This window comes from Streptococcus ferus DSM 20646 (genome assembly GCF_000372425.1).
GTDB classification, from domain to species: domain Bacteria; phylum Bacillota; class Bacilli; order Lactobacillales; family Streptococcaceae; genus Streptococcus; species Streptococcus ferus.
Genome location: NZ_AQVD01000001.1, coordinates 1 through 57160, shown reverse-complemented (window position 1 = coordinate 57160; position 57160 = coordinate 1). Strand labels below are relative to the sequence as shown.

55 protein-coding genes, 4 tRNA genes and 2 pseudogenes (1 of these 61 cut by a window edge) are annotated in these 57160 nt (G+C 43.7%); 9 read left to right on the top strand and 52 right to left on the bottom strand.

Translation table 11 applies throughout. The features are described from left to right. The 6 genes from feoB to argF all read right to left on the bottom strand — a co-directional run. A protein-coding gene (gene feoB / locus A3GY_RS0100305; protein WP_018029391.1) for a ferrous iron transport protein B crosses the window boundary here: on the bottom strand, positions 1-1341 show its 5' portion. 810 nt of this gene lie to the left of the window's left edge; 1341 of the gene's 2151 nt are visible here — the first part of the coding sequence; its start codon is at positions 1339-1341; the stop codon falls past the left edge of the window. Beyond that, positions 1331-1810 (bottom strand): FeoA family protein, encoded by a 480-nt coding sequence (locus A3GY_RS0100300; protein ID WP_018029390.1) that lies wholly within the window; start codon positions 1808-1810, stop codon positions 1331-1333. The genes feoB and A3GY_RS0100300 overlap by 11 nt, the downstream gene beginning before the upstream one ends. Positions 1811-1907: 97 nt before the next feature. Then, positions 1908-2642, bottom strand: a complete 735-nt coding sequence (locus A3GY_RS0100295) for an amino acid ABC transporter ATP-binding protein (RefSeq protein ID WP_018029389.1) — start codon at positions 2640-2642, stop codon at positions 1908-1910. Continuing rightward, positions 2642-3328 carry an amino acid ABC transporter permease gene (locus A3GY_RS0100290; protein WP_018029388.1) on the bottom strand — a complete coding sequence of 229 codons (687 nt, stop codon included), beginning with the start codon at positions 3326-3328 and terminating at the stop codon, positions 2642-2644. Before A3GY_RS0100290 ends, A3GY_RS0100295 begins: the two co-directional genes overlap by 1 nt. A gap of 113 nt (positions 3329-3441) precedes the next feature. Continuing rightward, positions 3442-3672 carry a DUF1797 family protein gene (locus A3GY_RS0100285; protein WP_018029387.1) on the bottom strand — a complete coding sequence of 77 codons (231 nt, stop codon included), beginning with the start codon at positions 3670-3672 and terminating at the stop codon, positions 3442-3444. Between the two features lie 77 nt (positions 3673-3749). Beyond that, positions 3750-4730: an ornithine carbamoyltransferase gene (gene argF / locus A3GY_RS0100280; RefSeq protein WP_018029386.1), complete on the bottom strand. Its 981-nt coding sequence runs from the start codon at positions 4728-4730 to the stop codon at positions 3750-3752. Positions 4731-4917: 187 nt separating this feature from the next. Between argF and A3GY_RS0100275 the strand changes: the two genes are divergently transcribed. The 3 genes from A3GY_RS0100275 (at position 4918) to A3GY_RS0100265 (ending at position 8108) form a co-directional block, all read left to right on the top strand. Beyond that, the gene (locus tag A3GY_RS0100275) at positions 4918-7167 is read left to right on the top strand and encodes an ATP-dependent Clp protease ATP-binding subunit (protein ID WP_018029385.1); all 2250 of its coding nucleotides are present in this window, start codon (positions 4918-4920) and stop codon (positions 7165-7167) included. A gap of 125 nt (positions 7168-7292) precedes the next feature. Beyond that, complete coding sequence (locus tag A3GY_RS0100270) at positions 7293-7754, top strand: NUDIX hydrolase (RefSeq protein WP_018029384.1); 462 nt, start codon at positions 7293-7295, stop codon at positions 7752-7754. Positions 7755-7808: 54 nt separating this feature from the next. After that, a complete protein-coding gene (locus A3GY_RS0100265) occupies positions 7809-8108 on the top strand; it encodes a DUF1827 family protein (protein ID WP_018029383.1) in 300 nt (99 codons plus the stop codon). A gap of 144 nt (positions 8109-8252) precedes the next feature. Here the strand turns inward: A3GY_RS0100265 and ileS are convergent, their stop codons facing one another. The 17 genes from ileS to dpr form a co-directional block, all read right to left on the bottom strand. Next, positions 8253-11051, bottom strand: a complete 2799-nt coding sequence (ileS, locus tag A3GY_RS0100260; protein WP_018029382.1) for an isoleucine--tRNA ligase — start codon at positions 11049-11051, stop codon at positions 8253-8255. Positions 11052-11289: 238 nt separating this feature from the next. Beyond that, complete coding sequence (locus tag A3GY_RS0100255; protein WP_018029381.1) at positions 11290-12072, bottom strand: DivIVA domain-containing protein; 783 nt, start codon at positions 12070-12072, stop codon at positions 11290-11292. Between the two features lie 14 nt (positions 12073-12086). Continuing rightward, a complete protein-coding gene (locus A3GY_RS0100250) occupies positions 12087-12872 on the bottom strand; it encodes a YlmH family RNA-binding protein (RefSeq protein ID WP_018029380.1) in 786 nt (261 codons plus the stop codon). Position 12873: 1 nt separating this feature from the next. Continuing rightward, positions 12874-13131, bottom strand: a complete 258-nt coding sequence (locus tag A3GY_RS0100245) for a YggT family protein (RefSeq protein WP_018029379.1) — start codon at positions 13129-13131, stop codon at positions 12874-12876. 5 nt (positions 13132-13136) lie between these two features. Next, positions 13137-13718, bottom strand: a complete 582-nt coding sequence (locus A3GY_RS0100240) for a cell division protein SepF (protein WP_018029378.1) — start codon at positions 13716-13718, stop codon at positions 13137-13139. Between the two features lie 12 nt (positions 13719-13730). Continuing rightward, positions 13731-14402, bottom strand: a complete 672-nt coding sequence (locus A3GY_RS0100235; protein WP_018029377.1) for a YggS family pyridoxal phosphate-dependent enzyme — start codon at positions 14400-14402, stop codon at positions 13731-13733. Positions 14403-14404: 2 nt separating this feature from the next. Then, the gene (gene ftsZ / locus A3GY_RS0100230) at positions 14405-15709 is read right to left on the bottom strand and encodes a cell division protein FtsZ (RefSeq protein WP_018029376.1); all 1305 of its coding nucleotides are present in this window, start codon (positions 15707-15709) and stop codon (positions 14405-14407) included. A gap of 23 nt (positions 15710-15732) precedes the next feature. Further along, complete coding sequence (gene ftsA, locus A3GY_RS0100225; protein ID WP_018029375.1) at positions 15733-17094, bottom strand: cell division protein FtsA; 1362 nt, start codon at positions 17092-17094, stop codon at positions 15733-15735. 143 nt (positions 17095-17237) lie between these two features. Then, positions 17238-18407 (bottom strand): cell division protein FtsQ/DivIB, encoded by a 1170-nt coding sequence (locus A3GY_RS0100220; RefSeq protein WP_018029374.1) that lies wholly within the window; start codon positions 18405-18407, stop codon positions 17238-17240. A 2-nt stretch (positions 18408-18409) separates the two neighbouring features. Beyond that, complete coding sequence (locus A3GY_RS0100215; RefSeq protein ID WP_018029373.1) at positions 18410-19483, bottom strand: UDP-N-acetylglucosamine--N-acetylmuramyl-(pentapeptide) pyrophosphoryl-undecaprenol N-acetylglucosamine transferase; 1074 nt, start codon at positions 19481-19483, stop codon at positions 18410-18412. Further along, positions 19476-20840 (bottom strand): UDP-N-acetylmuramoyl-L-alanine--D-glutamate ligase, encoded by a 1365-nt coding sequence (gene murD / locus A3GY_RS0100210; protein ID WP_018029372.1) that lies wholly within the window; start codon positions 20838-20840, stop codon positions 19476-19478. Before murD ends, A3GY_RS0100215 begins: the two co-directional genes overlap by 8 nt. Before the next feature lie 140 nt (positions 20841-20980). Continuing rightward, on the bottom strand, positions 20981-21226 hold the full coding sequence (locus A3GY_RS0100205) for a DUF3165 family protein (protein ID WP_018029371.1): 246 nt from the start codon (positions 21224-21226) through the stop codon (positions 20981-20983). Positions 21227-21271: 45 nt separating this feature from the next. Beyond that, positions 21272-23116, bottom strand: coding sequence for a translational GTPase TypA (gene typA / locus A3GY_RS0100200; RefSeq protein WP_018029370.1), 1845 nt, complete (start codon positions 23114-23116; stop codon positions 21272-21274). Positions 23117-23303: 187 nt separating this feature from the next. Beyond that, positions 23304-23693, bottom strand: coding sequence for a rhodanese-like domain-containing protein (locus A3GY_RS0100195; RefSeq protein ID WP_018029369.1), 390 nt, complete (start codon positions 23691-23693; stop codon positions 23304-23306). A gap of 9 nt (positions 23694-23702) precedes the next feature. After that, complete coding sequence (locus A3GY_RS0100190) at positions 23703-24677, bottom strand: ROK family glucokinase (protein ID WP_018029368.1); 975 nt, start codon at positions 24675-24677, stop codon at positions 23703-23705. Continuing rightward, a complete protein-coding gene (locus A3GY_RS0100185) occupies positions 24652-24876 on the bottom strand; it encodes a YqgQ family protein (protein ID WP_026161848.1) in 225 nt (74 codons plus the stop codon). The genes A3GY_RS0100190 and A3GY_RS0100185 overlap by 26 nt, the downstream gene beginning before the upstream one ends. 104 nt (positions 24877-24980) lie before the next feature. Further along, positions 24981-25508, bottom strand: coding sequence for a DNA starvation/stationary phase protection protein (dpr, locus tag A3GY_RS0100180; protein WP_018029366.1), 528 nt, complete (start codon positions 25506-25508; stop codon positions 24981-24983). Between the two features lie 104 nt (positions 25509-25612). Here dpr and A3GY_RS0100175 point away from each other — a divergent pair, with 104 nt between their 5' ends. Next, positions 25613-26263 carry a prepilin peptidase gene (locus tag A3GY_RS0100175; RefSeq protein WP_018029365.1) on the top strand — a complete coding sequence of 217 codons (651 nt, stop codon included), beginning with the start codon at positions 25613-25615 and terminating at the stop codon, positions 26261-26263. 96 nt (positions 26264-26359) lie between these two features. Here A3GY_RS0100175 and trpA read toward each other — a convergent pair whose 3' ends face one another. The 17 genes from trpA to A3GY_RS0100090 form a co-directional block, all read right to left on the bottom strand. Further along, positions 26360-27142: a tryptophan synthase subunit alpha gene (gene trpA, locus A3GY_RS0100170; RefSeq protein WP_026161847.1), complete on the bottom strand. Its 783-nt coding sequence runs from the start codon at positions 27140-27142 to the stop codon at positions 26360-26362. Between the two features lie 2 nt (positions 27143-27144). After that, complete coding sequence (gene trpB / locus A3GY_RS0100165) at positions 27145-28344, bottom strand: tryptophan synthase subunit beta (RefSeq protein WP_018029363.1); 1200 nt, start codon at positions 28342-28344, stop codon at positions 27145-27147. Then, the gene (locus A3GY_RS0100160) at positions 28341-28922 is read right to left on the bottom strand and encodes a phosphoribosylanthranilate isomerase (protein WP_018029362.1); all 582 of its coding nucleotides are present in this window, start codon (positions 28920-28922) and stop codon (positions 28341-28343) included. The genes trpB and A3GY_RS0100160 overlap by 4 nt, the downstream gene beginning before the upstream one ends. Further along, entirely contained in the window at positions 28909-29676 is a 768-nt protein-coding gene (gene trpC / locus A3GY_RS0100155; RefSeq protein ID WP_018029361.1) for an indole-3-glycerol phosphate synthase TrpC, read from the bottom strand. The genes A3GY_RS0100160 and trpC overlap by 14 nt, the downstream gene beginning before the upstream one ends. Beyond that, positions 29669-30676, bottom strand: a complete 1008-nt coding sequence (gene trpD / locus A3GY_RS0100150) for an anthranilate phosphoribosyltransferase (RefSeq protein WP_018029360.1) — start codon at positions 30674-30676, stop codon at positions 29669-29671. Before trpD ends, trpC begins: the two co-directional genes overlap by 8 nt. A 4-nt stretch (positions 30677-30680) precedes the next feature. Then, positions 30681-31247, bottom strand: coding sequence for an aminodeoxychorismate/anthranilate synthase component II (locus A3GY_RS0100145; RefSeq protein ID WP_018029359.1), 567 nt, complete (start codon positions 31245-31247; stop codon positions 30681-30683). Beyond that, positions 31247-32602 (bottom strand): anthranilate synthase component I, encoded by a 1356-nt coding sequence (trpE, locus tag A3GY_RS0100140; protein ID WP_018029358.1) that lies wholly within the window; start codon positions 32600-32602, stop codon positions 31247-31249. The genes A3GY_RS0100145 and trpE overlap by 1 nt, the downstream gene beginning before the upstream one ends. 361 nt (positions 32603-32963) lie before the next feature. Further along, positions 32964-34724, bottom strand: coding sequence for an ABC transporter ATP-binding protein (locus tag A3GY_RS0100135; protein ID WP_018029357.1), 1761 nt, complete (start codon positions 34722-34724; stop codon positions 32964-32966). Further along, a complete protein-coding gene (locus A3GY_RS0100130) occupies positions 34714-36462 on the bottom strand; it encodes an ABC transporter ATP-binding protein (RefSeq protein ID WP_018029356.1) in 1749 nt (582 codons plus the stop codon). Before A3GY_RS0100130 ends, A3GY_RS0100135 begins: the two co-directional genes overlap by 11 nt. Positions 36463-36530: 68 nt before the next feature. Next, positions 36531-37034, bottom strand: coding sequence for a VanZ family protein (locus tag A3GY_RS0100125; RefSeq protein ID WP_018029355.1), 504 nt, complete (start codon positions 37032-37034; stop codon positions 36531-36533). After that, positions 37034-38119, bottom strand: coding sequence for a dual-specificity RNA methyltransferase RlmN (rlmN, locus tag A3GY_RS0100120; RefSeq protein ID WP_018029354.1), 1086 nt, complete (start codon positions 38117-38119; stop codon positions 37034-37036). Before rlmN ends, A3GY_RS0100125 begins: the two co-directional genes overlap by 1 nt. A gap of 68 nt (positions 38120-38187) precedes the next feature. Then, entirely contained in the window at positions 38188-38724 is a 537-nt protein-coding gene (locus tag A3GY_RS0100115; protein ID WP_018029353.1) for a YutD family protein, read from the bottom strand. Further along, the gene (locus tag A3GY_RS0100110; RefSeq protein WP_018029352.1) at positions 38721-40064 is read right to left on the bottom strand and encodes a bifunctional metallophosphatase/5'-nucleotidase; all 1344 of its coding nucleotides are present in this window, start codon (positions 40062-40064) and stop codon (positions 38721-38723) included. Before A3GY_RS0100110 ends, A3GY_RS0100115 begins: the two co-directional genes overlap by 4 nt. Positions 40065-40128: 64 nt before the next feature. After that, positions 40129-41175 (bottom strand): SepM family pheromone-processing serine protease, encoded by a 1047-nt coding sequence (locus tag A3GY_RS0100105; RefSeq protein ID WP_018029351.1) that lies wholly within the window; start codon positions 41173-41175, stop codon positions 40129-40131. Next, positions 41153-41653, bottom strand: coding sequence for a pantetheine-phosphate adenylyltransferase (gene coaD / locus A3GY_RS0100100; protein WP_018029350.1), 501 nt, complete (start codon positions 41651-41653; stop codon positions 41153-41155). Before coaD ends, A3GY_RS0100105 begins: the two co-directional genes overlap by 23 nt. Continuing rightward, positions 41643-42182, bottom strand: a complete 540-nt coding sequence (gene rsmD / locus A3GY_RS0100095; protein WP_026161846.1) for a 16S rRNA (guanine(966)-N(2))-methyltransferase RsmD — start codon at positions 42180-42182, stop codon at positions 41643-41645. The genes coaD and rsmD overlap by 11 nt, the downstream gene beginning before the upstream one ends. A gap of 96 nt (positions 42183-42278) precedes the next feature. Next, positions 42279-43361, bottom strand: a complete 1083-nt coding sequence (locus A3GY_RS0100090; RefSeq protein WP_018029348.1) for an MmcQ/YjbR family DNA-binding protein — start codon at positions 43359-43361, stop codon at positions 42279-42281. Between the two features lie 369 nt (positions 43362-43730). On the opposite strand from A3GY_RS0100090, the pseudogene A3GY_RS0100085 reads away from it, so the two are divergent. After that, positions 43731-43907: pseudogene (locus A3GY_RS0100085) on the top strand (phosphoesterase); the annotation flags it as partial. Between the two features lie 178 nt (positions 43908-44085). Here A3GY_RS0100085 and A3GY_RS10505 read toward each other — a convergent pair. The 6 genes and pseudogenes from A3GY_RS10505 to A3GY_RS0100060 form a co-directional block, all read right to left on the bottom strand. After that, positions 44086-44453: pseudogene (locus A3GY_RS10505) on the bottom strand (Sau3AI family type II restriction endonuclease); the annotation flags it as partial. A gap of 79 nt (positions 44454-44532) precedes the next feature. Beyond that, positions 44533-45351 (bottom strand): hypothetical protein, encoded by an 819-nt coding sequence (locus A3GY_RS0100080; RefSeq protein WP_018029346.1) that lies wholly within the window; start codon positions 45349-45351, stop codon positions 44533-44535. Positions 45352-45408: 57 nt separating this feature from the next. Continuing rightward, the gene (locus A3GY_RS0100075; RefSeq protein ID WP_018029345.1) at positions 45409-48060 is read right to left on the bottom strand and encodes a valine--tRNA ligase; all 2652 of its coding nucleotides are present in this window, start codon (positions 48058-48060) and stop codon (positions 45409-45411) included. A gap of 311 nt (positions 48061-48371) precedes the next feature. Then, a complete protein-coding gene (locus A3GY_RS0100070; RefSeq protein ID WP_018029344.1) occupies positions 48372-48935 on the bottom strand; it encodes a GNAT family N-acetyltransferase in 564 nt (187 codons plus the stop codon). Between the two features lie 455 nt (positions 48936-49390). Then, on the bottom strand, positions 49391-49753 hold the full coding sequence (locus A3GY_RS0100065; RefSeq protein ID WP_018029343.1) for a helix-hairpin-helix domain-containing protein: 363 nt from the start codon (positions 49751-49753) through the stop codon (positions 49391-49393). A gap of 15 nt (positions 49754-49768) precedes the next feature. Next, positions 49769-50023, bottom strand: a complete 255-nt coding sequence (locus A3GY_RS0100060) for a DUF1912 family protein (RefSeq protein ID WP_018029342.1) — start codon at positions 50021-50023, stop codon at positions 49769-49771. 135 nt (positions 50024-50158) lie between these two features. On the opposite strand from A3GY_RS0100060, the gene A3GY_RS0100055 reads away from it, so the two are divergent. Continuing rightward, positions 50159-50229: transfer RNA gene (locus A3GY_RS0100055), tRNA-Thr, on the top strand. 222 nt (positions 50230-50451) lie between these two features. On the opposite strand, the gene A3GY_RS09860 is transcribed toward A3GY_RS0100055, so the two are convergent. From A3GY_RS09860 to rlmD, 3 genes are all read right to left on the bottom strand, one after another. Beyond that, positions 50452-52557 carry an Ig-like domain-containing protein gene (locus A3GY_RS09860; RefSeq protein WP_248681177.1) on the bottom strand — a complete coding sequence of 702 codons (2106 nt, stop codon included), beginning with the start codon at positions 52555-52557 and terminating at the stop codon, positions 50452-50454. 401 nt (positions 52558-52958) lie between these two features. After that, a complete protein-coding gene (nrdI, locus tag A3GY_RS0100040; RefSeq protein WP_018029339.1) occupies positions 52959-53417 on the bottom strand; it encodes a class Ib ribonucleoside-diphosphate reductase assembly flavoprotein NrdI in 459 nt (152 codons plus the stop codon). A 12-nt stretch (positions 53418-53429) separates the two neighbouring features. Continuing rightward, positions 53430-54782, bottom strand: a complete 1353-nt coding sequence (rlmD, locus tag A3GY_RS0100035; RefSeq protein ID WP_026161845.1) for a 23S rRNA (uracil(1939)-C(5))-methyltransferase RlmD — start codon at positions 54780-54782, stop codon at positions 53430-53432. A 190-nt stretch (positions 54783-54972) separates the two neighbouring features. Between rlmD and recX the strand changes: the two genes are divergently transcribed. The 3 genes from recX (at position 54973) to A3GY_RS0100020 (ending at position 56741) form a co-directional block, all read left to right on the top strand. Next, complete coding sequence (recX, locus tag A3GY_RS0100030) at positions 54973-55749, top strand: recombination regulator RecX (RefSeq protein WP_018029337.1); 777 nt, start codon at positions 54973-54975, stop codon at positions 55747-55749. 83 nt (positions 55750-55832) lie between these two features. Further along, positions 55833-56366 (top strand): nucleoside tri-diphosphate phosphatase, encoded by a 534-nt coding sequence (gene ntdP / locus A3GY_RS0100025; protein WP_018029336.1) that lies wholly within the window; start codon positions 55833-55835, stop codon positions 56364-56366. A 60-nt stretch (positions 56367-56426) separates the two neighbouring features. Next, the gene (locus A3GY_RS0100020; protein ID WP_018029335.1) at positions 56427-56741 is read left to right on the top strand and encodes a DUF960 domain-containing protein; all 315 of its coding nucleotides are present in this window, start codon (positions 56427-56429) and stop codon (positions 56739-56741) included. Between the two features lie 67 nt (positions 56742-56808). Here the strand turns inward: A3GY_RS0100020 and A3GY_RS0100015 are convergent. The 3 genes from A3GY_RS0100015 to A3GY_RS0100005 all read right to left on the bottom strand — a co-directional run bounded on the left by A3GY_RS0100015 (position 56809) and on the right by A3GY_RS0100005 (position 57137). Further along, a tRNA-Glu gene (locus A3GY_RS0100015) sits at positions 56809-56880 on the bottom strand. Between the two features lie 89 nt (positions 56881-56969). Further along, positions 56970-57042: transfer RNA gene (locus A3GY_RS0100010), tRNA-Thr, on the bottom strand. Positions 57043-57054: 12 nt separating this feature from the next. Next, a tRNA-Leu gene (locus A3GY_RS0100005) sits at positions 57055-57137 on the bottom strand. Positions 57138-57160 lie beyond the last annotated feature (23 nt).

The following is a 57160-nucleotide window of genomic DNA, read 5'->3' as shown; positions in this document are numbered from 1 at the left end:
GGGAAAGAAGGCTCCCGCAACCAAGGAAATGATAGGAAGCTTGGCTGAACAAGGCATAAAGGTTGTCGTCATGATGGTAATTCGACGATCTCGTTCATTTTCGATGGTCCGACTGGCCATTATCCCGGGAACACCACAGCCTGTCGCAATTAGCATGGGAATAAAAGATTTCCCCGACAGACCAAAACGTCGGAAAATTCTATCCATGACAAAGGCAACCCGACTCATGTAACCCACATCTTCAAGAATTCCCAAACAGAGGAAGAGAACAATAATCTGTGGTAGGAAGCCCAGAACCGCCCCGCAGCCAGCAATAATCCCATTCAGAATCAAATCCTGCAGCCAAGCCTCAACTTTCAGAGCATTCAAAAATGCAGCGACAGTATCAGGAATCCATTGACCAAATAAGACATCATTGACCCAGTCTGTCCCCATGGTACCAACAGTCTGAATGGATAAATAATAGACCACCCACATGACAAACGCAAAAATCGGCAAAGCCAAAAAACGGTTGGTAACAACTTGGTCAATACGGTCAGATACCTTAAGCTTAAAATCATCTCCTTGACTTTGCGTCATTCGGATCAGATGCTCAATAAATTGGTAGCGCTGATTGACCACAATGCTCTCGGCGTCTTCCGTAAAAATTTCTTCTGTAATCTTAATAATTTCTGCAATTTCTTTCTTCTGGAAAGACGAAAGATCCAGACTCTGCCAGATAGCCTCATCCTGTTCAAACAGTTTGATGGCATAAAAACGAGCACTGGCTGCTGGGACGGTATTACCTAAGACATCAACGATTTCGGCAATAGAAGCCTCGAAATGCTTATCATAGACTGGGAAGGAGATGGCATCTTCCGTCACTGCAATAGCCTTCTTCAGAGCCTTGTCAACCCCTTCATTTTTAACCGCGCTGGTCGCAACCACCGGAACACCTAGAAAATAGCTTAATTTACTGATGTTGATGATTTTCCCCTGATTTTTTAAAATATCACTCATATTCAGGGCTAAGACCAGAGGAATTCCTGTTTCGATAAGCTGGAGCGTCAAATAGAGATTCCGTTCCAAATTAGTGGCGTCAACCACATTTAAGATACTGTGCGCCTGATGGCTAAGCAGGTAATCTCTGGCAACGATTTCCTCTGAGGTATAGGGACTCATGGAGTAAATCCCCGGTAAATCTTGAACCTCTACCTGCTTATTCTTTTTTGCAAAGCCGCTTTTTCGCTCAACGGTCACTCCAGGCCAATTCCCCACCCGCTGATTGCTGGCGGTCAAGAGATTGAAAAGAGTCGTTTTACCGCTATTGGGATTTCCAGCTAGAGCAATTTCAATTGTCACCTGAGTCTCCTTCCAGTTTTAAAACACTAATCAGCTGGGCTTCTGATTTCCGCAGGGTTAATTCATAACCACGCAGCGTTATCTCAATCGGATCACCCAGCGGCGCCACCTTCCTAAGGTAAATTTTCGTCTTTTTCGTTATTCCCATGTCCATTAAGCGACGCTTGATCGCCTTGGGCGCAAAGATATCGTAGATAAGAGCTGACTGCCCTACCTGCAAATCTGATAAGGGCAGTGGTGCCTCCTCCTGTTCAACCTGACCGACGTCAATCTTTTCCAAGATACTCTTATCAAAAGCCAGACGGCTTGATTTGACCATAATAATGGCACTATCTTTATTTTTTGAAACCAGTCTGACCTTTTGACCCACTTGCAAGCCCAAGTCCGACAAGTGCCTTCCCGTTTCCTGAGGGAAGTCTAGACTTAAAATTTCATAGGTTTTATCTTTTTCAATACACGCTAATCTCATGATTGTTCCTCAAATGTTACTGATAAGATTGGTAACCTCTATTATAGCATCTTTTTAAAAAATTGTCAGACAATTCAAAAAAAGCCAATATTGGCTTTTACAACACTTTACTTAAGAAATCTTTAGTCCGTTCTTCTTGCGTTTCCTCAAAAACTTGAGTTGGGCTGCCCTCTTCAACAATAACTCCGCCGTCCATAAAAATGACACGGTCTGCTACTTCACGCGCAAAGCCCATTTCGTGGGTGACGATGGCCATGGTCATCCCAGATTTGGCCAAATCCTGCATCACGGCTAGGACTTCCCCAACCATCTCTGGGTCAAGAGCGGATGTCGGCTCATCAAAAAGCAGAACATCTGGATCCATTGCCAGCCCCCGAGCAATCGCAATACGCTGCTGCTGACCCCCAGAAAGACTTTGAGGATAGCTCTCCGCCTTATCGCGCAGACCAACTTTTTCTAGAAGTGCATAGGCTTTTTCTTCTGCTTCTGCTTTGGACAGTCCCTTCGTTTTAATGGGAGATAGGGTAATATTTTCTAAAACCGTCATATTGGGAAAGAGATTAAACTGCTGGAAAACCATTCCCATCTTTTCCCGCATTTTGAAGATGTCATTACTCTTATCTGTGATGTCCACACCTTCGAAGGTAATCTTCCCTTCGGTCGGTACTTCCAGCAAGTTCATGGTTCTTAGGAAAGTCGACTTGCCAGAACCGGAAGGACCAATAATCACCACGACTTCCCCTTTGACAATCGACAGATCAATGCCCCGAAGAACTTGGTTGTTTCCAAAAGATTTATGAAGATTTTCAATATGAATCAAAGTTTCTGTCATCAGCTCACTTCTCCTTTACCAAACCGTTTTTCTAATAACTTCAGTAAAAAGGACATTAAGGTGGTAATCATCAAATAATAGAAAGCGCCAAACAAAAGCGGTGTGATTGGCAGGTAGGTAGCTGTTACAACCGACTGGGCGCCATTCCACAATTCCATAACCCCGATGGTTTGTAACAGTGAACTATCTTTGATGATGGTAATAAATTCATTCCCCAAGGCTGGCAAAATATTCTTAAAGGCCTGAGGCAGTACTACATAACGCATGGTATAGCTCGGCTTGAGACCCAATGAATAAGCTGCCTCAATCTGCCCTTTAGGAACAGCCTCAATACCTGCCCGAACAGTCTCCGAAATATAGGCACCGCTATTAAGCGACAGGACGATGATTCCCGGCAGAAGACGCGAAAAATCCATATCCAAAACACCGATTGAAATAATAGGCATATTAGAAAAATGCATGATGGCAAAGGAAATCATAATCTGAACGACCATAGGTGTCCCCCGGAAAACCCAGACATAAAAACTGACCAACCAGTCTAAAAATTTGATATTAGACCGTTTGACAAGGGCAACCAGCACACCGATAATCGTTCCGAAAAAAACCACACAGGCTGAAATCATAATGGTCACTAAAACACCGTAGTTAAAATAGGACCAATATTTAGGTAAAAATGAAAAATCCATCTTGAAGCTCCTCTATACTTATAAGCTGTATTATACCATATAATTGAATAAAAATACAAACATCCAAGAAAAAAAGTCAAGCCTAAGCCTGACTCCAAAGAAGTGACTGCTCGTTAGTAGAGCAAATCATAAATTTCCATAGCGATTAAGTCGATACTGTCAAAAGTATACGATTCACGCGCTGCCACATCACGTAGTGTAAACACCGGTCCATTTTCTGGATCATTGTTAAAAGCCACCTCTGCTACGACAACACCGTCACGTTCAAAATTACGTTTTAAATTACCGCCATCAGTCGCCATTAATTCCAGACGATTGATGATTCTCACTAAATGTGATTCCATCTTGTTCTCCTATAAAAGTTTATTGACCTCTTCTATTTTAACATAAAAGCAAGGAAAGGCACAAGAAAAGCATAAAATTAACGATTTTTCAGACTGTAGTACATAATGGCCTTAATAGAATGCATCCGATTCTCAGCCTCCTGAAAAATATAAGAACTGTACTTTTGGAAAACCTCATCTGTAATCTCCAGTTCAGCATAACCATACTGATCATAGATTTCCCGACCAATTTGGGTGTTGAGGTCGTGAAAGGCTGGCAGACAGTGCAGCACAATCACATCGGGATTGCCGGTCTTTTCCAGCAAACCTTGATTAATCTGATAAGGCAGCAATAAATCAATTCTTTCTTTAAAGTTAACCGCTTCTCCCATAGAAACCCAAACATCTGTATAAAGGATATCGGCACCTGCTACCTGAGCAAGATCGTCTGTGATGGTAATCTCTCCGCCCGTCTGATGCTGCTTAGCCAGGGCGACAATTTCTTCTTCTGGCTGAAGAGATTCAGGAGCGATAATCTTAATATGAAGCCCCAAAATAGCTGAAGTTACCAAAAGTGAATTGGCCATATTATTGCGCCCATCCCCGACATAGACCAGAGTCAGACCTTCTAAACTGCCAAAAACCTCTTTTAGGGTCATAAAATCAGCAATCATCTGGGTTGGATGCCAGGTATCCGTCAATCCATTCCAGACAGGAACACCGGCGTGCTGCGCCAGCAGCTCAACGTCTTCCTGCGAGAAACCCCGATATTCAATACCATCAAACATAGAGCCCAGCACTTTAGCCGTATCAACAACCGATTCTTTCTTACCTAGCTGGATCTCACCCGCTCCAAGATAGGTCACATTCATGCCCAAATCCTGACCGGCAACGGTAAAGGCACTCCTTGTTCGTGTGGAGCTTTTCTCAAAAATCAGAGCGATATTATAACCTTGCAAATAGTTATGAACAAGACCATCCTTCTTCAAAGCCTTAAAATGAAGAGACAGATCAATCAGTTCTTCTAATTCTGCTTTGCTAAAATCAATTTCCTTCACAAATGATGTCGTTGGGGACATAAGGGCCTCCTAATGAATAAATATACATTATATTCTATAGTATTTTATAAAAATGTCAAGCTTTTCCTCTGAAAGAATCTTTTTACTTGCTTTGTCTGCCAGAGGTGTTATAATTGATTTATAAAATTTGACCATTATTGACCATAAAAGAATGGCCGACTAAAACCTAGAGAAACGAGGTAAGTATATGCTTTGTCAAAATTGTCAGTTAAATGAATCAACCATACATTTATATACAAACGTTAACGGTCAGCAAAAGCAAGTTGACCTCTGCCAGAACTGCTACCAAATTATGAAGACAGATCCTAAGAATAGTTTCTTAGCCAATTTAGGCAATCCGTCAGATGGGATCAATCCTTTCTTTGATGATTTCTTTGGTGACTTAAACAACTTCCGTGCTTTCAACAATCAAGAGCTGCCCAATGCTCCTAAGACACAGTCCGGCGGACAGGGCGGTAATGGGTCTGGAGGCATTGGAGGCGGCCGTCCAAGACAGCCTCAGGCACCCCAGCAGCCACAAGGCCTGCTAGAAGAATTTGGTATCAATGTGACTGACCTAGCCCGTCAGGGAAATATTGACCCTGTTATTGGCCGTGATGACGAAATTGTCCGCGTTATTGAGATTCTCAACCGACGCACCAAAAACAACCCCGTTCTTATTGGTGAGCCAGGGGTCGGCAAGACAGCTGTTGTTGAGGGGCTGGCTCAAAAGATTGTTGACGGTGATGTCCCTCAGAAACTGCAGGGCCGCAATGTCATCCGCTTAGATGTGGTCAGTCTGGTGCAGGGAACAGGTATCCGCGGACAGTTTGAAGAACGAATGCAAAAACTCATGGAAGAAATCCGCAATCGTCAGGATGTCATCCTTTTCATTGATGAAATTCATGAAATTGTCGGTGCTGGTAATGCCGGTGATGGCAATATGGATGCTGGCAATATTCTGAAGCCTGCTCTTGCCCGCGGTGAACTCCAATTGGTAGGTGCTACAACCCTGAATGAGTATCGCATTATCGAAAAAGATGCAGCCTTGGAACGTCGGATGCAGCCCGTTAAGGTCGATGAACCCAGCGTTGAAGAAACGATTACGATCCTTAAAGGTATCCAGCCTAAATACGAAGACTACCATCATGTTAAGTATACTGATGAGGCCATTGAAGCAGCGGCTAACCTGTCCAACCGCTACATCCAAGACCGCTTCCTTCCCGACAAGGCCATTGACCTCCTGGACGAATCTGGTTCTAAGATGAATCTAACCCTTAATTTCGTTGACCCCAAAGAAATCGATCAGCGGTTGATTGAGGCTGAAAATCTTAAGGCACAGGCGACACGGGACGAGGACTACGAAAAAGCCGCCTACTTCCGAGATCAAATCGCCAAATATAAGGAAATGCAGGCTGCCAATCTTGATGAGCAGGACATTCCTATTATCACTGAGAAAAACATTGAAGCCATTGTTGAACAAAAGACAAATATCCCAGTCGGCGATCTGAAAGAAAAAGAGCAGTCTCAGCTTATTAACCTCGCTGATGATCTCAAGTCTCATGTTATTGGGCAGGATGATGCCGTGGAAAAAATTGCCAAGGCCATCCGCCGGAACCGAGTGGGACTTGGCACACCTAATCGTCCTATTGGCAGTTTCCTCTTTGTCGGTCCGACAGGCGTTGGTAAAACCGAGCTTTCCAAACAATTAGCCATTGAACTCTTTGGCTCTGCCGACAGCATGATTCGCTTTGACATGAGTGAATACATGGAAAAACATGCTGTATCCAAACTAGTTGGTGCCCCTCCGGGCTATGTCGGCTACGATGAGGCCGGTCAGCTAACTGAAAAAGTTCGCCGAAATCCTTACTCACTCATCCTATTAGATGAAGTTGAAAAGGCTCACCCCGATGTTATGCACATGTTCTTGCAGGTGCTTGATGACGGCCGCCTCACAGATGGACAAGGGCGCACAGTCAGCTTCAAGGATACCATTATCATCATGACCTCAAATGCCGGAACTGGCAAAGCCGAAGCCAGTGTTGGCTTTGGGGCTAGCCGTGAAGGCCGTACCCATTCTGTTTTGGGAGAACTTGGAAACTTCTTTAGCCCAGAATTTATGAACCGTTTTGATGGTATTATTGAGTTTCAGGCTTTAGGGAAGACAGAGCTTCTTAAAATCGTTGACCTTATGCTGGATGATGTCAATAACCGTCTGGCAAGTAATGGCATTCATCTAGATGTGACGGCTAAAGTTAAAGAAAAGTTAGTTGACCTTGGTTATGATCCTAAAATGGGGGCTCGCCCGCTGCGCCGCACTATTCAGGAACATATTGAGGATGCTATCACAGACTACTACTTAGAACATCCTGATCAAAAAAATCTCAAGGCGGTTATGACCAGCCAAGGGAATATTAGCATCAAGTCTGCTGCAAAGGTTGAAACATCAAGCAAGTAACCAAAGGCTTACAGATATTCTGTAAGCTTTTTAACAAGAACACCATTCGCAGCAGTTCAAGAACTGGTATTTTTCAGTATTTTTAGTATAATATAACAATAAAAGATTCCCAGAGGACATCAGCTATGAATAACCCAGTATTCGGAGATAAAATAGACGGCATCAGCTATAAGGAACGCTACGGTGTTTATGCTGTCATCCCCAACCCAACTAAGGACAAGATTATTCTCGTTCAGGCCCCTAATGGCGCTTGGTTTTTACCTGGCGGTGAGATTGAGGCTGGCGAAGATCATCTGCAGGCTCTTGAGCGCGAATTAGTGGAAGAACTTGGTTTTTCCGCTCAAGTGGGGCATTATTACGGTCAGGCGGATGAATACTTCTACTCTAGCCACAGAGATACCTATTTTTATAACCCTGCCTATCTTTATGAAGTGATCTCTTTTACCAAAATTGGAAAGCCCCTAGAAGATTTTAATCATCTGGCCTGGTTCCCCGTTGAGGAAGCCAAGGCTAAGCTCAAGCGCGGCAGTCACCGTTGGGGTATTGAAAGCTGGCAAAAAGACCAGAAGAAGGACAATTTAGACTAACATTTCACTTTAAATAGTGCTATAATATTACTAAAGTTATCTAGGAGGAAAATCATGAGGCTCATAAACACGACCAGCAGTCACCAGCGATTAGTCAAGCAACAATTAAAAAATACCGACGCAACCCTTGTCGAGACCTTTTCAGCTGGGAACACCGATGTTGTTTTCTCACAAGCTCCAAAGCACTATGAAATCTTGATTTCAAATAAGCATCGAGCGATTAAAGATAACGAACTAGAAAGTATCCGTGAATTTTTCTTCAGACGTCGAATTGACGAAAAAGACATTCTTCCGGATCAGATCAAAACCATCCACACACCCAAATTGATTGAAATGTCAATCCCAATTAAGTAAACAATCGCATAACTAAAAACAGCCTCTGAGCTGTTTTTTTAGTCTTAAAAAGCAAGCGAAGCCAACTGTCTTACAAGCAAAAAGACCAAGGAGCCCTTTTAAATAGCCCTTTGGTCTTTTTCTTAGCTTAATAAATCGTGATGATTACTTTGTCTCAAAGCCTTCAGCAACAGCTTGGGAAAAATGCTCTTCCAAAATACGTGCACAGTGGTCACAGACCATCGCAAGATGAGGATTGGCATGGTTTCCGACGCTTGGATCCGTACGGCGGCAGCGTTCACAAACCTGACCTTCTGCCCGAGAAACCGTCAGTGCAAAATCATCAAAGACAAGTGCTCCTTCTGGAGCAGTCTCTCGGCTGATACTTAACTGAGAAACAATCAGCAGCTGAGCAATATCACTGTCAAGAGTTGTCAATAGAGTCTCTACTTCTTCGTTAGCATAGATTGTCAGATGAGCTTCTAAAGATTTACCAATCACTTTTTCGGAGCGTGCTTCTTCTAAAGCTTTTTGAACCTTGTCTCGGAGTGACATGAAAGCACCCCAAGTCTCTAAAATCTCTTCCTGACCAGCAAAATACTGAGCCTGTGGGATTTCAGCCAGCTGAACGAAATCCTCTGCTTCATGCTCCAAATAAGACCAGATTTCCTCGCTGGTATGAGGCAGAACTGGCGTCAAGAGCTTGGTAATCTTAACTAAAATGTCATAGAATACCGTCTGCATTTGGCGGCGTGCCAAGGAATTCTCAGCTTCAATATACACCACATCTTTGGCAAAATCTAAATAGAAGGCGGATAATTCTACCGTCACAAAATTAACCACAGCCTTATAAATGGCAATAAAATCATAGTCCTCATAGGCTTGAGTAATGGTTTTCACCAACTGATTGAATTTAATGGTCATGTATTTATCAGCAGAAGCCAAGTCCTCATAAGCGACAGTATCTGTTTTAGGATTAAAATCAGCTGTATTGGCCAGTAGGAAGCGCAAGGTGTTGCGGATCTTACGGTAGGTTTCTGATACCTGTGCCAGAATATCCATTGAGACGCGGACATCATTGCTGGAGTCAACGCTGATAACCCAAAGACGCAAAATCTCCGCGCCAAACTGTTTCTCCACATCGCTCGGTAAAATGGTATTCCCCAATGACTTAGACATCTTCTCTCCCTTGCCATCAAGGACAAAACCTTGAGACAAGACAGCCTTATAAGGCGCTTTTTCATTAACTGCCACAGATGTGATTAGGGAAGAATTAAACCAACCACGGTATTGGTCAGAACCCTCAAGATAGAGATCCGCTGGATAACCTAGATTATCCCTTGTATTGAGAACTCCATTCCAAGAAGAACCTGAATCAAACCAAACATCCATAATATCGGTTTCTTTAGTGAAGTGCCCGTTTGGAGAAGCAGGATGACTGAAGCCTTCCGGCAGAAGGTCTTTGGCATCCCGCTGCCACCAAACAATGGAACCATGTTCTGCGAACAAGTCTGCCACATGGTCTGTAACCTCTTTGGTCATGATAGCTGTTCCATCTTCAGCGTAAAAAATCGGCAGAGGAACTCCCCAAGCACGCTGACGGGAGATGACCCAATCACCACGATCGCGAATCATATTGTAAAGACGTGTCCGTCCCCAAGCTGGATAGAAGGCTGTTTTATCAATTTCATCCAAGATATCTTGACGGAATTTTGAAACGGAAGCAAACCACTGAGGAACAGCGCGCCAGATAATTGGCTTTTTCGTCCGCCAGTCAAATGGATAGGAGTGGCTGATGACTTCTGAAGCAAGGAGCAAATCTCCCAGCTTTTCTTGAACAAGCGGCGTAATCTTATCATAGAACTGCCCTTCAAAATCAGGACCCGCATTTTCCATCATAATACCGCGTTCATTAACGGTAACAACCACATCAAGTCCATATTTAACACCTACATTATAGTCATCTTCACCAAAGCCAGGCGCCGTATGGACAATTCCGGTACCTGAATCAAGGGTCACATGATCACCATTTAGGACTAATTCATCGACATCCTTATCCCATGGGTGCTCCGTCACAATACGATCCAGTTCAATCCCTTTGTAAGTCTTGAGAATTTCTGGATTTTCCCAGCCAAAGCGTGCAGACAGGTCTGCAACCATTTCGTGCGCTACAAGAAACTGACGGGCGTCGTTAGCAGGTTTAACAAGGGCATAAACAAGATCCGGACCGACCGTTAAGCCACGCGAAGCGGTAATCGTAAAAGGAGTTGTTGTCCAGACGACAATATAAGTGTTCGTATCTAAAAGTCCCTTACCATCCTTAACTCGGTTAGCGTAGTATAGTGACGTTGATTCTAAATCGTGATACTCAATTTCAGCCTCAGCCAGAGCCGATTCAGAAGACCATGACCAGTACACCGGCTTTGCCCCTCGATAAATGTAGCCCTTGTCAGCCATGGTACCAAAAACACGGATTTGCGCTGCTTCATATTCCGGCATCAGAGTAATATAAGGATTTTCCCAATCCCCCGAAACACCTAGACGTTTAAAATCCTCACGCTGTTTATCAACCTGACTAAGCGCATAATCCCGACACATGTCAAGATAGTCAGCTAAATCCATCTCTTTGCGCTTGACACCTTTTTTAGAAAGAACCTGCTCAATCGGCAGACCATGTGTATCCCACCCAGGAACATAAGGTGCTCGATAACCCATCATGGACTTAGACCGAATAATGATATCCTTTGAGACTTTGTTTAAGGCATGCCCCAGATGAATATTGCCATTGGCATAAGGAGGGCCGTCATGCAGAAAGAAGCTCGGCTTATTCGCATTTATAGCCTGTCTTTTGCCATAAATATCTGCTGCTTCCCATTCTTTTTGCCACTGCGGTTCTTTATTAGGAAGTCCTGCCCGCATTGGAAATGATGTTTTTCCGAGGTTTAGCGTTTCTTTTAATTTCATTTTTATCCTTTCACAATAAAAAAGAACCCTCGCCAAAGGACGAAAGTTCGTGGTACCACCTTATTTTAGATAGGAACAAGCCCTATCCCTCTTGACTCGTAAGGTGAGCCCTCCCTCCTGCCTTAGTCTTTTTATGTTCAGGCAGAAAACGAACAGAATGATAAGAAGCAATCAAAGTAATATAAGCCTTCCACCGACGCTTACTCGCTGTTATGATTGATTGCCACTGTGCTTTCTGTTATTCGTTAATATTTAATTTAAAGGTTTGTGTCTCATTCAGATTTGGCTCATCAGCAACCACTTCTTCTCCGTCATTTGGAATCAAAGGCTGATCAAATTGCTGTGTTTCATGGAGAACTCGGTTGCCTTCAGCCACTCGGCGCTGTAAATCTTCCATTTCTTCAGGAGAAAACTGACGCGTTGCATCTGCTGAAGCATAGTCATTGGACTCAGGAACTTCTTCATCCAAAACTTTTTCAACCACTTCCTTAAAAGCTGCATCTGAATTTTGCAGATAAACAGCTGTTGGCTGAAGCAATTCTGTCCACTCAGGAGAATTGATGAGACCTAGCTGACCTTCGATAGTTGACATTAGACGCTGATGGAAGACACGAGTTTGACGTTTAAGTTCTTCTGTTTCAATAGCAACTCGCTTGGCTTCATCCGTTGCATCCCGAAGAATCTGATTGGCTTTTTGTTTGGCTCCTTCAATTAAATGTTCTGATTCATAAGTAGCCTTAGTCAATAAGTTAGTTGATTCCGTATTAGCGGATAATTTCACCTTTTCAGCTGTCTCCTGAGCTAAAATAACAGATTGGCTGAGGGACTCTTTCATCTCATCAAAATAAGCCAATTTGTCTTCTAACTCTTTAATCCGGCTGTCTTTTTCACGATTAAGACGAACCTGCTCTTCATAATCATCAACGACAATATCCAAGAATTCCTCTACTTCTTGGGTGTTATAACCAAACATTTTGGTATTAAATGTCTTATCTTTAATTTCAAGTGCTGTAAGTGCCATTCGTTTCTCCTTATTTAGTGTGCAATGCGATCAATTATTAATTTATGCTTTCCGCTCTTGGAAAAGCCCTTATCCCTAGTCAAGGTCAATCTCCCAAATCCTCTGATGCTGAGCATATCACCTAAGACGAGCTCTAAGGCAGGCTTTGACACCGTGGCGTAATTGACCTTTACTTTTTCTGCTTCAATCAGTTTCAAAGCAGTGCCTCTTGATATTTTCAAACTTGTTGCCAAAATAGCATCAAGACGCATACTAGAGACAAGAATATCTTGTTCTTGAGCTTTCGCTGACAGTTGAAGTTGCTCATGGAAAGGAACTTCTTTGAGAGTGACTCCAACACGGCCAATTTTTTTTATAGTATTTATAAAATAGGCGGCCATATTAGCCTTAACAAAGAACTGTGCTCTTCCATCACCAACCAATATGTCACCGAATATCTGCCGCTCAATACCAAGTTTATTTATGAGACTGCCCATTATCTGGGCGTGTGTCAACTGGTTAAATTTAGAATGATAAACAATCTCTATCAGAGAAATCTCAAAATCTTCTGAATCAAAAACGTAATAGTCTGGAGCGATAAGAAGACGGGCATATTCCGATTTAAAGAAATCCCCGCTTGAAAAAGTCTGAAGGGAGGACTGCCCTAAAACGGTCCGCATCACCTGCAACTGTCTGGGATTTAGAAAATCCGTCAGCTGAAGGCTATAATAATCTTCGACCTGCCTTTGGATATCCTTGGCTTTGTCAACAAAGGCTTTTTCATCTTCTCCAAAATGCTGATAAATTGTTTGTCTTGTCATACTAAAAATAAAGCAAGTTGGCTAAAAAATACTTTAAGAGATTTAAGAGAAAAATAACCAAAACAATCGTGAAATCCAATCCAGCAAACTGAAGATTAAGTCCTCTAAAAGGCCTCAATAAAGGCTCGGAGATGCCAACGACAATTTTGCCTAAAGCAGAGTCATAGGCATTTGGAAACCAGGAAAGCAAGGCATAAACAATCAAAACAAAACTATACACGTCTATCAGTCGGGTCAGCAAATAGATTAAAAATGCCATTTGACCTACCGTCTTTTCATATCGTAGTTAAAGCTGACATCCTGACCATTAGCAGCCAGTGTCATTTCTTCAATATCAACAATGACATTAGCAGGGGTCAGCAAGTACATTGATGAGCCTACTTTTTGTAAGTTCCCATAAAGAACTTTGCTGGCACCGTCGACAAAATCTAGACAGCGACGCGCCTGTGCCTCCAGCATGTACTGAAAGTCAATCAAGACACATTCATTACGAATCAAGAGGTCAACGATCTCTTCAGCATCCTCGTATTTACGAGGGAATTTGAGAGCAATCGTGGTTTTATCTTGAACAGCTGACGGTTGGTTCCCAGATGGGCGTCCACCTGTTGGGAACTGGCGGATATTTTCATCATTCGCTGCCGCAGATGGACGACGGTTCGGACGTCCCTGCTGCTGACTTGGACGAGGTTTTGCTTGTGTACTTTGACTTTGTGTCTGAACTGGTTTTTGAGCCGCTTCAGGCTGTCGCTGCTTCACAGGTGCAGGAGCCTGTTGCTCCTCAACTTCGCTAACCTCATCAGTGTCAAAATAAGAAATAATTTTATCAAATCGATCTCTAAGTGCCATGTTTTTCTCCGTTCAATTAAAGAATGAGCTGCCGATTCTGACGAAGGTTGAGCCATTTTGGATGGCGATAGGAAAATCACCGCTCATTCCCATGCTCAAGTCTTCCATAGGCATATTCTTTATCTTTTTTCCTTTTAAGAATTTCCTTAAATTATCTGTCTGTTTGAAGATTTCAGCCAGTTGGCTGTCACTGGCACCCAGAGGAGCCATCGTCATTAAACCGACTATCATAAGCTTGTCAAAATCTTTCAGACTTTGAACCACTTCCTCAACCTGATCTGGACGAAAGCCGTGCTTGCTTTCTTCTCCCGAAATGTTCACTTGTAAGAAGCACTTGATAGGGTGCAGAGCACGCTTTTGGATTTCTGACGCTAGTTTGAGAGAATCCAAAGCGTGAAAGTAGTCAACATAATTGATCACATCTTTCACTTTGCGCCGCTGCAGACTGCCAATCAGGTGCCAAGTCAGGTCATAGTCCGCAAGCGCCTGATATTTCTCAAGAAATTTATCGACACGATTCTCACCTAGATGCTGCACACCAGCTTGAACAAGTTCTTCTGCCGTTTGACTGTCCACATACTTCGTAACAGCTACTATCGTTACTTCTTCAGGCTTGCGTCCTGCACCTTTGCAGACATTCGCAACTTCTTCAAATAGACGCTGCTTATTTTCCTTTAGCCCCATGATTAACGGTTTTTAAAGAAAGGTGGAGTTTCTAATTCGTCGTCATCATCATCTTTTGAAAAGCTGCTCATAGACAGTTTGCTGTCCAATTCACCTTCTGAAGGTCTTGCAATGCTTTCACGGCGAAGATCCCAGTCTCCAAAAGCAGATGTTTGCTGCGGTTCAGCCTGTGTTTTAGGCTGACGCGGTTCTGCATCCGGTAAGTCATGTGATTCAGCCATGTCAAAATCATAACTTGGTCGGCGTTCAAAACCAGTCGGCTGATTATCTGATGGCCGTGACAACGGCTGCTGGTTTGGCTGTGGAATGCTGGATGCTACTGAACGAAAACCGGCAACTTTATCTGCTTTTTCTTTACGAACGCCTGTTGCTACAACGGTTACACGAATTTCATCTTTAAGGCTGTCATCAATAGAAGTTCCCAGCCAGATATTAACACCATGTCCTGCTGCCTGATTCACAATTTCGGATGCTTCTTCAGCTTCAATCAGGGTCATATCAAGACCTCCGGTAACATTGACAATGACATCTTCCGCACCATCAATAGTGGTTTCAAGAAGTGGTGAGTAAATGGCTTTCCGAGCTGCTTCCACCACACGCTCTTCTCCTGAACCAATACCGATTCCCATCAGCGCATTGCCCTTGTTTTCCATAACTGATTTGACATCAGCAAAGTCAAGGTTAATAAGCCCTGGGCTGGTAATCAAATCAGAGATCCCTTGAACACCTTGGCGAAGAACATTATCAGCTTCACTAAGAGCCTCAAGAAGTGGTGTTTTCTTATCAACAATTTCTAAGAGATTATTGTTTGAAATAATGAGCAGGGTATCAACTTGCTCACGCAGTTCGTTAATCCCTTCAATCGCGTAGTTGCCGCGCTTGCTTCCTTCAAAGCCAAAAGGTCTTGTCACAACTGCTACAGTAAGAGCTCCTACACCTTTGGCAATACGTGCAATCACGGGCGCTGCACCAGTACCAGAGCCACCACCCATTCCTGCGGTGATAAAGACCATATCGGCACCGCTCAAGGCTTCTGTCAGTGTTTCTTCGCTTTCTTCAGCTGCTTTACGGCCAACTTCAGGCTGACCTCCAGCACCCAGACCACGAGTCAATTTAGGTCCTAACTGGATGACTGTTTCAGCCTTTGAACTGCTGAGCGCCTGAATATCGGTATTGGCTGCGATAAATTCAACTCCAGCAACTCCTTCATCAATCATTCGGTTAATGGCATTGCCGCCACCGCCGCCAACACCGATAACTTTAATTACTGCACCCTGTACTGATGCTGTGTCAAATGAAAAGGTCATGTTATAAATTCCTCACTTTAATTTTAATCAAACAAATTGCCAAACATACCGCGAACCCGGTCACCCATCTTTTGCTTAGGCTTGCCTTCTGTTTGAAAGGCTGCATCTTCAGTAGGGGTATCAAAGGTTTCTAATGGTTTTTGCTGCGGCTGCGCAAATGTTCTTGTTTTTGGTGCAGGGTTAGACGACTTATAATCAATCGGCTTATGGCGCAGTTTTTCTTCTCCTGCAACTGCCCCTCGCGCTAGGACATCCACCTCTGTTAGCTGACCAACATACTCAACAAGGCTAATGACATTAGCAAACATTGGATTGCGGATACCAACTTGATTTGGCACATGGAGTTTGACTGCTACACCAAAGATTTCCTGAGCAAGCTCAACAACACCCGGCATAATAGCACCACCGCCAATGAGAACAATGCCTCCTGGTAAATCTAGCAGACGACTGCGTTCCAGATCTTGTTTCACCCGATCCAGTACATGTCGGACCCTTGCAGAGATAATTTCTGCGACATAACGTTCTGAAACCTCAATCGGACTATTCTCGCCGACCACTTCAACCTGAACCGTTTCAGAGGGACTGGCACTAGATAAATCGGCGCTGCCAAAGTTAAATTTCAAAGCCTCCGCAATTTGGTGAGACGTTTTCAACACTTTAGAAATATCTTTGGTGACGTAGTCTCCGCCTTCAGCGTAAGTATTAGTGAACTGCAATTCCTGAGCGCGCATGGTTGCAACCGTCGTCTGACCGCCACCCATGTCAATAACCGTCGCTCCAAATTCCCGTTCTCCTTCGTTAAGAACAGCCTTGGTTAAAGCTAGAGGAGAAATAACAATGTTTTCCACCTCAATGCCTGCCCGTTCAACGGTTTTGCGAAGATTGTGCAGGATGGTGCTTGGACCAGTATAAATCATACCACGCATTTCCAGGCGAATCCCCATCATCCCGCGAGGGTCACGGATGCCCTGAAAACCATCTACAATGAATTCTTCAGGCACCAGAGAGATAACCTCACGTTCTGGAGTGACACTCTTAGTTAGGGCTGAACGGACAACACTGTCAACATCTTCATCCTTAATCTCTTTTGATTCACTCGGAACCGGAATCATGCCTTGGGTAGGCTCAATCTGCAGCAAATTGGCTGGCAGCGAGACATTTACCTTTGTAATAGACATCCCAGCTTTTTCTTCTGCTTCTTCAATAGCTGCCTTGATGGCATCTGCAGCAGCGTCAATATCAATGATAATGCCATCTTTCACGCCAGCACTTTTAACATTGCTGACGCCAATAACATTCATCTCACCTTTAATAAATTCAGCAACTAGCACTTTAATCGAGCTTGTCCCTATGTCCAATCCTGTAAAAAAGCCATCTCTAGCCATTCACTCGACCTCTCAATCTTTCCTTATCAGTTCTATATAAATACTGTCCAAAAACAGAATTATTCAGACAATATTATAACATAAAAAAGCGGAAAATGGTAAGCATTTTGCGCTTTTTGTTATATAAACTTAATGCGTTTCTATTATTCTGAAACTTGGCTGGTCGTAGCTTCTGTCACTGTTTGGGAATTATCTGAGACAGTCTCACTTTGGCTGCTTGCATTTGGATCTGCCGATGTTTCGCTGCTGGTCTCTTCTGTACTCGTCCGAGAGGCTGCGATAGAGGCTTCAATGGCCGCATTTGTGCTGTAAATACCGACCTCCATATCAACGATCTGCCCTCCCGTTAAGCTATCCTTGATTTTAGAATAATAGGGCAGTTTCTTTTCTAATTCAGAAAGCGGAATACGAACCGTGTTGCCATCGGTCATCTCAATAGAAAGCAAATCTTTGGTCGAGCTGGAATTGGCTGACGATATGGTCTTAATCTGACTGACCAAATCTTGATTCAAGGCACTTAATTGCTTGATTAGGCTCTGAATATCGGCTTCATTCTCTAGGTTAATAACGAGATAAGAGCTGGGCAGCTCTGTCGCATTAACGGTCTCAAGACGTCTGCCATTTTCCAGAATAGGAACATAACCTTGCGCCGTTTGAGAATAAGCGATGACCCGATACTCTGTTACTTTCAGGATAAAGCGGTTAGGAAATTCATAAACCAAGTCAGCTTTTTTCACCCACTGATTTTTATTGGCTGCGGCCTTTGCATAAGCATTGCGATGCCAAAAAATGGTAGTGATGTAATCTGATGCTTTAATACCTGTCTGATCCAGCAGTTCTATCTGATTGGCATTGGTATTCCCTGACACAGTAAGGGCTTTTTGACGACTGTAGGGGCTGATAAAAAAGACAGCGATCAAAAGGACCAAGACAGATAGAGAAAGAACAGCAACTGCCTGCCAAATCTGGCTAGGGGGGATTTGTCTTTCTTTTTTAGGTTTAGCTTTCTTCTTAGGAAGCTTCTCTTTACCTTCGTCCAGTTGAGAAGACTTGGCTTTTTTAGCTTGGGACTTCTCTTCGGATGCTTCTTTATCATCTTTGGCAGAAGACGTTTCTTTTCCTTCATCCTCCAAAGTCTCCTCTTTTTCAAAAGACTTCATTTCCTCCAGCTGTGCCCGTTTTTCAGCCAGTCGCTTTTCGTCCAGCTTGTCTTTTTCAAGCTTTTGAGCCTGCTTTTTCTTCAAAAATTCAAGATTGCGTTTTTGCCATTCGGTTAAGACTGGCTCTTCTTTTTTTTCCTTGTTTTTTGCCATTATTATCCTTTTTGAGCGGCAATGTCATCTATCAAGACCCTGTAAAATTCGTCCGGAGACTTGATTTCGTTGGATGCTTTCATTGCTCCTTGATAGCGAGATTGATTTTCTAATAATTCTGTGAGTTTAGATTGAAAGCGGTCAAAATTAAAATCTGACTCGAACAATTCCTGAGCATAACCTTTTTTGACAAAATAAGCTGCATTTTCAAGCTGATCTCCGCGACTCGCCTCTTTCCCCAATGGAATAATAAGATGGAGTTTCTGCAAAGCGACCAGTTCGAACAGCGTATTTGATCCGCCTCTGGTAACAACTACATCTGCCAAGTCCATCAAAGGCTGGTAAAGGTCGGTCACATAATCCACCCGGTAGAGGCGATCCGTCAGCTGATTGAGGGTTTTATCCCCTGTAATGTTAATGACATTATAAGTTTCAACCAATTCTGGAGTCTGACTAATAAATTCATTAAAAACTTTAGCACCGCCAGAGCCGCCAATAAAAAGCAGAGTCTTTAACTGAGGGTCAAAATGACCTTCAATCTCTTTCAGGTCTGGATTTTGGTTGTTAGCTCCTTGGGTGACCTTAGTAACTGCTCCGATATGCTTGATTTTCCTAAGCTCAGATGACTGTTCGAAGGTCGTGTACATCATTGTGGCAAACTTATAAGCGATGCGATTGGCCAATCCCATTGATAAATCTGATTCATGCACGAAAACGGGAATACCTAAAATCCTTGCAGCCATGACGGGTGGAACAGAAACGAATCCTCCTTTTGAAAAAAGAACCTGAGGACGGAGTTTCAGCAAAATAAGCAGAGACTGAAGCAAGCCAAAAGCAACTTTGAACAAGTCGAGCATATTTTGAAAAGAGAAATAGCGCCGCAGCTTTCCTGTTGCAACTCCGTGGAAGGTTACTTCTAAGCCAGACTTCTTGATTTCAGTATGTTCAATACCGTTTTTATCGCCAATGTAATGAACTTCCCAGCCATCTTTCAAAAAGCGAGGGATTAGTAATAAATTAAGGGTAACATGACCTACTGTTCCGCCGCCAGTGAAAACAATCTTTTTTTTAGCCATGCTCGCCACCTTTAAGGCTTTCATAGCTGGCAATAAATTCATCCCCGCGGATTTCAAAATTTTTATACATATCCCAACTTGCATTGGCAGGGCTCAGGAGGACGACATCACCCGAACTTGCGTTCGCAAAAGCCAATTGGGCAGCCTGAGCAACATCTTTGGCTTCAATATAGGGTACCTTTGCTTTATCAGCAGCCCTTTTCAGGCGAGGAGCTGATTCCCCTAGGAGAACCATAGCTTTTAGCCCAGCAATATCAGGAACGAGCTCATCAAATTCATTGCCACGATCCAAGCCGCCAGCAATTAAGATGACCCGTGAATTATCAAAGCCAGACAGGGCTTTTTGAGTTGCTAAAATATTAGTTGATTTGCTGTCATTGTAAAACTGAACACCATCAATGCTACCAAGCTTCTGCAAGCGGTGCTTTACCCCGCCAAACTGACTGAGGGTTTCTCGGATAGAGGCATTATCAACACCTGATAATTTGGCCACTGCTATTGCAGCTAAAGCATTTTCGATATTATGGCTGCCTGGAACACCCAAGTCAACGGCTTCCATAATGGCCTCACCTCTAAAATAGAGCACTCCTGCCTCTAAATAAGCACCATCCACTTTTTCCTGGCTGGAAAAAGGCACCAGACTGGCCTGTGTTTTTTGGGCAAGCTCCTTGGCCAGTTCCTGATTAAAATTAAGCACCAAGAAATCTTCAGCTGTCATATGGTTTTGGATTGTCCATTTAGCAGCCACATAATCTTCAAAAGAGCCATGATAATCAAGATGTGTCGGCATCAGATTTGTGATAACAGCTATATGGGGCTTGAAAGACTCAACTCCCATCAGCTGAAAAGAAGACAGTTCCATGACCAGCGTGTCTTGGTCAGAAACACTTTGAGCCACTTCAGAAGCTGGAAAACCAATATTTCCAGACAAGTGGGCCGACTGGCCTCCTTGATTCAAAACATCTGCAATCATGGTTGTTGTGGTTGTTTTGCCATTTGAACCGGTAATCCCAATAATCGGTGCGTCTGAAATCAGATAGGCTAATTCCACTTCGGTGATCACAGGTATCCCTTTTGCCAATGCTTTTTCAATCATAGGATTAGCATAGGGAATTCCAGGATTCTTAACCATGTAAGCAAATGCTTCATCTAAAAGTTCCAAGGGGTGGCTGCCGCAGATGACTTTGATCCCCTCTTCTAAAAGGCTCTGTGCTGCGGGATTCTCATCAAAAGGTTTGCCATCATTGACCGTAACAATAGCCCCCAGTTTTGCCAGAAGTCGCGCCGCAGCTTCACCAGAGCGAGCCAGACCCAAAACTAAAACTTTTTGATTTTCAAATTGGGATATTTTTTTCATGCTTCCTATCTTTCTATACATTGCATTCCCTAATATTTTACCTTTAATCAGATACTTTTTCAAGATTTAAGAGCAGAAGCTTTGACTAGAAAATGATGGGAATGAACTAAAAAACTGCTTGCTTTTGCAGCAAACAGCTCTTATCGTGATTTTTTTGACAACCGCATGACATCTCGCAAGGCATAGTAACCGACAACTATCATGCCCAGTCCCACAAAAATTTCAGGAGGTGACTGAAGGATTTTAATGAAGGTCATACCAGCCAAAACAAGCAGAAAGGCCACAATAGCCACCAAGGAAATCATGTTCATGGTATTTTTCACCGTCTTAGGAGCCACAAAAACGTAGTACAAAACCAGTAAAATGGCAATAATGAGATAAAACATTTGGACTCCTTTCTCGGTAAAATACGATTGAAATCGTTCTAAAGACTATTCTTCGGATGATTTTTTCTTTTTGGCAGCTTTGGCACGTAAGTTCTTATCTAAAATTTGCTTACGCAGACGGATGGACTCTGGTGTTACTTCCATATATTCATCATCATTAAGAAACTCCAAAGACTCCTCCAAAGTTAGAATACGCGGCGTCTTAATAACCGCTGTCTGGTCTTTAGTTGCTGAACGGACATTGGTCATTTGTTTCGCCTTGGTGATATTGACCGTTAAATCATTGTCCCGGGAATTCTCACCAATAATCATCCCCTCATAAACTTCTGTCCCAGGGTTGACAAAGATGGTTCCCCGCTCTTCAATAGACATAATGGAATAAGTCGTCGCTTTACCTGAGTCAATAGATACCAAGGCTCCTCGATGGCGACCCCCAATTTCTCCTGGAACAAGTGGCAAATATTGGTCAAACGTATGGTTCATAATACCATAACCACGCGTCATTGACAGAAATTCGGTGGAATATCCAATCAAACCGCGGGCCGGAACGAGAAAGACCAGACGGGTCTGTCCATTGCCAGTTGCCTGCATATCAAGCATATCGCCTTTACGCTCGGACAAGGATTGGATGACAGAGCCTTGATACTCCTCTGGTGTATCAATTTGCACCCGCTCAAATGGTTCCATCTTCACGCCATCAATCTCTTTGATGATAACTTCCGGACGTGAAACTTGAAGCTCGTAGCCTTCACGGCGCATTGTTTCAATCAGAATCGACAAGTGGAGCTCTCCACGGCCTGAAACTGTCCACTTATCTGGTGAGTCCGTCGGTTCTACCCGTAAAGAGACATCGGTCTGGAGTTCAGCCAAGAGGCGTTCTTCAACCTTGCGAGAGGTCACCCATTTCCCTTCACGACCGGCAAAAGGTGAATTATTCACCAAGAAAGTCATCTGCAGGGTTGGCTCATCAATATGGAGAACAGGGAGCGGTTCAACAGCATCTGTCGGTGTAATGGTTTCACCGACAAAGATGTCCTCCATACCAGATACAGCAATCAAATCACCCGCCTTAGCTTCTTCAATTTCTTTTCGCTCAAGACCAAAGAAGCCAAAGAGTTTTGTCACACGGAAATTCTTTGTTGTTCCATCGAGTTTAGACAGGGTGACTTGATCTCCAACTTTAACAGTTCCACGGAAAACACGGCCGATTCCAATACGGCCGACAAAGTCATTGTAATCAAGCAGAGACACCTGAAACTGAAGCGGCTCATCTGAATTGTCTTCCGGTGCCGGAATATGGTCGATAATCGTGTCAAAAACAGGTGCCATGGTATGCTCCTGATCTGCAGGATTATCAGACAAAGATGAGGTTCCGTTGATGGCGGACGCATAAACTACCGGAAACTCTAGCTGATCATCATCAGCTCCCAGTTCAATAAAAAGCTCCAAAACCTCATCAACGACTTCTTCAGGACGTGCTGATGGTTTGTCAATCTTATTGACAACGACAATAGGTGTTAAGTCTTGTTCCAGCGCCTTTTTCAAAACAAATCGGGTTTGCGGCATGGTGCCCTCATAAGCATCAACAACAAGCACAACACCGTCAACCATCTTCATAATCCGCTCAACTTCTCCGCCAAAATCCGCGTGTCCAGGCGTATCCATGATGTTAATACGGGTTCCATTATAGGCGACTGCTGTATTCTTAGCCAAAATGGTAATGCCGCGTTCTTTTTCAAGATCGTTGGAGTCCATTGCGCGCTCTTCCAGTTCCTTACGCGCATCAAGCGTATGAGACTGCTTCAGCAATTCATCAACAAGGGTTGTTTTTCCATGGTCAACGTGGGCAATGATTGCCACATTTCTAATATCTTCTCTTAATGTCGTCATGATTCCTCAATATATAATTATTTTAACTAATGAATTATACCATAAAATGATTTAAAAAGCAGACTTGAATGATAAGTAAGTGTTTTCAATAAAAAAGAGGGTGGAACAAGGACTTGCTAGAAAGCACTGCATCAACCATCAATGTTGCATAAATAAAAAGTATTTGGGACAAAAGTCCCAAATACTTTTAAGACTGCTCTTTGGTTTTTCCATTCCAGTAATCCAGCCCATCTTTTAGGACGTAAATATCCTTGTAACCTGCTTTTTTAAGAATGGAGACAGCACGGGCAACAGCCTGACCGCGTGTATTGTCATAGAGCAAGACTGGTTTGTCTTTTCTGAGAGCTCCCAAGGTTTCTTTAAACTGACCAATCTGCAAATTGCGGGCTCCTAAAATATGCTTACGGCGAAATTCTGCCGGCGTACGCAAATCAACCAGCTGACTTCCGTGAATCTTTCCTTCAAATTCAGCATTAGAGATAAACTTCGCTGAGCGCCGAACGCTAACGTAGTTCCAAACCAACCAAGCAATCATCCCCAATAAAATAAGCCATAAAATAATCGTTATAGGTGACATAATTCTCCTTTATTCTGCAATAAATTGACGGGCAAGACTAGCCGCCCCGATAATGCCTGCATCATTTCCGAGCTCGGCAATTTTTAGTTGTGTTGTTTGGCGAACCTGCGGGAAGGTAAACTGATCAAAATAAGCTTGGATGCGTGAACGTAAAAATTCGCCTGCTGCAGAGACTCCGCCACCAATAATAACAGAATCTGGATTCAGAATATTACTGATATTGGCAGTTGCCAAGCCCAGATAGAAAGAAACCTTATCCACGATAGTATTGGCAAAGGAGTCGCCGCCTTCAGCCGCTTGAAAAATGTCTTTACTCGTGACACTGTCACCATTATCAATAGCCAGTTTAATCGGTGAATCTCCTTCATAGGTCTCTGCCATCAGACGCGCAACACGAACCACTCCGGTTGCAGAAGCGACGGTTTCAAGACAGCCCTTGCTGCCACAAGTACACTCAAACCCCTGTTCCCCTGGTTCAACAATAATATGGCCAATTTCACCGCCGGCACCGCCGACACCGTGAATCAAGTTGCCGGCCGCAATGATACCGCCACCGACACCAGTTCCCAAAGTCACAAAAACCACATCAGGATTATTATCGCCTGCGCCAACCCAGCGCTCACCAAGAGCAGCGACATTAGCGTCATTATCAATAGCAAAGGGAATTCCTAAAGCTTCTTCGATAGCCTGACCGACAGCCTGTGTTTCAGACCAATTTAAATTATAGGCGCCTGTTACCGTCTTTCGCTTACGGTCAACAGCTCCCGGCGACCCCATTCCAATCCCTGAAAAATCAGCAGCACTTAGACCGTATAAGTCTAGTCGGTGCTTGATAGACGCAATGATATCAGGAACAATATGCTTGCCATCTTCCAAAATATTGGTCTCGATTGCCCACTTCTCCTGAACCTCTCCTTCAAGTGTCAGGATACCAAATTTAACTGTGGTGCCGCCTAAATCAATTCCCAAGAGTTTTTTGCTCATTTGCTTTTTCCTTTTCTAAACGATGCTCTCTGCGTAAAATCAGCTCTGCCTGAAGATAATCACTTTTAGACAAGAGACCATTATCATAGATTCTTTCAAGTTCAATTTTCATCATTTCAATGTCATAAAGACGCTTGCCTAAATAAACATAAATGCCGAACGACTTAAGCAGTTGCTGCACATCATATAATGTTTTCATCTCCAAAATTCTACCAAAAAAAGGGGAATTTTTCAAGATAAAATGCAATCGTTTGCTCTATCTTTTACCCGCCAAAAAAAGCACCCCGAAAGAGTGCTTATCTGTTAAATTCCGGGAGCCTTGCCGAGTTCGGCCTGAAGCATCCAGATTGTTTTTTGGGCATCTGTCTGGGCTGCCGTAAAAATATCATTGGAGACTGCATCTCCTTCTTCATCGGTCACATCCAAACCTACCTGATAAAGACTTGACAAGTACTGGTAAACCTCTACCAGACGGGATAGATGGTCTGCCATTGAGCGATCAAAAGAACCGGGCTCTTCGTCAAGTTTTGAATGGGCATCAAACTCCTTAAGCGTTGAAAAAGGCTGGCCTCCAAGCGTAATCAAACGCTCACTAATCTCATCAAGATGGGCATTTAACGCATCCATGAGTTCATCCATTTTAGGGTGAAGGTAGAGGAAGCCTGGTCCTCGCATATACCAGTGTACTTGATGGACAATAGAGGCTGCCTTGGATAAATCAGCTACAGCCTGATTTAAAACAGCTCTTGTTTTTTTATTGGGGATATCAGCCTTGGTTTCAAGCTGATGCGTAATAGAAGCGTAAATATTTTCGGTCATTGTTGTTGACATGGTTAGTCCTCCTTAACATGAAAGATAATTCCTTATACCTATTATGTTAGAACGATTCCAAATAAAAAGCAAGAATTTGATTTCTTTTTGACGAATAGATAGGTATGAAAGAAATCTTATATTTTATGCTGTTTAGTTCTTTTGGGTCTTTTATGGGGGTGGTCGTCAATCGTTTTCCTGACCAATCCCTCCTCTCTCCAGGAAGCCACTGTGATTCTTGCGGAACAAGGCTTGCTCCCAGAGATTTAATTCCCGTTTTTTCCCAGCTCATCAACAGGAGTCACTGTCGCTTTTGCGGCTGTCAAATCTCTTATGCTTACCTCATTCTAGAAAGTCTTTGTGGTTTGATTGGACTAGCTTTTTGTTTCCAGCTATTGAGTTTTTCTCAGATTTTTCTCTTATTGTTTGGAATTCTTCTGTCGCTTTATGATTTAAGAGAACAGTCCTATCCCTTTGTTATCTGGGTTATTTTCACCTTGCTTTTGATGGTTGTTTTCCCGCTGAACCTCCTCAGTATCCTTCTTTTTCTTTTCGGCATTTTTGCAGCTTTGAAGGATATTAAAATCGGCAGCGGTGATTTCCTCTACCTCGCAACTCTGGCCTTGGCGCTCGATTTTCAAGCTATTCTCTGGATTGTCCAAATTGCCAGTTTGTTAGGGATTTTAGCCTTCCTACTGGGAGTTCAAAAGGAGAAACGCCTCCCCTTTGTTCCCTTTTTATTCATAGCCTATAGCTGCCTGCTCTTAGTGATGTAAAAAAAGAGAGTGGGACAAGGACTTCCAATTCCCTCCTGTACCAACCATTTGATGATGCATCCATAAAAGCGTCTGGGACAAAAGTCCCAAACGCTTTTATTTCTTGAATTGACTGCCTTGCTTGATGAAATCCGCAATTTGACTGGCTTGTCCCTGGTGTAGGGCTTTAACAATTTTAGAGCCTACAATAACCCCATCTGATACCTTGTTGAAACGCTCAATATCATCTTGGGAAGACACACCAAAGCCAGTCAGAACCGGAATCGGTGCAAAGAAAGAGAGGTTCTTCAAATGTTGGTCTAAATCATCACGATAAGCATCTGTCTTACCGGTAACCCCATTGACCGCGACAGCATAGATAAAACCTTGCGCATCTTTTACCAGTTCTTTCTGGCGCTCAAGACCCGTTGTCAAACTAACCAGGGGTACCAAAGCCAGGTCACTGTCCTTAAGAAAAGGCTTCACTAAATCCTCATGTTCATGAGGCAAATCTGGGATAATCAGTCCCTTGACAGTTGTGTTTTCCAAATCCCGAACAAAGGCTTCTAAACCGTATTGGTAGACAGGGTTAAAATAGGTCATTAAAACGAGAGGGACTCGACTTTTTCTTTCTTGCAGTTTCTGAACAATCCCTCTTAAAGAAACATTTTTTGCCAAAGCTCTCAGCCCGGCGGCTTCTATGACTGGCCCATCTGCGACAGGGTCGGAAAAAGGAACCCCTATTTCAATAGCAGAGACGCCTTGATTTTCTAGAAAGTCAATCGTTTCAAAAAGACCATCCAAGCCTTTGTCATGATCGCCTGCCATAATGTACGGAACAAAAATCCCTCGACCCTTTGCTCTAATCCCCTCTAAATGTTGGGTTAAACTGAGATTCATCTTCATCCCTCACTTTCTAAGCGTTCCTTGACTTGAACAACATCCTTGTCACCGCGACCAGACAGGCAAACCAGAATGGACTTATCTTTGCCCAACTCTTTGGCCAGAGTTGGCAGATAGGCAATCGCGTGGCTAGATTCTAATGCTGGGATAATCCCTTCCAAGCGCGACAGTAACTGGAAGCCCTCTAAGGCTTCTTGGTCTGTAACACTCACATAGTGTGCCCGTTTCATTTCATTAAAATGGCTGTGTTCTGGCCCAATTCCAGGATAATCCAGACCAGCCGATATGGAAAAAGCTTCTAAAATCTGACCATTGTCATCCTGCAGGACATCCATCAAAGCGCCGTGAAGGACACCGGGCTTCCCTTTGGCAAAGGTTGCCGCATGCTTATCCGTATCCAACCCAAGACCGGCGGCTTCAACACCATACATAGCCACAGAACTATCATCCACAAACGGATAAAAGAGACCCATTGCATTTGATCCGCCGCCGATACAGGCAAGAAGCGCATCCGGAAGTTGACCATTTGAAACGGCGGCAAACTGTTCCTTGGCTTCCTGACCAATCACCGACTGAAAATCACGAACCAATTCAGGGAAAGGCGCGGGTCCCAAGACTGACCCCATGACATAGTGCGTGTCCTCAACTTGGGCGACCCAGGCACGCAAAGCTGCATTGACTGCGTCTTTCAGCACACGTGAACCATCTTTCACCGCATGAACCTTGGCCCCTAAAAGCTCCATCCGGAAAACATTGAGTGCCTGACGTTTGACATCTTCTTCTCCCATATAAATGGTACATTCCATATTAAAGAGAGCAGCGGCTGTGGCTGTGGCAACCCCGTGCTGACCAGCTCCTGTTTCGGCGATGATTCTCTTTTTCCCCATTCGTTTGGCAAGAAGAACCTGGCCCAGAGCGTTATTTATTTTGTGGGCACCTGTATGGTTTAAATCCTCACGCTTAAGGTAAATCTTAGCACCGCCACAATAAGCTGTTAAATTTTCAGCGAAATAAAGCGGGGTTTCACGACCCACATAGGTTTTTAAAAGCTGCTTAAATTCCGCCTGAAAAGAGGGGTCCGCCTTGCATTCACGGTAGGCCTGGTCTAATTCCAAAACAGCCGTCATTAATGTCTCTGGCACAAAACGCCCTCCAAAACGGCCATAAAATCCGTTGTCATTGGGTTGATGATAGGTCATGCTTTCACTCTTTCTATAAATGTTGTAATCTTGGCTACATCTTTCTGGCCGTCTGTCTCAACACCGCTGGAAACATCAACGGCATAAGGACTAAACGCTTCAATCGCAGCAAGCACATTATCTGCCGTCAGTCCGCCCGCAATAAAGAAGTCTTGGCTGATGTGGGACTTATCCAGAGCCTGCCAGTCAAAGGTTTTGCCTGAGCCTGCTACGGGAGCGTCAAAAAGCAGAAAATCTGCCTTACTTGAGTACCGGCTACGCTGGTTCTTGATGTGAATTGCCTTGATGACAGGAACTGGGAGTTGTTCAAACAGATCCTCCGCAAAGTCTCCATGAATCTGCACCAAGTCTAAGGGCACCTGGCAAACCGCCTTCTGAACTGTCTCTAGAGAGGGGCTCACAAAAACACCAACTTTTTGAATGCCCTCTGGGATAAGCCGAGCAAGCTCAGCCGCCTGCCCGAAGCTGATCTCCCGCCTGCTTGGTGCAAACACAAAACCGATGTAGTCAGCCTTGCTTCTGACAGCAGCCAGAACAGACTCTGGTGTGGATAAACCGCAAATTTTAACTTTTGTCAATAGACAATTCCTCAATCTTCTCTTTAGGATCAGCCGCCTGCATGAAAGCTGTTCCAACCAATATGGCATTAAAATATGGACTGACGGTCTGCGCATCTTGCTTAGTAAAAAGCCCCGACTCAGAAATGTAAATCCTGTTATCTCGGAAATGTGTGGACAGCTCTAAGCTGGTATTGATGTCAACATCAAATGTCACCAGATTGCGGTTGTTGACCCCAATCAATTCAGCTCCAATCTGATGGGCAATGTCAAGTTCCGATAGATTGTGCGTCTCAACCAAAACTTCTAACCCCAGACTGGTCGCAAACGCGTAGAGTTCTTTGAGGCGCTGGGGAGATAAGGCAGCCACTATCAGAAGAATCACTGTCGCTCCTGCATTTCGGCTGCGGACAATCTGTTTTTCATCAATAATAAAATCTTTTGCCAGAGTTGGGATGGTCACTTTGTCGGAAATCCTGGCGAGGAAATCAATATCTCCCTTGAAAAAAAGTGGGTCTGTCAAAACAGAAATCATAGCAGCACCCGCTTCTTCGTAGCGCTTGGCCTGCTCTAAGATATCAATATCCAAATTGATGTCCCCCATACTGGGACTGGCCTTTTTAACTTCGGCAATGACCTGCAGCTGCTTTTGGTGATTTTTCAGAAATTCGTAGAGCCTATAGGTAGACCGCAGAGGTTTTAATTCTTCCATCTCCAAAGCGGCTACTTCTTTGGCCTTGGCCTCTAAGATTGTTGGTAAAAACGGTTTAGCCATTCTGGGCCTCCTGTAGTTCCTCTAATTTTTTCAGTGCCTGACCGGAAGCGATAACCTGCCGTGCCAGAGCAACTCCCTCTTTTATGGAAGCTGCTTTGCCATTAGCATAAAAGCCTAGACCTGCATTAAGAACGGTGGTTTCAAGATAAGGACTGGGCACATTTTTCAGTACACTAAGCAAAATCTGAGCATTCTCCCGAGCATCTCCACCGCGAATCTCCTCTAAGCCAACTTCCGACAAGCCCAAGTCCGCCGCTCGAAAACTCCCCTGGCTAATCTTGCCATGATCAAGAAGGGTATAATGATTGCGCCCATACAGGGCTGCTTCATCCATATTATCTGGGCCGGTGATAATCAAGGCACGCTGCCTTCCCAGCCGATCAAGAACCCTAGCTAGGTCCTCCTGCAAGTCCTGACGGTAGAGCCCCATCAGCTGCGTTTTCAAGGACATGGGGTGACTGAGCGGACCCGTGATATTCATAATGGTTGGTACACCTAAGGCCTGACGGGCTGGTGAAATATAGCGCATGGCTGGGTGCATCTTTTGGGCAAAGAGAAAAACAATGCCTGTTTGATCGAAGATTTTCCCCAATTTCTCAGCCGGCAGATCAAGATGAATCCCCAGTTCTTCTAAGACATCAGCTGAACCAGATTTTGATGAGATTGAGCGGTTGCCGTGCTTGGCCAAGTGAACACCTCCTCCTGCCAGTACAAAGCAGGCAGTCGTTGAAATGTTGAATGAAAAGGATTGATCCCCGCCAGTGCCACAATTGTCCATGACATCATCAAACTTGGTTGGAATGTCAAGCGCATTGGCCTTAATCATCTTGACCAAACCCAAGATTTCTTCGGGGGTTTCCCCCTTCATTTTCAGAGCTAGAAGAAAAGCGGCAATCTGACTTTCTGACAGCTGGCCTGAAAAAATTTGACTGGCTACCTGGGCCACTTCTTCTTCTGTTAAATCCGTCTGTGCTGATAATTTTTCAAAAATGTCTTTCATCATCTTATCCTTTCACAAGTCTGACAAAATTCTCAATCATTTTAAGACCATCCGGCGTTCCAATTGATTCGGGATGAAACTGCAGACCATAGATTGGCAGCGTCTCATGCTGGATAGCCATGATTTCTTGATCATCATCGGTTCTGGCCGTTACCCTAAACGTCTCTGGCAAGTCCTCGACCACAATCGAATGGTAACGCATGATATCCAGCGGATTGGTCAGCCCTGAAAAAAGAGGACAGTCTTCTTGAAAAGTCATCTGACTCTGTTTGCCGTGCATGACCTGCTGAGCTAAGCCTAACCTACCGCCAAAACTCTCGGCAATTCCCTGATGGCCCAGACAAATGCCTAATATAGGCTTCTGGCCTGCAAAGGTCTGAATTACCTCTTCCAGCTGACCGGCGTCTGCGGGCCAACCTGGTCCCGGTGAAAGAACCAAACCTTCCGCCCTTAGGGCTTCTTGATATAAATTGGGAGCATCATTTCTGAGAACCGTTACTGGTGCGAAGCTGCCAATGTACTGGGCAAGATTATAGGTGAAAGAATCGTAATTGTCTATTAGTAAAATCATCAAACCTCTCCTATCCGGGTCATGGCTTTTGCCTTGTTGATGGTCTCTTGGTATTCATTTTCAGGGATACTGTCATAGACAATCCCTGCCCCTGCTTGGACATAGGCTTTCTGATCTTTAACCACCATAGTGCGGATAGCAATGGCAAAATCCATATTGCCGCTGGCTGACAAATAGCCAATCGCCCCCGCATAAATGCCCCGTTTTTCTTTTTCCAGCTCGTAGATGCGCTTCATGGCTCTGATCTTAGGAGCTCCGGAAACAGTCCCAGCCGGAAGGGTGGATTTCAACGCATCCATAGCGGTTAGACCAGCCAGCAGTTTTCCTTTGACCACACTCGTGAGGTGCATGACATAGCGGAAATGCTCCACTTCCATGTATTTGCTGACCTGAACGCTGCCAATATCAGCAATCTTGCCAATATCATTTCGCCCCAGATCAACGAGCATTCTATGCTCAGCCACCTCCTTGGCATCACCAAGAAGATCCTGAGCTAAGTCCTTATCTTCTTGGTCGTCCTTTCCACGAGGCCGCGTACCCGCGATTGGATTGGTGGTCACGAGGCCATTTTTGACAGAAACCAGGCTTTCCGGACTTGCCCCAATAATCTGGTAATCTCCAAAATCGTAGAAATAAAGGTAGTTAGACGGGTTGGTCACACGAAGGTTGCGATAAAAGTCAAAAGGACTGCCGGTCAGATCTGCCGAGAAACGCTGACTGAGGACACATTGGAACATATCTCCCTGACGGATAAGATCTTTAGCTTTGGCCACCATCTCCTCAAAAAAGTCTTGTGAGAGATGGTTTTTAAACGTCAGCGAATGTAGATTTCTCTCCTTAAACTCTAGAGGAGACTGCTCTTTTAAATCCTTTAGAACCTGTTTCAGGGCAGCTTCTTCTGCCCTTTCACCCCTATCACTATAAAGGCTATCTTCAACAATGGTGACCGTTTCTTCCTTGTGGTCAAAAATCAGATAAGATTCATAGACAAAGAAGTGCATATCAGGTGTTCCGATGGTATCTTTGGGAATTTGACCGATATCCTCATAGAGGGCAATCATGTCATAACCCAGATAGCCAATCGCCCCGCCTGAAAACGGCAAATCTAAAGCCTGACTTTTCTTGAGCGTCAGACGGCTTAAGTAATCCAAAGGATCACCTGCCACTTCTTTGCCATTTTCTGTCAGCCTGCCCTTTTCAAATTTAACTTCAAAGACAGGGTTGTAAGCAATGATTGAAAAACGGGCATTTTCTTTTTCCCTAGGGATTGATTCAAGGATGATTTTATGTCTGCCCTTGATTCTCATATAAGCCAAAATCGGGGTCAGGATGTCTGCTGGAAGGATCTTTCTCATCTGATTTCCTTTCTCTCTTTATCATAGACGAAGGCAAGAAAAAGCCCTCACACAGAAAAAAACTCTGCGTGAGGGCGTTAAAGCTGTTTAACACGGTGCCACCTCAATTAGCGACTTTACCAAGCGTCGCCATCTCATCCTCCTCAAACAAGGAGTTGCACGGTAAGGGGTGCCCACCTGAAGACTATTGATTACCTTCATCTTGATTCGTCATCAGCCCATTTCCTAAATACCTGCTGCTTGTTCGCAATCACCACAAGCTCCCTGAAAACACAATACTTAGTACTTCTTCTGATTTGACTAATATTTTACAGGAATAGAAAGAAATGTCAAGTCTTTTTTTTATAATTTTCTGAAAATATCAGATTAAGGCCGAATCCTTCTTCATCATGCCTGCCTGAAGCTGGTACATCCGGTAGTAAGTCCCTTTCAGAGCAAGCAAATCCTCGTGGTTGCCTGATTCAATAATTTTGCCCTTGTCAAGAACGTAAATACAGTTAGCATCTTGGATGGTTGACAGGCGATGGGCAATGGCAATGGTTGTCCGCCCCCGGCGCATCTTTTCCAAGGAGGCCTGGACCAGCTGCTCCGTAGCCGAATCAATATTGGCTGTCGCCTCATCAAGAATCAAAATTTTAGGCTGGCTGGCAATGGTCCTCGCAAAAGCAAGCAGCTGGCGTTCACCTGTTGAAAAGCTGGAACCGCGTTCGCTCACGGGTTCATCGTATTTGTGCGGCAATTTTTGAATAAAAGGGTCAGCATCCACAAATTTAGCCGCAGCCTCAACCTCTTCATCAGTTAAGTCTTGATACATTCTGATATTGGAGGCAACAGTGCCGTGATAGAGGAACGGCTCCTGCAAGACCAGTCCAATCGTTCGCCGCAGCTCTTCTTGACTGTACTGACGGATGTCAATCCCATCCAAGAGAACCTGTCCTGACTGGAACTCATAAAACCGCATAAAGACATTGATAATGGAGGATTTACCAGATCCTGTCGGACCCACAAAGGCGATGGTTTCTCCTTGTTTGACCTCAAAAGAAATATTGTCCAAAATCTGGTGCTGACCGTCATAGCTGAAGGAAACATTGTTAAAGGCAATATGGCCAGTTGAGACTTTGGCGTTACTGGATAGCTGTTTTGGTTCATAGGCCTGTTCATCAATCAAATCAAAGACTCTGCCGGCTGATACCATTGATGTCTGCAGGGTTGAAAAATTCTGGGTAACTTCTATCAGCGGATCGAAAAGCCTGTTGACATATTGGATAAAAGCATACATCAAACCGGCTGAAATACCAATCGTCTGCCAAGAAAAACCAAAATAGGCCATCAGAACGGCATAAGCTAAAAGTTTTAAGAGCGACATGGCCGGTCTCAAAAAAAGACTGTCCAGGGCCATTGACCGGTTAGCATATTGGAAATGCTCCTCATTGACCTCTTCGAAGGCCTCTTTCAGGCGTTCTTCCTGTCTGAAAGCCTGAATAATCCGAATACCTTCAATGCTTTCGGCCAAATGACTGTTGATGTCGCTTAAGAGACTGCGTGTTTTAGAAATGACGCTAACCGATTTTTTCCGATAGAGATTGACCAACAGAAAAATAAAAGGTAAAAAGAGGGCCACTAAAAAGGTGAGCTGGTAATTGAGGACCAGCATGGTATAAAGGGTCACACTAAAAATAAAAATAGCCGAGATAAAACTGGACAGGATACCTGAGAACATCTCGCTGATGCTCTCCGTATCATTGGTTAAACGGGACACAATAGAGCCGGCTGGTGTCTTGTCAAAATAAGACATCCCCAATCTTTCCATATTCGCAAAGGCATCCCTTCGAATATCCCTAACCACGCTGAAGGAAACACGCGCAAAGAAAAGGCTGCCAAAATACTGCAAAATCGTTTGAAGGACAAACAGCAGGTAATAACCGACTAAGAGCATAGCGGCTTTTTGGTTCATATCTGTCAGGTAGCGATCAATAAAATGACTGGCCACTAAAGGGATCAAACTCTTAATCACCGTTGTCAGAAGCAGAAACGAAAGGGCTAAAAAAGTGAGAAACTTATAGGGTCTGAGATAGGACATAAGGCGTAAAAAGACACGTCCCTGCCGTTGATTATTCTCCAAAATCCGACCCTCCTTTCATTTCCAGCTGCTGAGATTCATAGGTCTGAGCGTACCAGCCGCCTTTTTGCAGCAACTCATCGTGTCGGCCGCGCTCAACGATGCGCCCATTTTGCAGAACTAAAATAAGATCTGCATGCACGACCGCACTCAGACGATGGGCTGTAATAATGGTTGTCTTATCTTGGCGGTTTTCTTTTAGATTGTCAATAATCAGGTGCTCCGTCTTAGCATCAACCGCCGAAAGCGAATCATCCAAAATCAGGATGTCTGGATTAAGAATCATTGCCCGGCTCATCGCCAGCCTTTGCTTTTGACCTCCTGAAAGAGAGACACCTTTTTCACCGATAAGCGTTTCAAACTGATCCGGCATAGCCATAATATCTCCGTAGACCTGTGACAGTTTTGTCGCTGAAATGACCTGTTCCATGTCTAGGTCTGGATTGCCAAATCGCACATTATCCTTAATGGACATGGCAAAAAGCACCTGATCTTGGGGAACATAGCCCATGAGACGCCGCAGATCTGCCACACGATAGTTACGAATATCCTGACCATTTAAGCGAATGCTGCCTTGATTAACATCGTACTCCCGCAAGAGCAGCTTCAAGAGAGTGGTTTTCCCGGAGCCTGTCTGTCCGACAAGACCTAATGTCTGTCCCTTATCCAGATGAAACTGAATGTCTTCCAGTGTCGTCTCACCTTCGTAAGAAAAACGTTTAATATCATAGTCCAGAGGACCATTTTGGATGCTATCCAAAGCATGAACGGAATCCTTAATATCTGATTCCTGATTTAAAAGCTCCATAATCCGTTCATAAGAGACCGTTCCCCTCTGAACCATATTAAAGAGAAAGCCGATAGCCATGAGCGGCCAAACCAGCATATCCAGATAGGTCATAAAGGTGACTAAATTCCCAACGGTTACCTGACCATTTTTCACAAAATAAGAACCCGCTAAGAGGGTCAGGGCGTAGCTGGCCCCTACAAAAAGAAGGACGACAGGGTTAAACATACTGTCATAGGTCATCGTCGTCATATTCTTGGCGAAGGTCATCTCATTTGTTTCTTGAAAGGAAGCAAGTTCTGATGCCTGATAGCCAAAGGACTTGGTCACTTTTATCCCTGAAACACTTTCTTGAACCTTGTTGTTTAAATCTGAAAAGGCTGCCTGCGAAGCCTTGAAACTTTCATGGGTTTTCTTGCCCAGACGATTGGTCGCATAGGCCATGAGCGGCAAAGGAATAATGGCAACCAGTGTCATCTGCCAGGAAATGTTGAAAAACATAGCCGCCAGTGTCACAAGAGCCGTCACCGAAGCATCAACAGCAGACATCACACCACCGCCAGCCAAGCGGGTTAGGGCGTTGATATCATTTGTGGCATGAGCCATCAAATCACCCGTTCGGTATTTCTGATAAAAGGAAGGAGACATCTTGGTAAACTGTTCAAAGAGCCGGGAACGCATAATCTGTCCCAGTCGGTAAGAGGTTCCTAAGATAAAAATCCGCCAGACATAACGCAGGCCATACATGGCAAAGGCCGCCAAAATCAGCCAGAACAAGTTCCACAGCAGCTGCTGGCTGGTTAAACTTTTATTGGCAATACGGTCTATGACATCTCCCATTACCTTTGGCGGTATCAGGTTAAGAAAACTGACCAGACTGAGCGCCATTATCCCGATTAAGTAACGTTTTTTCTCAAGCTGGAAAAACCACCAGAGCTGTTTTATGATTTTCATTTCTTCTTTCTCATCTCCTAGATTGATGGCACTTCTTCTTTATCATAGACCTTAGAGTCAACTCCAAGTCAAGCCTTTGGGGCTTTTTTGAATAGATAATCAAAAAGCCAGAATGCCAGCAGGCCTCCTAAAGTGTTGGTCCATAAATCGTCAATTTCAAATACCCGATTGGCAGCAATCAGCCAGTCCAAGAACAACTGCGTCAGCTCAATGAAAAGGCTCAGCCCAAAAGCCAGCAGACAGGCCCTTGATCTCCTTCGTAAAGACGGCAATAAGCATAAAAGCAAGAAGATTAAGGGAAAAAGGAGCAGAATATTGACCATGTTCTGACCGATAACCCAAACCAACTGCCCAAACGACTGAATAGCCCCCAAATGAACCAAGGAATTAAAAGGTGTCAACAAGACAACCAGTCGACCATAATGCTTAATCCCTGGCGTTTCCATCCCGCTAAAAGTCTGAGGCGTGAAACACATCAGACCGATACCAAAAGCATAAAAAATAGCTAATAACATAGCTATTTTTCGCGCATTCGGTTTTAGGCGGCCATCTTTATCAAATAAGGTTACCATCAATCTGCCGCTTCTGCGATCGCCTGCTGCCGATCTTTTTTCATTGTATTTGAACGCAGTTGACCACAAGCGGCATCAATATCTGTGCCGTGCTCCTGACGAATGACACAATTAACACCATTCTTCTTAAGCCTGTCATAAAATGCTAGCACACGTTCTTTGGGACTGCGGCTATATTGGTCATGTTCCGTAACAGGATTGTAAGGAATCAAATTGACATAGGATAATTTCTTAATGTCTTTCAGTAGATCTGCCAGCTCCTGAGCCTGTTCAAGACCATCATTGACTTCATTGAGCATGATGTATTCAAAGGTAACCCGACGATTGGTCGTTTCAATATAGTAATGAATGGCATCAAATAATTTTTCCAGAGGGAAGGATCGGTTAATCCGCATAATGCTGGACCGCAGCTCATTATTTGGCGCATGCAGAGAGACGGCTAAGTTGACCTGAACACCCTCATTGGCAAAATCACGGATTTTATGAGCCAAACCAGATGTTGAGACCGTAATGTGGCGTGCACCGATGGCCAGACCATTGTCATCGTTAATGGTTCTCAGGAATTTCAAGACATTGGTGTAATTATCAAACGGTTCACCAATTCCCATCACGACTACATGGCTGACACGCTCGTCCTGCTGCCGTTCATCAAAGTATTTTTGCACCAGCATGATTTGGGCGACAATTTCACCGCTGGTGAGGTCTCGCTGTTTCTTAATCAGACCGGAAGCACAAAACGTACAGCCGATATTGCAGCCGACTTGTGTGGTGACACAGACAGACAAGCCGTAATGCTGACGCATGAGAACGGTCTCAATCAGCATTCCGTCTGGCAATTCAAACAGATACTTAACGGTTCCGTCACTAGCTTCTTGGACAATCCGTTGCTTCAGCGGGTTCAGACAGAAGCTGTCATTTAAGACAGCGATAAAGTCTTTGGAAAGATTGGTCATTTCCTCAAAGGTCTGGACACGTTTACGGTAGAGCCAATCCCAAATCTGAGTGGCCCGGAATTTTTTCTCCCCGTGTTCCTCCGCCCAATCAATCAACTCATCGCGCGTCAGTCCATAAATAGATGGTTTCATTTGTCTTCTTTCTCAAAGGAGACCTGCTGCTTCACCCGGCAGTCACACGCGGTCTCCTTCTTTCCTTTCTAGGCTTTCTTTTGCCTGATCACAAAATGCTGGTTGGTCTCCTTGTCCTGTCTAGACTTCTCTGACTTAGGCCGATCTTCTCTTTGCTTCTTGTTCGGCGAATCCACTTTGCTAGACTTGCTGTATCGACGGCGTCTGCGATTGTCACGACGGCGATTTCGCGGCCGCTCCTCTTCCTTTTCCATCTCTTTTGGATTTGGGTTTTCAAGGACAAAATAGGCACAGCCAAAATTGCAGTACTCCGTGATATAATCATCCAGTCGGGCAATCGTTGAGGCTGACTTTTTCTTATCAGCTTCCTTATAAAAACCTTTCAAACGCAGCTGCTCATTGCCCCAGTCACCTACAATATAATCATATTTCAGCAGGATTTCCGAAAATCGCTGGCTAAAGACCGTGGCATCGAAAGCGTCCTTAACATTTTCCAAAAGCAAAAACTCAAGGTCGTCACTCTTGACATGGTTGTCAAAAAAGACAAACTGCGGTCCAGGAAATTTATTATAGTTGTACAGGTCGGGAGAAATGTCTTTCCTCATGCTTTTCCTTTCAGGTATTTTTCGACGAGTTCTCTCAGGAGATCAGGGAAGAGTAAGTCACCTCGGTATTTGCCGTTTTTCTGATTCAGCGATTCAAAATAAGGGGCAAAATAATACTGGTCAACCAGAACCAAGGTCTTTTTTTCAGTTTCTTTATCAACCTTACCATTATACACTATTTTTCCATTTTTGTAAGTAAAGCCACTTGTCATCATCTGACCAAAGCGTTCCCCTCTAAAGCCCATCCCGCGGATTTTTTGGTTGGCTAACAATTCCGCCTGACTGAAGACATCTTGGCAGATCGCCAACAGCTCCAAAGAGGTCAGCTCAAAGGTCACCAGTCGCATCTGATGGGGCAGGGAAGCGTGGAGAGAGGCTCTGGTTAAGCTCCTCTCAAAAGGACGAACCACAATGCCCGTATTGACCATAGCCAAGTCTGCTCCACTGTAATCTCTCATAGCCTCCAAAACCAATTCAGCAGACCCCTGCAGAGTAGGCGGTTGCTGCCAGTTAAAGATTTTTTCCTGAGCCAGCATTGTCCGTCCCTGACTGGCCAGCCCCTCTACAAAAGTAGCATCTGTCTTCTGCGAACTAAGCTGGCTGGTCGGCTGAGCCTCAATAACAATCTCCTCAAGCTGCCCATTGTCAAAGACTAAATCAATCTGACCGACATATTCCCCATAGCGTCCTGCCGCTGCCAGATAAGTCCCCATCACCGTCTCTCCCTCTTCAAAGACATGGTGAGTATGGGCACCGATAATCAGATCTACCGCTGGCAGTTTGTGGCAGATAGCCTCATCAACCCGAATGCCCAGATGACTTAAGAGAATTCTAAAATCAGCTTCTCTGACCTCAGGTTCTGCCAACTGGCGCTCTAGCGCCTGAATGCCATCCTCGATCTGCCAGCCATTGGGTTCATAGGTCCAATAGTAGGGAAAAGTCGCCCCCAGAAAAGCTAACCTGGTACCCGCCTTGGTTTCATAGATATGGTAAGGCTGAGCCCAAGAGGGACGGCCTGACTGATCGGTCAGATTGCCTAAAACAACCTGAAAGTCGGCCCTATCATAGAGGCTATTCAGTTCTGCTTTTGACAGTCCTACCCCTTCATTATTTCCAATCGTTGCCAAATCAATCCCCAACTCATTCATCAGCTGAATATTAGCTTGACCGGAGGTCGCTTCTGTCAGGGGATGGCTTTTGTCAACATTATCCCCTAGATCTAATGTGATGACCTCAGCCTCTGTTTGCCTCTGCGCTTCAAAAAAACGCTTAATTTTGGGATAAGCTTCAAAATGCGAATGCAGGTCATTGATATGGAGAATACGAATCTGTTCTTTCATAGGTCTATTGTAACATGTTGACCGATGAAACAGATAAAAAAGAGCTGACTCGGTCAGCTCCTTCTTATGACGAATGATTTTTCAGGTAATCAATCGCCTCCTGAACATTTTTGACAGGAACAATAGTCATCTTGCTGCCTAGCTGTTTAGCCGCCTTTTTGGCTTCGGCATAGTTGGTTATCGCATCTGGTTCTGCCTTTTTGGCAGCCTTATCAACAGGATTATTGGGAACAAAAAAGATAGAGGCACCAATCTTGTCTGCTGCGGCAACCTTCAGTCTGACACCGCCGACATCTCCAACCTTGCCATCCTCAGAAATAGTCCCCGTTCCAGCTACCGTCCGTCCTTTTAAGAGGTCCTCATCGATGAGCTGATCATAAATATCCAGTGTAAACATCAGACCAGCACTCGGTCCGCCAACCCCTTGGGTAGAGAACTTGATGTTTTCATCCGTTACAATCTCGGTATGGTCCACCAGACCAATACCGATACCGTTTTTACCATTGGACAGTTTGATAATCTTACCCGTGGCTGATTTTTCCTTACCAGCTGACGTATAAGTAACCTTGACCTTACTTCCCAGAGACATAGACGAAACATAGGCAATCAGTTCTTTGGAGCTGGCAAATTGTTTATCATTAACGGCTGTCACCGTATCAGCAATATTCAAAATCCCTTTAAAGCTTGACTTTTTGGTCACGTCAAGGACGTAAACACCCTTAAATTGAAAATCTGTCTTTTTCCCAGCTAATTTGAGCGCCTGATAGACAGCTGTGTTTTGCGACGTCTCCATGTAAAACTGATTGATTCGAATAAAGTCGGCATCGCTGCTGCCACCGGTTGTCTCCTCTGCCGAAGATATTTCGGTAAAAGGGGTCGCCCAAGCATAGAGCAGCATGGCTGGTGTTGCTCGTGTGACAGAGACCGCTACGAAATGATAAGAGCCTTTTTTAGGTGCTTGTTGATCATTGACCGAAAGGACTGAAGCGACATCGTATGCTCCGCCGGGCGCCTCCATATAGTAGGGCAAAGGATAGAAAAACCCAACCGAAATCAGTACGAAACCGAGCAGGCCTAAGAGCCACCACTTAAATTTTTGGATTGTTTTCAAACTTTTTCTCCACTTCTTTGACGACGGCTTCTGGTACATAGGCACTGATATCCACCTTAAAATGAATCAGCTCTCTCATCCCGCTTGAGCTGACATAGAGCCACTCCGGTGCCGTCAGCAAAAAGACGGTCTCTATCTCCTCGGCCAGCTCACGATTAAAGAAAGCCATCTTGGCCTCATACTCAAAATCCTGAGCATTCCGCAGGCCCCTGACCAGTTGAGTCACTCCTAAACTTCTGGCAATCGACACCGCCAGACTGTCACGGGCGGTGATCACTTCGACATTGTCAAATTGACTTACCGCTGCTTCCAGCATGGCCTTACGGCTGGGGATATCAAAGAGCCCCTGCTTCTCCTGATTGTAAAAAATACCGACATAAAGCTTATCAAAAAGCAGGCTGGCCCGCTTAATAAGATCTAGATGCCCATTGGTCACAGGGTCAAACGAACCTGCAAATAATCCCACTTTATCTGACATAAACCGTCACCTTACTTATTCCATAAATTTTTTGCTTCCAAATGCCTAAGTCAGCCACTTCCTCTGGCAGAACCACCTGCTTATCGGTCTCGCAGACGACCAAGACATCATCCGACAGCAGCCCCTTTTCACAGAGAATCCCTATCGTCTCAACGATTTCTTCCTCAGCGTAGGGAGGATCCAAAAAAACCAGATGGAAGGGGCCCTCAATAAGACTTAGAGCACGCTGAGCATCTGTCTTCATCAGCTGGAATTTGTCCGCTTCTTTGGTCATCTTAATGTTTTCTTGGATCACCGCCTGCGCCCGTCGATCTCTTTCCACCAAGACTGCCTCAGACATGCCTCGAGAAACGGCTTCAATAGACAGGCCGCCGCTTCCCGCAAAAAGATCCAAGACACGACCGCCATCAAAATAAGGACCAATCATATTAAAAATCGCACCGCGAACCTTGTCCGACGTCGGCCGTGTGGTCTTCCCTTCCAGCGTCTTCAAGGGACGGCCGCCATAATTACCAGAAACAATTCTCATGCCTTTCATTATATCAAAAAAGAGGCCCAGAGGCATCTTTTGAGGCAGCAACTGACCGCTGAATTGGCCTGACAGTAATGTTAAACCGGTATCCCCTTAGTCTTCCAGCTCTTTTTTGACCTCTTCAATCAGGCTTTTCGGCATCCGACGAGGACCGCGAACCGTTTTAAGCCCATGCTTCAGCAGACACTGACGGTCAAATCTCCTATCGTCAAAGGTTTTTAACAGCTGGATTCGCATCAGCTTCTTGATATTAGGATGATCACGCTGACCTTTATTGTCAATTCCTGTTTCTAATACCTTGCAGGCATAACGCAGCGCTCGCGTCGGTGCTGTAATATAAATAAAGACATAATCACCGGTTTTGATACTGGCCTTTTGCGTCCAATCAATGATTGACTGGGCAGCAAACTCGGCATCAATATCGTAATAGGCTAAATTAGCAGGAATCAGCCAGTAATCCGGACCATGAGACCCAGACAGCAAGCCACCGCCTGCCAAAACACGGCTTTTGTCCACCAAGTCAAAGAGGCGATCGTCTGATAGCTCCTCTCCCATCACAATACTAACCCAGGATTTCTTCCCCATATGATAGGCCGGATAAACACTCGGCAGCTGCAGAAGAGCTGGCAGCTCCGCTGGATTAACCTTAAGATTAATCACCTCAATCTCCTCAGCCAAGGCTTCCTCGCTCCAGTCTTCCTGCCCCAGATCAAGTTTCTGACGCACAATCGTCATGACTAAAGCATACCATTTTTGATTGGACGGGTTCCGGTAAGCACTGGCATTGGACTTGGCAAAAGGATGGTCATACCCATCCCCGTAAGTCTTTTCCAGATAACGGGCTAAGCGATTGGTCTGTTCTTTAAGAAAAGGCTGTGCCTCAAAACAATAATCCGAAATGTGACCTAAAATCGCCAGATAAGCCTCTCGAACCTGACTGGCGAAACTGCCCCTTTGCTGCTCCACCCGAAGACCGATATAGTCCTCTCCCATATCCAAATCAAGAACTCGACCCGAAAGCTGACCGTCTTGACTTATCCTGATATGCGCTTCAAACATCCCGTCCATCAATAGATGACGGTAATAAAAATCTTGACCCTCTTTGACAAAACCAAAAGGCAGCAAGTTGTCAAAAAGCACGCGCCTTCCTTTAAAAAAATCAGATTCGATTGACATAACAGCCTCCCTCACCCTCATTATAACAAAAAAAGCTTCTCTTCTGTCTTGGCCGCTACCACCACAAAAAACACCACGCAAAAGCCCCCGCCAATCAAGACGAGAGCTTTCAGGAGATTTATGAAAAAGAAAAGTTTTAGGATTCCTATTGCTAGGATGCTTATAGTATAAAAGGGATACCTTAAAGTAAACTAAAAGATTTCTTGAAGAAAGCTTAAATTGAAATTTTTCTTATGATGATTTGTCTATAGAGTCGGGGTTGAGTATCCCTGTCAGATGATTTAGGGTCTAACTTGCTTTCCCATTTTCAAGATTGTGAAAAAACAGTCCCTTGAACTGTTTTTGCGTCCAATTCGGTATAATAGGAACATGAAAAAATTGGCTATTATGGGCGACCTGCACATCGACAGCAATCAATTCGGGCAGGCCGAAATCCAAACCCTTATCCAGACCCTCAAAGAAAAAGAAGTGGTTCATCTCCACCTGGCAGGGGATATTTCCAACCACCATGAGCAGGCCAGTCTGCCCTTTCTGGAACCTCTCCAAACGCTTCAACCTGGTCAAAAACAACCCCCACTACCAAAACTACAAAAAAGAGAAGTTCAAAGACGAACTCCTCGGGTCCATGACCTTGTTTGAGGTGGGGGAGGATTTAGCTTAATGATAGCCTAATTACATACAAATTGCTAGCCATACTCTTCTACTTATTTATTCGAGAATGGAGTTAAAATCTCGAATAATTACAAAGCCAATTCCACTGACCTAACAAAATATCTCTTAAAAATTTCTTTGTTATCCAAAAGGAGTGCTTCGTAATTCTTCTGCCATCAGGTAATCTATCTGTATCCATTAATTTGCCTTTGCCAACGAATTCATTAGATCTGATTTTATAGTAGGTATTTTGAGTATGAATTTTAGTGAATAAAATAGTATTTATCTTACTTTGTGGAAAATTTGCAGGCACCTTAATGTCACTCTGTGATAACACAACACCGTCTTGAATAATTTTTCTTGTCTCATTCCAAACTCTTTGAACTTCAGGAATAAGTCGGTCTGGAAAGCCCAGAACTTAATATCGTCTAAGACAAATAGGTCGGTCGAGTTGTCTACTGTTGCGTGGTATCAGGAACACTCTCAGCCAGATCTGTCATGTAGATCGGAAGCTTAATCTCTAATTGATAAAGAAGTTTAACAAGACAATTGTTATAGAAGGAATTAAAGTACAAACGATTTGAAAGTAATTAACCAAACTACTTTTATAGGAGGCTTCATATTTCCGCTCTAAACCAATTAGCCTATATACAAAAATTTTTAACGAGGAGAAAACACTCAAAATAACAATAATATAAATCACACTTGCTATTACAACGGGAATCGCGTTTAATTCATCTAGTATGTTATTGTTCAAAAATACTAAAGCAAAAATATAGGAAATAATATTTATAAGAAAGCCAATAATAGATGATTTTTTATATTTTTGAATAATATACTTAAAAAATATTAAAATTGAATATAAGCAAAGCATAGCAAAAGAATTATTAATAGTTTTATTTAAAGCTATCGGCAAAGCATTTGCTAATGAACTAAACTCCAGATTTTTTAAACTTTCAAATAGAGAAGGGAATGTCACGTTATTTGTTTCTAAAACCGTATAGATATTGAAAACAAACAGTATTAGTATAAAGATGAATGACAAATTATATAATATTCCAGACAAAAATTTTAAATTCTCAAGTCTTTCCTCGTTAAATTTGTCAAGTTCTTTCTTTTGCTCTATATTTATATTTTGAGAATTACTTATCACGATATTTCCGCTTTGCACATTTACATCTTTTAAATCAATTTGAGAATTGTTGGTATTATAGTAGTTATTTACAATATTCTCTACTGCTTTTTTGTCAGCCGAGTCTTTACAAATTTGATAAACAAAAGACAGCACTGGTATACCATATGTGATAAATACAACTAATATGTTCATAATATTTTTCATTTGTCTCCTAACATTCTTTCTATCTCATAAAAACTATATAAAATTATATTTTGTAACTTAACTCACCAACTTCCTCATCTCTTCAATCCGCGCTACTGTGGCGTCGTATTTGGCTTGGTAGTCGGCTTGTTTGTCTTTTTCTTTTTGGACGATTTCTGGTTTGGCGTTAGCGACGAAGCGTTCGTTGCTGAGTTTTTTGCCGACCATGTCCAGTTCTTTCTGCCACTTGGCCAGCTCTTTGTTGAGGCGTTCCAGTTCTTCCTCGACATTGAGCAGATCAGCCAGAGGCAGGAAGATTTCAGCACCTGTGATAACGGCTGACATGGCCAATTCTGGCACGGTCAAATCGCTTGCGATTTCCAATTTCTCTGGATTGGTAAAGCGTCGGATATAGTTGACATTAGCCTTGAAGAAGGCTTCCAGCTCGCTATCCGCCGTCTTAATCAAGATGGTGATTGGCTTAGAAGGGGCAACATTCACTTCGCTTCTAGCATTTCGCACCGAACGGATCAGGTCCTTGAGGCTTTCCACTCCCTTGTGGGCTTCCGCATTTTCAAAGGCAGGGTTGACCACAGGATAGGTAGCCACAACGATAGAGCCTTCAGAGATTTGACCGAAGATTTCCTCCGTCACAAATGGCATGATCGGGTGAAGCAGGCGGAGAATCTGATCCAGGGTGTAGAGGAGAACCGAGCGGGTGATGACTTTCTCAGCCTCATTGTCGCTGTAAAGCACCTCCTTGGTCAGCTCCACATACCAGTCCGCAAACTCATCCCAGATGAAATTGTAGAGGATATGACCCGCTACACCGAACTCAAACTTGTCAAAGTTCTCCGTTACCTTGGCGATGGTCTCATTGAGATTGTGGAGAATCCAGCGATCGGTCACATTGCCAGCTTGACCAGCGGCAACCTTGGCCACATTGTCACGCGCCGCCTCCAGCGTCAAGCCCTCATTATTCATGAGGATATAGCGGGAAATGTTCCAGATCTTGTTGATGAAGTTCCAGCTGGCATCCATTTTTTCATAGGAGAAACGGACATCCTGTCCTGGGGCAGAGCCATTAGACAGGAACCAGCGCAGAGCGTCTGCACCGTATTGGTCGATGACATCCATAGGGTCAATCCCGTTGCCCAGGGACTTGGACATCTTGCGGCCTTGCTCATCACGGATGAGACCATGGATAAGGACATTCTTAAATGGCTGACGGCCTGTAAATTCCAGGGACTGGAAAATCATCCGAGACACCCAGAAGAAGATGATGTCGTAGCCAGTGACCAGGGTTGAAGTTGGGAAATAGCGCTTGAAGTCAGCCGCCTCTTCATCCGGCCAGCCCATGGTAGAGAAAGGCCAAAGGGCAGAGCTGAACCAAGTGTCCAGAACATCCTCATCCTGCACCCAGCCATCGCCTGCTGGCGCTTCTTCGCCGACGTAGATGTCGCCTGCTTCATTGTACCAGGCTGGAATCTGATGCCCCCACCAGAGCTGACGGGAAATCACCCAGTCGTGGACATTTTCCATCCACTGCAGGAAGGTGTCGTTGAAACGTGGCGGATAGAAGTCTACCCTGTCCTCTGTCGCCTGATTGGCAATGGCATTCTTGGCCAGCTCATCCATCTTGACGAACCACTGGGTGGACAGGCGAGGCTCAACCATGACACCCGTCCGCTCAGAGTGGCCTACGGAATGCACACGGTTTTCAATCTTAACCAGAGCGCCCAGCTCTTCCAGTTTCTTGACTGTTGCCTTGCGGGCTTCAAAGCGGTCCATGCCGACAAATTCCCCAGCCAGCTCGTTCATGGTGCCATCGTCATTCATGACATTGACTTGTGGTAAGTTGTGGCGCTGGCCGACCTCAAAGTCATTAGGGTCATGGGCAGGGGTGATTTTTACAACCCCTGTTCCAAATTCAGGATCCGCATGTTCATCAGCCACGATGGGGATAGGTTTGTTTACGATAGGCAGGATGACATTTTTGCCAATCAAGTCCTTGTAGCGAGGGTCTTCTGGATTGACCGCTACCGCCACATCTCCAAACATGGTTTCAGGCCGGGTTGTGGCTACCTGCAGCCCCTGAGAGCCGTCCTCCAGCATATAGGTCATGTGGTAGAAGGCCCCGTCAACATCCTTGTGGATGACCTCGATGTCAGAAAGGGCAGTTCTAGCCGCCGGATCCCAGTTGATGATAAATTCACCGCGGTAGATCCAGCCTTTTTTGTAGAGTTCTACAAAGACCTTGCGAACCGCTTTTGACAAGCCTTCGTCCAATGTGAAACGTTCCCGTGAATAATCGACGGAAATCCCCATCTTACCCCATTGTTCCTTGATAGTTGAGGCATACTCATCCTTCCATTCCCAAACCTTGTCCAGGAATTTTTCCCGACCCAGGTCATAACGGGTCACGCCCTGCTCCCGCAAGCGCTCCTCCACCTTGGCCTGGGTGGCAATCCCCGCGTGGTCCATCCCCGGCAGCCAGAGGGTATCAAAGCCCTGCATGCGCTTCTGGCGGATGATGATGTCCTGAAGAGTCGTGTCCCAGGCATGTCCCAGGTGCAATTTCCCCGTCACATTTGGCGGCGGAATCACGATGGAATAAGGCTTAGCCTCCGCATCGCCTGACGGCTTGAAAACATCTTGGTCCAACCAAGTCTGGTAACGCCCAGCCTCAACCTTGGCTGGATTGTATTTTGGTGAAAGTTCTTTAGACATATGATGTCCTTTCTATTTAATTACTTATTTATTAAAAAATAATTTTTGATATTTTCTTAGGTAGTGCGGACGGAAGCAAACTCCTTCGGAGTTTCATTCCTAATTTTTGAGCCTAAAGTCTCAAAAATTCCGTTATTAGTAACAACTTTGTTGTTACTAATAATACCACTACAGCGAAAATATCAGGTTAGGCTCACTTCGTTCGCGATAGTCATAAACTTCAATCTGACTCTTGTCCATCATAAGCCAACTACTGGCAATCCGTCATTTCAAAATTTATTTGAAGCATGCTCCAAATAAATTTTGGTATATCAAATTGCCAAGTCAGGAGTTTCCTCCCATTCTTCCCTCAACAAGCCAAAAATTAATTTATCCCGATAGACATCATCGATTTTCATACGCTGACGAAGTCTTGCTTCCAACTGAAATCCAAGTTTCTCTGCCACACGCTGACTTTGAGGATTGTGGCCATAAGCAGCAATCTCAATTTTATGAAGATTAAGCTCCTTAAATCCAAAATCAATCAAAGCCGAAACCGCTTCTGGCATAAGCCCTTGTCCCCACAAATCAGGATGTAGAACATAACCAATTTCAAGGATGTCCGATTTGACTGCTTTAGCAAAATTAACCGTCCCCATCAACTTGTCTTGCCCTTTAAGACAAATGGCATAAATCCGCTGTTTGGTCTCATCACCACTTTTATCCAAATCCATCTGGATAAAACTTTGGCATTCTTCAACCGACTGATTGACAGGAAAACCAGCCAAGCGAGCAACTTCAGGACGATGCCCGTAGTCATACATAGCTTCAGCATCTGACAGACGGATAGGTCTCAAAGTCAAACGCTTTGTATCCATTTTCTCAAATTCGTTCATAAAACTTCTCCTTTGACTCGGTTTTGACAATCGCTAAGATAAGATAAACAGGTTAGCGTAGTTCTCACGTCGTTCAAACTGCATCAATATCTCTAAATTCGATTTCGACGTTACCATCTCATCTCATTAAGAGAAACTACGGAACGTAGATTTTTCTATGAAAAATCTGCTTCAATGTGCCTAAGCTCAATATCGGTCTCACGATCTCATTTTGCCAAGGCACATAGAAAAATCCCCATCCAGCATACGCTAGACAGGGACGAATTGGTTATAATCCGCGGTACCACCACTGTTTCGGAAAAAAATCCGCAACTTTTTCTTATGAAATTAACAACCTAACAACCAGTTTTGCGACATTTGTGGACTTCTCAGCACCGCCACTTTCTGTAAAATGCCTTGGCCAAAACACCTCTAGGTCTTCTTATTTTGAATCGCGCTGCCGCATCCTCAACGGCTTATTTTTTCAGCTTAATGCCTAATTCTTTAAGCTGCTTGATGGTTGCAGGACCAATGCCTTTAAGAGCAAGCAATTCTTTTTCTGTCCATTTGGCAAAATCTTTAGCTGACTTGATTCCTTCTTCATAGAATGTTTCAAGACGAGCCTGAGCAACACCTTCTAATTCTGCGGCAAAGCTGTCAAAATCATCTGCCTGAAGTTCTTTTTTGACATCTGCTACGACTTCTTTAGCACCTTCGACGACTGTATCGGCAGTCTTTTTAGCAGTTTCAGCGACGGTGCCTGCAACTGCAGAACCTGCTTTTCTCAGGCGGGCTAATTGGTGTTTTAATTGTTTTTTGCGATTTTGTTTTTTAGACATTTTTTCTCCTATTTTTTAATAACTTCTTTTTCCAAACATCTCTTCCGGTAAATCGTGAAAGCCTTTGCCTGCATGGTAGTTAGCAAATTTTCCCTGCAGAAAACGGTAAGCGTCCAGCTTGCTTTCGTAACGGATGTAAGCATCTGCTGCCTTGTCATCCTGCGATTCTTCTGCCAATTTCTGACTTTCCTTCACAGCCATCTCATTAACCGTAACTTGCGTATTAACCCAGGCTTCAAATTCCTTCAAAAAATCAGCTTCGTAAGACATGGTTTCTCCTTGCGTCATAAAGTTCTCGCTCTGCCATTATACCACGAAAAAGCCAGGCACTCAAATACTTTTTCAGATAAAATCTCTCACAAATGTCTTGCCTAATTGCTCATTTTATAGTATGATAATAAAGTCGCCGCTATAGTTAAATGGTATAATAGAGCAATGGTAATGCTCAGTTCCGAGTTCAATTCTCGGTGGTGGCAGAAAGCAACAAATCCCTTGTTAACAAGGGATTTTTTCTATTCTTGAAAACCTTGTCAAATCAAGGTTTTTTGATTTTTCCTACAAATAACTTCTTGTGATGTGTCAAGTTTTGATTAATGCCTGCTAATCCACTTTCTGATAAAAAATCTCTTTCTACAAAAAGCAGAAAGAGACGTAGATAAAACAAGAGTGTATGTTAGAAGAGTATTTTAAGACACGCCTTAATTGTACTGTCCATCTAGCTTCCCAGAGTAAAGTGAAGTAGATTCTTGAGTTGAAACAGTGCGCTTGTTGTTGCTGCGTTGTGTTAAAGCAGTACCATCTGCTTTAGTCACAGAAAGGCTATTAGCAATCAAGCTGCCATCATTTGGTGTCGTTGTTTTGTAGGTAATCCAGTACTGCTTCTTACCATCTGGGAATACGATATCAAAAGCAGTATAAGTAGCATTCCACTTGACAGTGTAATCTTTTCCAGCTTTAAGAAGAACGGCATCTTTAAGTAAACCGGTACCAGATGTTCTATCAGTCAGTTTAGCAGTTGAATAAACCTCTAAACTTTCAGGAATGTATTGGATAGCACCTTTTGTAACTTCATCATGTACCACAAAGTTAGTTCCAAAGTCCTGTTTGCCTGTATTGACACGAACACGCCACAAGGAGTAGAATTTACCTGATGTTCCAAGAGCATCAGAAGACCATTTTCCTCTTTGTGCCTGACCGCCATTTTGAGCGAAGTTTTCGTAGTCAGTAGCTGCTTTTCCATTATAACTTGTTGTCGTATAGCGATGTGTTACAGCTTCTTTCATTACATCCGAATTATAAGAAACACTGTAATCAGTGATATCTTTATCAATCTTGAAGTAAGCTGCAAAATCACCGGCAACCCCAACGACACTTTGCCCGCCTGTTGCAGACAAGTATTCCTCAAGGTTCTTAAGTGTAACTGTTACCGTAGCACCAAGACCTTCACCATTTTTAACGATGGCTGCTTCACCAATAACGACATCAGTATCTGAATCATGCAACTGAACCGTTTCATTAGTAATATCTAGTGGCTGAGGAATGTTAAATGAGAATTTATCCCCATTATTCAGCTTGCCATCGTAATTAGATAGATCAAACTCAAATCTCAGTTTATAAGTTTCATGAGTCCGAAGCTGATAGATTCCATTAGCGTCTACATTTTGTTCAGTATCGTTACCGTTCAAGACTTTAACTTTGGTGAGGACTTTTTTCAAGTCTGAATTACCAACCATTGTACCTGAGTAAAGTGATGTTGACTCCTGCTTAGCATAAGTCCGCGTATTATCGTTACGCTGTGTCAATGCTGTGCCATCTGCTTTACTTACAGAAAGCGTGTTAGCAACCAAACTGCCATCATTTGGTGTCGTTGTTTTATAGACGATCCAATACTGTTTACTACCATCAACAAGGGTCAGATCGAAACTTGTAAAATTAGCATTCCATTTAATGCTATAATCTGTTCCTTCGGTCAATTTAACAGCGTCAGTCAAGACAGCAACACCTGAAGTTCTTTGTGTCAGCATAGCAGTTGAATAGATTTCAAAGCTTTCAGGGATATAGTGAATATTCCCAGCTGATACCTCATCATGAACAAGAACATTCGCACCAAGATTTTGTGCACCTGTGTTGATACGTGCACGCCACTGTGAATAGAAGAATCCAGCATTGGTTAAGTTATTGTTCTTAAGTGTTTGTGAAAACCAGCTACCATATTGGGCTTGTCCGCCGTTTTGAGCAAAGTTTTCATAACCGGTAACGGTAGCAGTACGACTTGTTGTCGTATAAACCTGAGTGACCGCATTCTTCATAACAGAAGAATCAAAACTCACCGTATGGTTGGTCAGATCTTGATCAATTTTAAAATTAGCAGCGAAGTCACCTAAAACATTTTTAACTACATTGCCACCAGTAGCTGCAAGGTAGGTTTCCAGATTTTTTACTGTTACAGTTACTGTTGCTCCGGCACCAGAGCCATTAGAAGTCGTAACGACCTCACCAACATTGGTACCTGTTGTTCGATCATATAACTGTGATGTCGCGCTGCTAACATCTAGAGGGGCAGGCAGTTGAAACGAAAACGTATCATCATTTTGAAGTTTGCCATCGTAGGCTGATAAGTCAAATTCAAAACGAAGACGGTAAGTTTGCCCTGTACGAAGCTGATAAACATTGTTGCTATCAACAGTTACAGCAGTATCATTGCCATCTAATAGTTTTACGTCTGTAATGACGTTTTGTAATTCAGTCGCTCCAACATTACCTGCTGAAACAACTGATACAAAGAAAATAGAACATATTGCCATCAAAGAAAGAAAGAGCTTCCTTGACAACTGTTTACTATTAACAATCATAATTCACCTTTTCTAATTCATTATCTATACCTCCTGTTTTATCTATAAGTATTATAACATACTTGTTATTTATATCATTTATTTGTTATAATGATTAAAAACATTAATTTCTCAGCAAAAAAACTCTCCTAGCGATAGTTTGTCTTACAGTTTCAGAAAAAATAAGGTATTGATATTATCTGGAGTAAGCTCAAGAAGATTCCCTTCATTTCTAATCTTAATGTCACCAGCCGGTCTCATCATATAGTCTCTAGACCTAATTTACCACCCTATCCGCTTTGGTCTGGGCAGCCCACCTCCATTTCTTTTACATTCATAAAAATCCCTTGTTAACAAGGGATTTTTTCTATTCTTTAAGACCTGTAAAGGGCTAAAACCTTTTCACCTATCCGCTCAACATCATCTGCCAAGCCCCGCAATTCAAAGTTATCGAGCACAGGAAAACCAAATTGCTGGGCATACTGCTTGGCGGTCAGGCAGTATTGATGGTTAAAATTCTTGTTCCCCGACCCGACAATCCCATAACAATAGCGGTAATTATCCGCATAGGCTATAAACTCCCTCAAGGGTGTCGTCAGAATCTCAACATCGCCAGTATCAAGACCATTTCCGCCTTCAAGGTAGGTTGGCAGAAAAGCAACAAAATAATCCGACATGGCCATAAAGGTCTGACCATCCTTGACCAGCTCTTTGACATCAATTGTTTCGATAGGATAATCTGATTTTAATTCCAGATAGGTTTTTAACCGGCTGACAAAACTTTTGGTATTGCCGCTTAAGCTAATATAAACAAGATGAATGGTTTTACTCATTTTTATGATTCCTTACTTTTTTACTAGTTTCACTACCGCTTCAGTCCGTGCTGTGTGAGGAAACATATCCACCGACTGAATATAAGCAACATCATATAACTGAACCAGTTTCACCAAATCACGGGCTAAGGTGGAGACATTACAGGAGACATAGACCATTTTTTCAGGACCGTACGCTAAAATAGTAGCCAGTAATTGGTCATCTAGGCCGGTTCTAGGCGGGTCGACTACCAGAGCATTGGCACGGTACCCATCCTGATACCACCTAGGAATGATCTCCTCTGCCTTTCCAGCTTCATAGTAGGTGTTAGCAAATCCCAAAGCTGCAGCATTTTGACGGGCATCCGCAATAGCTTCAGGGATAATATCCATCCCTCGCACACTCTTTACCTTGTCTGCAAACGCCAGACCAATCGTTCCAACACCGCAATAAGCATCAATGAGAGTGTCATCTGGTGCAATCTCCAGTGCTTGGATGGCTTCTTGATATAAAAGATTGGTCTGCTTCGGATTAAGCTGATAGAAGGCACGCGGTGACAATTCAAATGTATAGTCCAATACCTCTTCTTTAATCGTCTCCTGTCCCCAGAGAATCTCTGTTTCTGAACCGTAGATCTCGCTGGATTTAGACTGTTGATAATTAAGCGCGACTGTCTTGATTTGACTAAAATCAGCCACCAAGGCCTTGATTAAAGAAGTCAAATAAAGAGCCTTACTGGTGACAAAAATAATCTGAACCTGATCACTGGCCTGTCCCCGTCGGACCATGACAGTACGAATCCCTTCTCTATGACGTTCATTGTAAATGGGGATCTTTTCCTTTTCCAGAAGCTGACAGATACGGTTGATAATGTCTTGGGTCAATCTATCCTGCACCAGACAGTCTTTGATAGGCACCAAATAATGGCTTCCTTCACGAAAAAGCCCAGCCTTGACGGAGCCAGCAAAGTGTCTGGTTTGAAATTGCAATTTGGCGCGATAATGCCAAGGATCTGCCATGCCTTTCGTAGGCCTGAGGTCATATGTTTCATAACCCTCAGGCTTAAACTTTTTCAGCGCCTGCCTCAGTAAATCCCGTTTAAAGACCAACTGCTGCTCATAGGCCAAATGCATAATCTGACAGCCTCCACAGTCATTATAGATGCTACAGGCAGGCTGTACACGGTCTTTTGATTTTTTCTTTATGGTCAAAAGCCGAGCTTCTGCAAAATTCTGCTTAATATTTGTAATCTGACAAAAGATGTCCTCACCCTTTAAAGCACCAGGCACAAAAACCAAGGTTCTCTTATAAAAGCCGATTCCTTCGCCATTAATGCCCATCCGTTTTATTCGGAGAGGAATTTTCTGTTTTAGCCGTAAATTCATACTACTATTTTATCATAATATAAGCCAAATAAATCACCCCCTTCTCACGAAAAAAAGCACCAGCTAAACTGGTGCTTTAAAGGAGATTATGAAAAAGATTTTGGGTATGGTTAAATTATAAGGGAAGCCCCAGAAAAAAACATCCGTCTCAAGACCGATTTTAAAAAAGAATTTCTGCTATAATAAAAACATGAAAATTACCAAAATCGAAAAGAAAAAGCGTCTCTATCTTGTTGAAATTAATCAGACGGATAAACTCTATGTCACCGAAGATACCATTGTCCGTTTTATGCTGTCCAAAGATCAGACCATTTCTCCGCAAGAACTCGAAAAAATAAAAGACTTTGCTCAGTTCTCTTACGGGAAAGATTTAGCCCTCTACCACCTCTCTTTCAAGCAACGCACAGAAAAAGAAGTTAGGGACTATCTTCTGGAACACGACATTGACCCCAAAACCTGCTCCAAGGTTATCAGCTCTCTGAAGGAAGATAAATGGCTAGATGACGCGAAGTACACCCAAAATCTACTCGATCAAAACTTCAGTACAGGTGACAAAGGAGCCTACCTCCTTAAACAAAAACTACACCAAAAGGGCATCAAACAGGATCTCTATGAGGCTATTATTGAGCAAGCCGACTTTTATCCGCTTTGCCAAAAAATAGCTCAAAAACTCCTCAGAAAATATCAGAATAAACTCCCCAACAGAGCACTTAAAGACAAAATTATTCAAACTCTCTGCAACAAAGGGTTTTCTTTCCAGGAAGCCAAAATGGCCTTTGACAGTCTCGTCTTAGAAGAGGAAGAAGACGTCCAAAATCAGCTGTTGGATAAAGAATTTGAAAAACAACATCGAAAGCTCAGCAGAAAATACGACGGCTACGACCTCCGACAGCGTCTGACACAGACCCTGCTCAGAAAAGGATACGATTACGATGCCATCAAAAAAGCAGTTGATAACAATTTGTAAACTTTCAATAGAAAAAAATGATTTTTCAGAAAATTTATGTTAAACTGTAAAGGACGAACTTAATTGTAGAAAGTTGGTACGCCATGAAATTACCCAAGGAAGGCGACTTTATTACAATTCAAAGTTATAAGCATGATGGCAGTCTGCACCGAACTTGGCGCGACACAATGGTACTAAAAACAACAGAGAATGCTGTTATTGGGGTCAATGACCATACCCTCGTGACTGAAAGCGACGGTAGAAGATGGGTCACTCGCGAACCGGCAATTGTTTATTTCCATAAAAAATTCTGGTTCAACATTATTGCAATGATTCGAGATAACGGCGTTTCATACTACTGCAACCTTGCCAGTCCCTATATTTTGGACCAAGAAGCACTCAAGTATATTGACTATGATCTAGATGTAAAAGTCTTCACCAATGGTGAAAAAAAACTACTAGACGTCGATGAATACGAATCCCACAAGCAAGCGATGGGCTACTCTTCAGATATTGACTTTATTCTTAAAGAAAATGTCAAAATTTTAGTTGACTGGATTAACGAGGGTAAAGGACCTTTTTCACAATCCTATGTCAATATTTGGTACAAACGTTATCTTGAACTGAAGAATCGTTAAAGTTGTCGCAGCACTCCGAAAGGAGTGCTTTACTTTATAAAAATTGCGAAAGGAGAACGAATGGCATTTACAAATACAAAGGGACGCTATGCCAGCTTTGGCATTGTTACCAGTCTGACACCAGAAATTATTGATTGCTTTTGGGATATCCTAGATAGGAACCTAAAAGGAGTTTTTAAACTAGATAATCGTCTGGCTTTCCAACTCGTCAACAGCCAGGGAAAAACCAGTTTCAAATACATTGATAAGTATAGTCAAACAACGCTTATTATGGACTATATTTATCCTTTCGATCCTTTCTTTCCAGAAATCATCTATATCGTTGACAATGACGGAATGGAAACCATCATCCTTCCCCACGAGCTAGATAACTAAGACCAAAAGATGCCATTTGGTCTTTTTTTTGCATAAAAAAAAGAGCTCTCCGCTCTCTAAACATCTATAGTCCGTACGGGATTCGAACCCGTGTTACCGCCGTGAAAAGGCGGTGTCTTAACCCCTTGACCAACGGACCATAAAATAAAGATGATGGTTACGACTACGTTCGAACCCGCGACCCCCACCTTGGCAAGGTGATGTTCTACCACTGAACTACGTTCGCAATGCCGGCTACATGACTTGAACACGCGACCCTCTGATTACAAATCAGATGCTCTACCAACTGAGCTAAGCCGGCTAATCTTTCTTATGCGGGTGAAGGGACTTGAACCCCCACGCTTCCTAAGCGCCAGATCCTAAATCTGGTGCGTCTGCCAATTCCGCCACACCCGCTAATACTTATGACCCGTACTGGG

What these genes read in the sequence shown, in the direction of transcription:
- A3GY_RS0100300 (WP_018029390.1), bottom strand. Translation starts at nt 1,810, where the DNA reads ATGAGATTAGCGTGTATTGAAAAAGATAAAACCTATGAAATTTTAAGT.
- A3GY_RS0100295 (WP_018029389.1), bottom strand. Translation starts at nt 2,642, where the DNA reads ATGACAGAAACTTTGATTCATATTGAAAATCTTCATAAATCTTTTGGA.
- A3GY_RS0100290 (WP_018029388.1), bottom strand. Translation starts at nt 3,328, where the DNA reads ATGGATTTTTCATTTTTACCTAAATATTGGTCCTATTTTAACTACGGT.
- A3GY_RS0100285 (WP_018029387.1), bottom strand. Translation starts at nt 3,672, where the DNA reads ATGGAATCACATTTAGTGAGAATCATCAATCGTCTGGAATTAATGGCG.
- argF (WP_018029386.1), bottom strand. Translation starts at nt 4,730, where the DNA reads ATGTCCCCAACGACATCATTTGTGAAGGAAATTGATTTTAGCAAAGCA.
- A3GY_RS0100275 (WP_018029385.1), top strand. Translation starts at nt 4,918, where the DNA reads ATGCTTTGTCAAAATTGTCAGTTAAATGAATCAACCATACATTTATAT.
- A3GY_RS0100270 (WP_018029384.1), top strand. Translation starts at nt 7,293, where the DNA reads ATGAATAACCCAGTATTCGGAGATAAAATAGACGGCATCAGCTATAAG.
- A3GY_RS0100265 (WP_018029383.1), top strand. Translation starts at nt 7,809, where the DNA reads ATGAGGCTCATAAACACGACCAGCAGTCACCAGCGATTAGTCAAGCAA.
- ileS (WP_018029382.1), bottom strand. Translation starts at nt 11,051, where the DNA reads ATGAAATTAAAAGAAACGCTAAACCTCGGAAAAACATCATTTCCAATG.
- A3GY_RS0100255 (WP_018029381.1), bottom strand. Translation starts at nt 12,072, where the DNA reads ATGGCACTTACAGCACTTGAAATTAAAGATAAGACATTTAATACCAAA.
- A3GY_RS0100250 (WP_018029380.1), bottom strand. Translation starts at nt 12,872, where the DNA reads ATGACAAGACAAACAATTTATCAGCATTTTGGAGAAGATGAAAAAGCC.
- A3GY_RS0100245 (WP_018029379.1), bottom strand. Translation starts at nt 13,131, where the DNA reads ATGGCATTTTTAATCTATTTGCTGACCCGACTGATAGACGTGTATAGT.
- A3GY_RS0100240 (WP_018029378.1), bottom strand. Translation starts at nt 13,718, where the DNA reads ATGGCACTTAGAGATCGATTTGATAAAATTATTTCTTATTTTGACACT.
- A3GY_RS0100235 (WP_018029377.1), bottom strand. Translation starts at nt 14,402, where the DNA reads ATGGGGCTAAAGGAAAATAAGCAGCGTCTATTTGAAGAAGTTGCGAAT.
- ftsZ (WP_018029376.1), bottom strand. Translation starts at nt 15,709, where the DNA reads ATGACCTTTTCATTTGACACAGCATCAGTACAGGGTGCAGTAATTAAA.
- ftsA (WP_018029375.1), bottom strand. Translation starts at nt 17,094, where the DNA reads ATGGCTAGAGATGGCTTTTTTACAGGATTGGACATAGGGACAAGCTCG.
- A3GY_RS0100220 (WP_018029374.1), bottom strand. Translation starts at nt 18,407, where the DNA reads ATGGCAAAAAACAAGGAAAAAAAAGAAGAGCCAGTCTTAACCGAATGG.
- A3GY_RS0100215 (WP_018029373.1), bottom strand. Translation starts at nt 19,483, where the DNA reads ATGGCTAAAAAAAAGATTGTTTTCACTGGCGGCGGAACAGTAGGTCAT.
- murD (WP_018029372.1), bottom strand. Translation starts at nt 20,840, where the DNA reads ATGAAAAAAATATCCCAATTTGAAAATCAAAAAGTTTTAGTTTTGGGT.
- A3GY_RS0100205 (WP_018029371.1), bottom strand. Translation starts at nt 21,226, where the DNA reads ATGTTTTATCTCATTATTGCCATTTTACTGGTTTTGTACTACGTTTTT.
- typA (WP_018029370.1), bottom strand. Translation starts at nt 23,116, where the DNA reads ATGACGACATTAAGAGAAGATATTAGAAATGTGGCAATCATTGCCCAC.
- A3GY_RS0100195 (WP_018029369.1), bottom strand. Translation starts at nt 23,693, where the DNA reads ATGTCACCTATAACGATTATTTTATGGCTTATTTTATTGGGGATGATT.
- A3GY_RS0100190 (WP_018029368.1), bottom strand. Translation starts at nt 24,677, where the DNA reads ATGAGCAAAAAACTCTTGGGAATTGATTTAGGCGGCACCACAGTTAAA.
- A3GY_RS0100185 (WP_026161848.1), bottom strand. Translation starts at nt 24,876, where the DNA reads ATGAAAACATTATATGATGTGCAGCAACTGCTTAAGTCGTTCGGCATT.
- dpr (WP_018029366.1), bottom strand. Translation starts at nt 25,508, where the DNA reads ATGTCAACAACAATGACCGAAAATATTTACGCTTCTATTACGCATCAG.
- A3GY_RS0100175 (WP_018029365.1), top strand. Translation starts at nt 25,613, where the DNA reads ATGAAAGAAATCTTATATTTTATGCTGTTTAGTTCTTTTGGGTCTTTT.
- trpA (WP_026161847.1), bottom strand. Translation starts at nt 27,142, where the DNA reads ATGAATCTCAGTTTAACCCAACATTTAGAGGGGATTAGAGCAAAGGGT.
- trpB (WP_018029363.1), bottom strand. Translation starts at nt 28,344, where the DNA reads ATGACCTATCATCAACCCAATGACAACGGATTTTATGGCCGTTTTGGA.
- trpC (WP_018029361.1), bottom strand. Translation starts at nt 29,676, where the DNA reads ATGGCTAAACCGTTTTTACCAACAATCTTAGAGGCCAAGGCCAAAGAA.
- trpD (WP_018029360.1), bottom strand. Translation starts at nt 30,676, where the DNA reads ATGAAAGACATTTTTGAAAAATTATCAGCACAGACGGATTTAACAGAA.
- A3GY_RS0100145 (WP_018029359.1), bottom strand. Translation starts at nt 31,247, where the DNA reads ATGATTTTACTAATAGACAATTACGATTCTTTCACCTATAATCTTGCC.
- trpE (WP_018029358.1), bottom strand. Translation starts at nt 32,602, where the DNA reads ATGAGAAAGATCCTTCCAGCAGACATCCTGACCCCGATTTTGGCTTAT.
- A3GY_RS0100130 (WP_018029356.1), bottom strand. Translation starts at nt 36,462, where the DNA reads ATGAAAATCATAAAACAGCTCTGGTGGTTTTTCCAGCTTGAGAAAAAA.
- A3GY_RS0100125 (WP_018029355.1), bottom strand. Translation starts at nt 37,034, where the DNA reads ATGGTAACCTTATTTGATAAAGATGGCCGCCTAAAACCGAATGCGCGA.
- rlmN (WP_018029354.1), bottom strand. Translation starts at nt 38,119, where the DNA reads ATGAAACCATCTATTTATGGACTGACGCGCGATGAGTTGATTGATTGG.
- A3GY_RS0100115 (WP_018029353.1), bottom strand. Translation starts at nt 38,724, where the DNA reads ATGAGGAAAGACATTTCTCCCGACCTGTACAACTATAATAAATTTCCT.
- A3GY_RS0100110 (WP_018029352.1), bottom strand. Translation starts at nt 40,064, where the DNA reads ATGAAAGAACAGATTCGTATTCTCCATATCAATGACCTGCATTCGCAT.
- coaD (WP_018029350.1), bottom strand. Translation starts at nt 41,653, where the DNA reads ATGTCAGATAAAGTGGGATTATTTGCAGGTTCGTTTGACCCTGTGACC.
- rsmD (WP_026161846.1), bottom strand. Translation starts at nt 42,182, where the DNA reads ATGAGAATTGTTTCTGGTAATTATGGCGGCCGTCCCTTGAAGACGCTG.
- A3GY_RS0100090 (WP_018029348.1), bottom strand. Translation starts at nt 43,361, where the DNA reads ATGTCAATCGAATCTGATTTTTTTAAAGGAAGGCGCGTGCTTTTTGAC.
- A3GY_RS0100080 (WP_018029346.1), bottom strand. Translation starts at nt 45,351, where the DNA reads ATGAAAAATATTATGAACATATTAGTTGTATTTATCACATATGGTATA.
- A3GY_RS0100075 (WP_018029345.1), bottom strand. Translation starts at nt 48,060, where the DNA reads ATGTCTAAAGAACTTTCACCAAAATACAATCCAGCCAAGGTTGAGGCT.
- A3GY_RS0100070 (WP_018029344.1), bottom strand. Translation starts at nt 48,935, where the DNA reads ATGAACGAATTTGAGAAAATGGATACAAAGCGTTTGACTTTGAGACCT.
- A3GY_RS0100065 (WP_018029343.1), bottom strand. Translation starts at nt 49,753, where the DNA reads ATGTCTAAAAAACAAAATCGCAAAAAACAATTAAAACACCAATTAGCC.
- A3GY_RS0100060 (WP_018029342.1), bottom strand. Translation starts at nt 50,023, where the DNA reads ATGTCTTACGAAGCTGATTTTTTGAAGGAATTTGAAGCCTGGGTTAAT.
- A3GY_RS09860 (WP_248681177.1), bottom strand. Translation starts at nt 52,557, where the DNA reads ATGGCAATATGTTCTATTTTCTTTGTATCAGTTGTTTCAGCAGGTAAT.
- nrdI (WP_018029339.1), bottom strand. Translation starts at nt 53,417, where the DNA reads ATGAGTAAAACCATTCATCTTGTTTATATTAGCTTAAGCGGCAATACC.
- rlmD (WP_026161845.1), bottom strand. Translation starts at nt 54,782, where the DNA reads ATGAATTTACGGCTAAAACAGAAAATTCCTCTCCGAATAAAACGGATG.
- recX (WP_018029337.1), top strand. Translation starts at nt 54,973, where the DNA reads ATGAAAATTACCAAAATCGAAAAGAAAAAGCGTCTCTATCTTGTTGAA.
- ntdP (WP_018029336.1), top strand. Translation starts at nt 55,833, where the DNA reads ATGAAATTACCCAAGGAAGGCGACTTTATTACAATTCAAAGTTATAAG.
- A3GY_RS0100020 (WP_018029335.1), top strand. Translation starts at nt 56,427, where the DNA reads ATGGCATTTACAAATACAAAGGGACGCTATGCCAGCTTTGGCATTGTT.